This is a genomic window from Nocardioides imazamoxiresistens (assembly GCF_032378595.1).
Lineage (GTDB): Bacteria > Actinomycetota > Actinomycetes > Propionibacteriales > Nocardioidaceae > Nocardioides > Nocardioides imazamoxiresistens.
Window position 1 is genome coordinate 56,776 of record NZ_JAVYII010000011.1, and the last position, 53,814, is coordinate 110,589.

Sequence of the window (53,814 nt, forward strand, 5' to 3'; positions counted from 1 at the left end):
TTACCGACGGGTACGCCTGTCGCCCGGCCGCCCCGCGACGCACCATGTCGTCGTGCGTACCGCAGCCCGCCTCCGACCGACCGTGCTCGCCGCCGTCCTGGCCCTCGCCCTGGCGCCGGCCGCGGCGCTCGCCGCGCCCACGGAGGTCCCCGTCGTGGCGGCGGCGAAGGACTGGGCGACGGTGCATGACGGCGGACAGGTGGCCGTCGAGGTGCTCGCGAACGACCGGTACGACCGGTCCGCCGGGCCGGCGCGGGTCTCGCTGCTCTACGTCTCCAACGGCCTGCACGCCGTCGCCGGCGGCAACGGCAAGGTCTACGTGATCGCCGACCCCGGCGTGGCCGGTCGGCCCGACCTCGGCGTGAAGTACCGCCTCACGGTCGCCGGACGCACCTCCGACACCTGGATCGCCGTCACCGCCCGGCCCACCGAGGCGGTCGCCCTCAAGGACTGGGCGACCGTCGTGGCCGGCGGCCAGGTCGCCGTGGACGTGCTCGCCAACGACCGGCACGTCGGCGGGACCCCGCGGGTCGAGGTCGTCACGACGTCGGCGGGCCTCACGGCCGTCGTCGGCGGCAACCGCAAGGTGTACGTGGTCGCCGACCCCCGCACGGCGGGCCGGGCGAACCTCGGCGTGAAGTACCGCCTCACCGTCAACCACCGCGTCGCCGAGACCTGGATCGCGGTGACCTCGCGCCGCTGAGGGTGCGAGAGCTGGTCACACGGTCGGGGCCTCAGGCGGTACGCCGGAACCAGCGGCGTCGGGTCGGCTGCGTGCGCTCCGCCTCCTGCCGCTCGGCGCGGGCCCGCTCGGCCGCGAGCCGACGGCGCGACTCGCGCCGCTCCCACCAGCGGTGCACCTCGTCGTCGACGTCGCGCTGGCGCGTCACCAGCGGCGGCCCGCCCGGGTTGCCGTACAGGGCACGGCGCACGCGGTCGTTGAACTCGGTGACCGCGCGGCGCACCTCGTCGGGCGAGGCGAGCCGGTCGAGCCGGGCGTCGAGCTCCGCGTCCTCGGTGCGCAGCGCCAACGCCGGCGGCAGCACGCCCGTGATGTTCTCGCGCTCGACGAGCCGCTTCACCCACCAGTCGGGGTCGTGCTGGCTGCCGAGGTCTCGGATCGGCTTGCCGTAGCCGGGCAGGTCGTCGAAGTCGCCGCGGTCGCGGGCCTCCTGCAGCTGCAGCTCGACCCACTGGGTCTGGTTCTCGATGCGGGCCGCGGCGGCGCTGCCGCCGGTGCGCCCGTCGCGCTCGCGGTCGCGGGGGGCGTCTGGCGTCCCCGGGGTGTCGTCGGATCCGTGCACTCGCCTCACCTCGCCGTCGAGGCTAGCGCGGCCGACGCAGGCGAGCCCCGGGCCGGGCCTAGGGGTTCGCCGGCCCGGGGCTCTTGTCCGGCGGACGTCGGGGGAACGGCGCCGGACCGGGGTCAGGATGCAGCACCCACCTGTGCGTGCGCTGTGGAGGCGGGGTCGGTGCGTACCGCCGCCAGGGCGAGGGCCCCGACGAGCGCGCTGGCGGAGCAGACCGCCCAGACGGTGAGGTAGCCGCCGAGCGAGGCGGTGCCCACCCCGGGCTCGTCGAGCGAGCCGGTGGCGGTCAGCGCGATCGCGAAGACGGCCGAGGCGATGGCGCCGCCGACGGTCTTCGTCGCGTTGGTCATGCCGGTCGCGAAGCCCGTCCGGTCGGCGGGGGCGGCCGCGGCCGCGGCCGCCGGCAGCGCCGCGACGAGCAGGCCCGAGCCGATGCCGGCCACCCCCATGTTGGAGAGCACCTGCGCCGTCGAGTCGTGGAACGGCAGGAAGAGCCCGTAGCCGAGCGAGACCAGCAGCATCCCGCCGACCAGGGCTCCGCGCGGCCCCAGCGCCCGCGCGGCCGCGGGCAGCAGCAGGGCCCCGAGGAGCATCGAGACGACGTAGACGCCGACGAGGGTGGAGACGAAGGCCGCCGAGGCGCCCAGGCCGTAGCCGACCTGGTCGGGGTCGGCGCGGGCGAACGTGGACAGCGGGATCTGGGCGCCGAGCACGCTCATCCCGAACAGGAAGGCGGTCAGCTGCACGGGCCACTGGGCGCGGGCGGCGAGCAGGCGCACGTCGACCAGGGGCTCGTCCTGGTCCTTCTCGAAGCGCACCAGCGCGACGGTCGCGGCCGCGCCGGCGAGGACGGCCAGCCACGGCCACGGGGAGCCGACGCCCTCGAGGCGCACCAGCACGAGACCGGCCATCACGAGACCCAGGGCGACGGTCAGCAGCCCGAGCCCGCCGTAGTCGTAGCCGCCGGTCGCGACGCCGGGGGCGCGCTCGATGCCGAACCAGATTACGACGAAGCAGATCGTCACCGCGATCGCGGGCAGGGCGAGGAGCACCTCCATCGAGGTGGCCTCGACCAGCGCGCCGCTGGTCAGCGCGCCGACGATGACGCCCGCCTCGAGGGCCGCGACGAGCATCGCCGCGGCGCGGCGGGTCAGCCGGTTCTGGTCGGGCGTGCCGGCCGTGCGGCGGTGGATGATCGCGACCTCGAGCGGCAGCCACACGACGTACGCACCCTGCACGGCCCACCCGATGAGGAAGGTCGTGAAGTTCGGCGAGAAGACCAGGATCCACGAGCCGACGGCGGTCGCGGCGGTCGAGACCAGCAGGACGTTGCGGTGGCCCCACAGGTCGCCGAGGCGGGCCAGCAGCGGCACGGCGAGCGCCGAGAGCATCAGCTGCGCGGCCTCGAACCAGTTGACGTCGCCCTCGGAGATGCCCAGGTGCTCGGCGATGTCGGTGAAGATCGGCGTGTAGTAGCCCTGCAGCACGCCGCTGGCGATCTCGACGACGACGAGGAAGCCGACCACGGCCCACAGGCCGGGCACGACGGTGCGGGTCGCCAGACCGGGGCCGGCGGGGCCGCTCATGCCGGCAGGTCCTCGAGCAGGCGGGCGTACCAGTCGACGCCCTGCAGGAACCCGGCCACCGTGATCCGCTCGTCGTAGGAGTGGATGGCCTCGCGCTGCGCCTTGCTCATCGGGAAGGGCGCGAAGCGGTAGACGCGCTCGCAGATCGCGGTGAAGTGGCGCGAGTCGGTGCCGGCCATCATCACGTACGGCGTGGGCTCGGCGTCGGGGTAGACCTCCCGGATCGTCCGCTCCAGCAGGGCGAACGCGGCGTCGTCCTCGTAGGGGGAGACGGGGCTCGGCTCCCCGGCCTCGACCACGGTCACCTCGACGCCGCGGGCGACGTGGCGCAGGTGGGTGGCCACGGACTCGACGGTGTCGCCGACGAGGATGCGGGCGTTGACGGTCGCGGTGGCGGTCGAGGCGATGACGTTGGCGGCGGGCGAGCCCGACAGCATCGTGGTCGCCAGGGTCGTGCGGGTCAGCGCGCCCGCCTCCGGGCCGGCCAGTCCGAGGGCCCGGGTCAGCACGGGGGTCAGGCGTCCGCCCGCGGAGCGCAGCGCGGCGCGCAGCGGCAGCGGCGCGTGCGGGGCGAGCCGGCGCAGCAGCTCGACGGTCGGGGCGGGCAGACGCGGCGGCATCGGCGCGGTGTCGACGGCGGCGACCGCCTTCGCCACCCGCACGGTGGGTCCGTTCGCGGCCGGGGTCGAGGAGTGCCCGCCGCGGCCGGTGGCCCGCAGCTCGAACAGCGACGTCCCCTTCTCGCTGACGCCGATCACGCCCATCGGCGTGCGCACGCCCGGGAAGGCGCCGGACGCGATCGCGCCGCCCTCGTCGAGGACGAACCAGGGCCGCACGCCCGCGGCGCGCAGGTGCTCGACGGCCGCGACGGCGGACGTACCGGACACCTCCTCGTCGCAGCCGAACGACAGCCACACGTCGCGGGCCGGGAGGAGCCCGCGGGCCAGGAGCCGCTCGACGGCGGCGCAGATCGCGACCACGCAGCCCTTGTCGTCGAGGGTGCCGCGGCCCCAGACGGCCTCGCCCTCCGGGCTGTCGGCGACGGTCGCCTCGAACGGCGGGTGGGTCCACGGCGCCCCGTCGTCGACGGGCACGACGTCGAGGTGCGCCATCAGCACGACGGGATCGCCGTCGCCGCTGCCGCGCAGGCGCAGCAGCAGGGCCTGGCGGGGTACGCGCACGAGCTCGAGGCGCTCGTGGAGCAGCGGGAAGTGCTCGGCCAGCACGGCGTGCAGCGCGTCGAACGCGTCCGTGTCGACCCGGGTCTCGTCGCGGTGCGAGACGGTCGGCACCCGCACCGCCGCCCGCAGGGCCGCCAGGGCTGCGTCGTCGTCCACGCCCGCACCGTACTCGCGACCGGGCGTTCGTCAGGGGGAACTCGTGACATTCCTCAGCCCTGCCCATCGCCGGCCGCGCCTAGCGTCGAGGGTGCGTCGTCGGGGGCGGTCCCCGGGGCGGAGGAGGTGCACGATGTCCGACTGGTCCCGCGGGGTGCTCACGGCGCTCCTCGCCCTGCCGATCGCGTCGATGATGTTCGACTCGCTGGCCGTCGCCGTCGCGTTCGCGATCCCGACCGGCGTCATCGCCGCGCTGTTCTTCGGGCCCGCCCGGCCGGCCACGGACGAGGCCTGATGGTCGCCGTCGTTGCGGGGCGGGTGCGCTCCATCCTCGGTCTCGAGCGCTCGCTGCTGCGGGCCGTCGCGGCCGTGGGCGCGGGGGCGTACGTCGCGCTGCCGCTGGTCGGGGACGCCGTCGCGGCGATCCTCGACGCGCCACTGCTGGTGGTCCTCGTCCTGGCCTGGTGGGCGATCGGTCGCACGGCGCCGCAGCGACCCGGCGCCCGCTGGGAGCGCGCGGCGCTGGCCGCGGGCGGGCTGCTCGGCGTCCTGGTGCTGCTCAGCGTGTCGCTGGGCCTGGTCGCCTCGGGGCTCGGGCCGCTCGTGGTCCTGCCCGCCGTGTCGGCGGTCGGCCTCGTCTTCGCACTGCTCGGTGCGGACGAGCGCTCCGCCCAGCGGCCCCCGCAGCGGCCGGCTCAGCTGCCCCAGTAGCCCCGGTGCACGACCTCGTCGACGTCGCGCCGCTCGCGGCGGGCCGGCGAGCCCTTCGAGCCCAGGTCGTCGGGGTGGCGGTGGCCGACGGTCACGGCGCCGAGGGGCTGGAACGAGGCGGGTACGCCGAACGCGTCGCGGAACGCGTCGACCCGTTCCGGCGTGATCCCGAAGAAGCAGGCGCCCAGACCCTCGTCGACCACGGTCTGGAGGATCAGCAGGGTCGCCATGCCGGCGTCGACGTACCAGTACGGCACCGGCCAGCGGCGCTCGTCGCGGTCGGTCCAGCCCTTGTCGGGCTGCGCGTACCGTTCCAGGTAGGCCGCCTTCGACGTCAGCGGCACCAGCACGACCGGGGCGGAGCGCATGCCGGTCAGCCACTTCCCGTCGGGGTCGGCGTGCTCCGGGGTGGTGACCTCCCAGAAGCGGGCCACGTCGACGCGGGTGTCGAGGCGCAGGAACGCCCAGCCCTGGCTGAACCCGGCGCTCGGCGCGCGCGTCGCGTGGGCGAGCATCCGGTCGACCAGCGCCGGGTCGACGGGACGGTCGGCGTAGCGCCGCACCATGCGGCGGCGCCGCACCACCTCGGTGAACTCCATGGGGGCACCCTCTCAGGCGCCGGCCCCCGCCGCCGGCACGCCGTCCCCCAGCAGCGCCGCCGTCATCTCCGCCGGACGGCTCAGCGGCGACAGGTGCCCGCCCGGCACCACGGTGGTCGCGACGTCGAGCCGCGCGCGGGCGACGCGGGCGACGAAGTCCGCGGGGAACAACCGGTCGGACGCGCTGGCCACGACGCGCACCGGCACGTCGGGCCAGGACCGCAGCGGCCACGGGTCCTCGAAGGCGGCGCCGAGCTCCTCGCGCTCGTGCTCGGCCAGCACCACCCGCTCCCCGGGATCGACGTCGTGCAGGAACGTCCCCTCGAGGTCGAAGTCCGACGGGTAGCCGCCGGCGCGGGCCGCGGCCGCCATCGCCTCCGACTGCCCGGTCGCGGCCCACCACGCGCTCGCGCTCTCCCCGGGCGTCGGGACCATCGGGTTGATCAGCACCAGCTCGGCGACCTCGAGCCGCGCGGCCAGCAGGGGCGCGGTGAACGCGCCGAGCGAGAGGCCGACGACGGTCCACGGCGCGTCCGCTTCGTCCGGGGCGGCCGCGCGGGCCGCGGCGGCCGCGACGTCGGCGTACTCCTCCAGCCCGGCCGCCGGGTCCTCGGCGGGCAGGTCGACGGCGACGGCGAGGTGGCCGCGGGCGGTGAGGGCGTCGACGACGTGGTGCCACACGTACGCCGCGCCCCCGCCACCGGGCAGCAGCAGGAAGCGGGTCATGGGAGGACGGACCACGCGGGGGCGTCGGACTCATCGGCGCCCGCCGACCCGGGGAGGGGACGCGCGGTGGCGACGCGCCTCAGGCCGCGGGACGGGGCGTGAAGAACTCGTCGTCGACCAGGAACGGGCCGGGGTCCTCGTCGAGGCGTCCCATGATGTCGGCGACGGCGTCGTAGACCGCCCGGCCCTCCGCCTCCAGGCCGGCATCGCGGCAGGGCCGGGCGTAGAGCAGGTGGTGGCCGTCGAAGTGCCCGTCGCCGGCCCTGGCCCGCTCCGCCGGCGTGAGCTGCTGCAGCAGCCAGTCGGAACGGCCGGGGAAGCCCGACTCGACCTCCGCCCACCGGTAGACCGAGGCAGCCACGCGGTCGAGGCTCGCGCCGTCCCGCGAGAGGGCGACGAAGTAGCGCGCGGTCAGGGCGGCGTTGCGCACCACGGTCGACCACGGCGGGCCCACGAGGATCCTCGGGGCCATCTCGGTGAGCGCGCTGATCGCGCTCTCCGTCTCGTTCACCCGCGCCTTCGGCATCCGTACGCCGTCGCGCAGCTGCTGGCAGCGCTCCACGAGCTCGCCCATCCGCTGCGTGTGCAGGGTGCGCTTCTCGTCCGCGATCCCGGCGGCGTCGGCGTACCGGGCGTACGCCTCGTGCCACAGCGGCAGGTAGCGCGCGACCCAGCGCCGACACAGCTCGTAGCGCTCCTGCTCGGTCCACCCTGCGAGGACGCGGGCGACGTCGGCCCGGCCGAGGGCGGGTCGACCGGCGGAGTCCAGGGGCTGCCACGGCTCGCTCACGGCCCCATCATGGTGCAGGTGCATCGGGTCTCGGATCCGAGACCCGGGCGCCGCGCGGATCCGTTGACCCGCGGCGCCCGACCCGCTGGACTCGGAGGGTGACCGACGCCGCCGCGCCCACCGCGTACCACCTCGAGCGCGCCTGGCTCGCGCTCGACGGCGAGGGGCCGCGCGTCCACGACGAGGTCGCCGTGACCGTGCGCGAGGGCCGCTTCGCGACGCTGCGTCCCGGCGCGCCGCGCGACCCGGGCGCCCACCACCTGCCCGGCCTCACCCTCCCCGGCCTCGCGAACACGCACTCGCACGCCTTCCACCGGGCCCTGCGCGGCCACGCGCAGCACGAGGGCGGCACGTTCTGGACGTGGCGCACCCGCATGTACGCCCTGGCGCGGCGCCTCGACCCCGCCTCCTACGGTCGTCTGGCCCGCGCGGTGTTCCGCGAGCTCGTCGCGTCGGGCGCGACGAGCGTGGGCGAGTTCCACTACGTGCACCACCGCCCCGACGGCAGCGGGTACGCGGACCCCGAGGGCGGGCCGAACGCGATGGCGCACGCCGTCGTCGCCGCCGCCCGCGAGGTCGGGCTGCGGATCACGCTGCTCGACACCTGTTACCTGGCCGCCGGGTTCGGCGAGCCCGCCCGTGACGCGCAGGTGCGCTTCGACGACGGCTCGGCCGCCGCGTGGTGGGCCCGGACCAGCCGGCTGCGCGAGGAGCTCGAGGGCGTCGACGGCGTGCGCGTCGGGGCCGCGCTGCACTCCGTGCGGGCCGTGCCCCCCGAGGCCCTGGCGGCCCTCGCCGGGCTCGGCGTGGGTCACGACGACCTGCCGCTGCACGTGCACGTCTCGGAGCAGCCGGCCGAGAACGAGGCGTGCCTGGCCGCCACCGGCCGCACCCCGACCGCCCTGCTCGACGACCACGGGCTGCTGGGGACGGCCACCACGCTCGTGCACGCCACCCACCTCACCGCCGACGACGTGGCGCGGATCGGGCGGGCCGGGGCGTACGTCTCGTTCTGCCCCACCACCGAGCGCGACCTCGGCGACGGGATCGGGCCCGCCCGCGCGCTCGCCGACGCGGGCGCGCGGCTCACGCTGGGCAGCGACAGCCACGCGGTGGTCGACCCGTTCGAGGAGATGCGCGCCGTCGAGCTGCACGAGCGCCTCGCCAGCCTGCGGCGTGGCCGCCTCGACGCCGCGGACCTGCTGCACGCGGCCACCGTCGACGGCCACGCGAGCCTGGGAGTGCCGGACGCCGGCCGGATCGCGGTGGGCGGGCGCGCCGACCTCGTCACCCTCGACACGGCCTCGCCACGCACCGCGGGCACCGGCGCCGACGAGCACACGGCCGTCTTCGCGGCCACCGCCGCCGACGTCGGGCACGTGGTCGTCGACGGTGTCGTGCGGCACCGGGCCGTGGACGCACGCGACGTGGGCCGCGCGCTGGAGAGGGCCGTGGCGGAGGTCCTGGCGGAGGTCACGGCCGAGGTCACGGCGGAGGTCCCGGCATGAGCAGCACCCTGGTCACGAACGTCGGCGAGCTGCTCACCGGTCGGCTGCCCGGGGAGGACGGCCCTGCGGTCATCACCGACGCGGCGATCGTCCTCGACGGCGACCGGGTCGCGTGGGTCGGCCCCGCCGCGGCGGCCACCGGCGCCGCGCGCGCCGCGGACACCCACGTGGACGCGGGCGGTCGGGCCGTCGTGCCCGGCTTCGTCGACTCCCACAGCCACCTCGTCTTCGCTGGCGACCGGGCGGCGGAGTTCACGGCGCGGATGGCGGGGGAGGCGTACGCCGCCGGAGGGATCCGCACCACCGTCGCGGCCACCCGGGCCGCCACCGACGAGCTGCTCCTGGCGGGCGCCCGGCGGCTGGTCGCCGAGATGCTGCGGCAGGGCACGACGACGGTCGAGGTGAAGTCGGGCTACGGCCTGACGGTGCGCGACGAGGCCCGCAGCCTCGCCGTGGCCGCGCAGGTCACCGACGAGGTCACCTACCTGGGGGCCCACGTCGTGCCGGACGGCCCCGACGGCCCGGGCGACCCCGACGCGTACGTCGACCTCGTCGTCGGCCCCATGCTCGACGCCTGCGCGCCGCACGCGCGCTGGATCGACGCGTTCTGCGAGACCGGCGCCTTCGACGTCGACCAGGCCCGCACCGTGCTCGCCGCGGGGGCCGCCCGCGGTCTGCGGGGCCGGCTGCACGCCAACCAGCTCGGCCCCGGGCCCGGGGTGCGGCTGGCCTGCGAGCTCGGGCTCGTCGCGGTCGACCACTGCACCTACCTCGACGACGCCGACGTCGCGGCGCTCGCCGACTCCGGCACCGTCGCGACCCTGCTGCCCGGGGTCGAGTTCTCGACGCGGCACCCCTACCCGGACGCCCGCCGCCTGCTCGACGCCGGGGTACGCGTCGCGCTGGCCTCCGACTGCAACCCCGGCTCGAGCTTCACCAGCTCGATGCCGTTCTGCGTCGCGCTCGCGGTCCGCGAGCTGGGGATGACCCCGACGGAGGCGGTCACGGCGGCGACGCGCGGCGGGGCCGACGCCCTCGGCCGCGACGACGTCGGCGTCCTCGAGCCCGGTCGCCGGGCCGACCTCGTCCTGCTCGACGCACCCGGCCACGCGCACCTCGCGTACCGACCCGGGGTGCCGCTCGTGGCCGGCGTGTGGCGCGCCGGGAGGCCGCTGGTGGGCGCCGTCGGCTGAGTTTCGGGGCTGAGGTCGCGTGACCCGCGCCACGTCGCCTGAGGTGGTCCGCGGACGGTTCGGGAGGAGATAGGGCAGCTACCTCATGTGCCCGCCTACCTCAGGTGCGCAGGGTGGACGACGAGGCTCCGGTCAGGAGTCCGTCGATCACCGGAGGCCACCATGTTCCCCAGCACCGAGTCCCTGCTCGCCGAGACCCGCTACCGCGCCGAGAAGGTGCGCCGCTCCTACCCCGCCGCGCCGCAGCGCCGCACCGACGGCGAGAGCCGCCGCCGCAAGGTCCGCTGAGCCCGACCACGGCCACGACCACGACCGCGACCCACCGGACTCCGACGAGCGCGATGTCGGTCCCGTCCGCGATCATGGACGCCGTGGTGGTCTCGCACGGCTCTCGGATGGTCGGGCGCGACGCGGAGCTCGAGGAGCTGGCGTCGTGGCTCGGGGTCGCCGCCGCCCCCGCCCAGCCCGCGGAGCCCGCCGAGCCCGCGCCGGTCGTGGGCCCCCCGCCGGCCGTGCTGCTCGCCGGTGACGCCGGGGTCGGCAAGACCCGGCTGATGATCGCCCTGCGCGACCGCGCCGTCGCGGCCGGCTGGCGCGTGGACGCCGGCCACTGCCTCGACTTCGCGGACTCCGCGCTGCCCTACCTGCCGTTCTCGGAGATCCTGGGCCGGCTCGAGCGCGACCTGCCCGAGGTCGTCGACGCCGTCGTCGCGACCCACCCCGCGCTGGCCCGCCTGCAGCCCGGCCGCCGCCTGCGCACCGGCGAGACCGAGGACCCGGCCGTCCTGGCCCGCGGCGACCTGCTGCCGGCGCTGCACGCCCTGCTCGAGGCGGTCGCCGAGCACGGGCCCTACCTGGTGGTGGTCGAGGACGCCCACTGGGCCGACCAGGCCACCCGCGACCTGCTGTCCTTCCTCTTCACCCGCCCGCTGGCCGGCCGGGTCGCCCTGCTCGTCTCCTACCGCTCCGACGACCTGCACCGGCGCCACCCGCTGCGCCGCCAGGTCGCCGGCTGGGCGCGCACGGACGGTGTCCGGCGCCTGCAGCTGGAGCCGCTCGCCCCGCGCGACCTGCGCAAGCTGGTCCGCGACCTCGCCCGCCGCCGGGCCGGCGGCCAGCGCTCGGGGCGGCTGACCGAGGCCGAGATCGCCGCCATCGTCGACCGCGCCGACGGCAACGCCTTCTTCGCCGAGGAGCTGGTCGCCGCCGCGCGCGCCGAGGGCGACGTGCTGCCCGAGGACCTGGCCGACCTGCTGCTGGTGCGCCTCGACCTGCTGGAGGACGACGCGACCCAGGTCGTGCGCGCGGCCTCCGCCTCCGGCCGCCGGGTCAGCCACGCCCTGCTCGCCGAGGCCTCCAGCCTGACCCCGGACCGCCTGGAGCAGGCGCTGCGGCACGCCGTCGAGATGAACGTGCTCGAGCCGCGGTCGGGGGAGGCGTACGTCTTCCGCCACGCCCTGCTCGGCGAGGCCGTCTACGACGACCTGCTGCCGGGTGAGCGGGTACGCCTGCACGCGGCGTACACGGCCGCCATCGTCGAGGGCCGCGCCCCCGGCTCGGCGGCGGAGCTGGCCCGCCACGCGCGGCTGGCGCAGGACCCCGCGACCGCCCTGCGGGCCGGGATCGAGGCCGGGGGGGACGCGATGCGGGTCGGCGCGCCCGACGAGGCCGCGCAGCACTACCAGCACGCGCTGGCGCTCGTCGGCGCCCCGGGCACCGAGGAGGTGGGGCTGGCCGCGCTCGCCGACCTGGTCCGGCGCACCTGCGACGCGCTCATCGCGGCCGGCCACCCCGAGCGCGGCGCCGCCGTCGTGCGCGAGCGGCTCGACGCGCTGCCCGAGGACGCCCCGGGCCCGGTCCGCGGCGACCTGCTCACCTCCCTGGCCACGGCGCTGGGGATGACCGACACGGCGGAGCGGCTGTCGGCGTACACCGCCGAGGCCGTCGAGCTGACCGCGGAGGCGCCGGCGGCGGTGCGGGTGCGCGCACTGTCGTTCCACGCCCGTGCGCTCGTCAGCGAGGGCGACGCCGACCAGGCGCGGGCCGTCGCGCTCGACGCGCTCGGCCTGGCCGAGAAGCACGACCTGCCGCGCCTGGCCAGCGACGCCCTGGCCACCCTGGTCGGTCTCGAGCGGCACGGTCCGGTCGAGGAGGTGACGCGCTCGCTGGAGGACGTCGTGCGCCGCGCCCGCGCCGCGCGCGCCGTCAACGCCGAGCTGCGCGCCCTCTACTTCCTCGGCGTCCTGCACCTCGACCGCGCCGAGCACGACCTGGCGGCCGACGCCTTCGCGCGCGGGGTGCGCCGCGGCGCCGCGGCCGGCACGCCGTGGGCGCCCTACGCCTTCGACAGCCGCTTCCAGCTGGCGCGGGTCGCGATGGAGCGCGGCGACTGGCCGATGGTCCGCGACCTCACCGACATGGCGGGCCAGGCGCCACCGCCGATCAACGAGGCGATGCTGCTGACCCTGCGGGCGCGGCTCGCCGCTGCCCAGGGCGAGCCGGACGCGCTCGCGCAGGCGCGGGCCCTGCGCGCCTGGTGGACCTCGGAGGGGCTCGTCGCGATCGGCGGCGCGACCGCCGAGCTGACGATCGCCGAGCGCGAGCTCGACGTGGAGGCCGCGCTCGCGGTCTACGACGACGTGGTGCGCTCCGCGACCGTGACCTGGCGGGAGTACTTCCAGGCCCGCCTGCGCCTGGCCGCCCTGACCCTCGGGGTCCTGGCCTCCGCGGCGCAGGCCGGCGCCGGGCGCGGGCTGGGCGAGGAGGACCGCGCCCGGCTCGCGCCGCGCGCCGAGCAGCTGTGGGAGGACGGTCGCCGCGTGCTGGCCGACGTGCGCGAGTCGGGCCTGCCCTTCGGGCCGGAGGGCAGCGCGTGGGAGGCGCGGCTCGGCGCGGAGTGGCTGCGGTGGCGCTGGGCCGCCGACCTCCAGCCGCCGGCGGCCGACGACCTGGTCGCCGCGTGGCGGGCGGCCGCCGAGACGGTCGAGCAGGCCGGGGACCGGGCGCTGCTCGCGCAGGTACGCACCGAGCTCGCCGTGGTCCTGCGCGCCGCGGGCCGCGCCGAGGAGGCCCGAGAGGTCGCGACCGCGGTGCGACGCACGGCCGAGCTGCTCGGGCTCACGCCGCTGCTGGGTCGGCTGGGTTCCGGGACCCGCCCGGCACCGACCGGTGGCGCCGCGACGTCGGCCGCGCTGACCCCGCGCGAGCGCGAGATCCTCCGGCTCGTCGCGCAGGGCCGGTCCAACGGCGAGATCGCCCGACAGCTGTTCATCAGCGTCAAGACCGTCTCGGTGCACGTCTCGAACATCCTCGGCAAGCTGGGCGCCGCCGGGCGCACCGAGGCGGCCGCGATCGCCCGCGAGCGCGCGCTGCTGTGACCCGGCCGAGGGGGTCGGGGGCGGGGGGTGTTTGTCGCCCGCCGCGCTGGCGACCACAATGGCCCGACGCGGGCACCGGCCCGCGCACCCGTCCGTGCACCGCACGGGCGGCCGAGGACGACGGGAGTCGACACGGTGGTGGATGAGGCGGAGGACCGGCCGGTCCTGGTCGGTGCGATCGCCCTCGTGGGCGTGAGCCTCGTGATCGGCCTGATCGTCGCGCTCGTCGTGCTCGGCGGCACCCGGGTCGCAGGCCTCGGTGGCGGGAGCGGCGGCGGTGGGGGCGGCTCCGCGGTGGAGCCCACCATGACGCTGCCGCCGATCACGGAGACCGAGCTCCCGGCCTCCACGATCAGCCTCGTGCCCGAGGACACCGAGGGCGGGGACGAGTCCGCCCCGGCCGAGCCGAGCGAGACCGAGACGACCACGGAGGCCGCCGACCCCTCGATCACGCTGCAGGTCGGCTCGACCAGCGCCGGCTCGATGGAGCGCATCGACGTCTCCGGGATCTACACCGGCGGCGACGGCGCCGTGCTGTCCATCCAGCGCCTCACCGACGGAACCTGGAACGACATCGCCTCGAACGCGGCCGTCTCCAACGAGCTGTTCAGCACGTACATCGCCCTCGGTCGCCCCGGGGAGAACACCATCCGGGCCTACGACTCCGCCGCGGAGCTCGCCTCGAACGAGGTCGTCGTCACCATCGGCTGACCGGCCCGCCCGGCCACTCTCCGCCCCGTCTCCGGACGGACGCGCCCGGGCCGCCGCGAGAGAACGCGGACGACGCGCGAGAAAACGCGGACCGACCCGCGCCGGCGCGGCCGGATCGTCCGCGTTTTCTGGTGGCCGGTCCGGGTTCCTCCTGTGCGGGTCGCTCTCGCGGCGGACCTCCGCCGCCCGGACCGCCCTCGGCCGCCCTCGACCGCCCTCGACGAGTTCGGCCGAGCACGACCGAGCACGACCGAGCACGACCGAGCTACCCCCGAGAAAACGCGGACGACGGCGAAGAAAACGCGGACCGGCCATGACCGGCCTGCCCGGATCGTCCGCGTTTCCTGGTAGCCGGTCCGCGTTTTCCGCCAGAGGCGACAAGGTGCCGCCGGGTGGGAATGGCATCGCCACCACCTGCGTTGAGCCGTACGAACAAAGTTGAGCGGATGAGACTCAGGTAACTTGTCCGAACCGCTCCGGCGCCGCACCATGGGAACCACGCTCGGCGTCGGGCGGGACGGGACCCCCTGGTCCGTCCGCCGACGCAGACCCGCAGGCAGCACAGACCCGAACACGCCACAGGAGGCAGCAGCATGGCTCGCGCAGTCGGAATCGATCTCGGCACCACCAACTCGGTCGTCGCGGTGCTCGAGGGTGGTGAGCCCACCGTCATCGCGAACGCGGAGGGTGCCCGCACGACCCCCTCGGTCGTCGCGTTCTCCAAGTCCGGCGAGGTCCTCGTCGGCGAGGTCGCCAAGCGTCAGGCGGTCACGAACGTCGACCGCACCATCCGGTCGGTCAAGCGCCACATGGGCACGGACTGGAAGACGTCGATCGACGACAAGTCGTTCACGTCGCAGCAGATCAGCGCCTTCGTGCTGCAGAAGCTGAAGCGCGACGCGGAGGCGTACCTCGGCGAGACCGTCACCGACGCGGTGATCACGGTCCCGGCGTACTTCTCCGACGCCCAGCGCCAGGCGACCAAGGAGGCCGGCGAGATCGCGGGCCTCAACGTCTCGCGCATCGTCAACGAGCCCACGGCGGCCGCGCTCGCCTACGGCCTCGACAAGGGCGACGACCAGACGATCCTCGTCTTCGACCTCGGTGGCGGCACGTTCGACGTCTCGCTGCTGGAGATCGGTGAGGGCGTCGTCGAGGTGAAGGCCACCTCGGGCGACAACGAGCTCGGTGGTGACGACTGGGACAAGCGCATCGTCGAGTGGATGGTCAAGAAGTTCAAGGACGCGAACGGCGTCGACCTGGCCGCCGACAAGATCGCCGCGCAGCGCCTCCAGGAGGCCGCGGAGAAGGCGAAGATCGAGCTGTCCTCCTCGAGCGAGACCACGATCCACCTGCCCTACATCACCCACGGCGAGTCGGGCCCGCTGCACTTCGAGGAGAAGCTGACCCGCGGCGAGTTCCAGCGGATCACCTCCGACCTGCTCGACCGCACCAAGGCGCCGTTCCAGCAGGTGCTCAAGGACGGCGGCGTCGCGGTCTCCGCGATCGACCACGTCGTGCTCGTCGGCGGCTCGACCCGCATGCCGGCCGTGCCGGAGCTCGTCAAGGAGCTGCTCGGCGGCAAGGAGCCCAACAAGGGCGTCAACCCCGACGAGGTCGTCGCGCTGGGTGCCGCGCTGCAGGCCGGCGTGCTCAAGGGCGAGGTCAAGGACGTCCTGCTCCTCGACGTCACCCCGCTGAGCCTCGGCATCGAGACCAAGGGCGGCATCATGACCACCCTGATCGAGCGCAACACGACGATCCCGACCAAGCGCAGCGAGATCTTCACGACCGCCGACGACAACCAGCCGTCGGTCGAGATCAAGGTCGCCCAGGGCGAGCGCCAGATCTGGTCGCAGAACCAGCCGCTGGGCAACTTCGAGCTCACCGGCCTGCCGCCGGCGCCGCGCAGCGTGCCGAAGATCGAGGTCACCTTCGACATCGACGCCAACGGCATCGTGCACGTCTCGGCGAAGGACCAGGCCTCCGGTCGCGAGCAGTCGATGACGATCTCCGGCGGCTCGGCGCTCGGTAAGGACGAGATCGACCGCATGGTCAAGGAGGCGGAGCAGTACGCCGAGGAGGACGCCCAGCGTCGCGCCGCGGTCGAGGCCCGCAACACCGCGGAGCAGCTCGTCTACACGACCGAGAAGTTCCTCTCGGAGAACGCCGACAAGCTGCCCGAGGACGTCAAGACCGAGGTCCAGGCCGACGTCGACGCGCTCAAGGAGACCCTGGCGAACGCCGAGGCGACCTCCGAGGAGATCGAGGCCGGCGTGCAGAAGCTCAACGCCTCGAGCCAGAAGATGGGCGCCGCGCTGTACGCCCAGGCGGAGGCCGACCAGTCGGCCGCCGGGGGCTCGACGGGCTCGACGGGCGAGGCCGACGACGACGTCGTCGACGCCGAGATCGTCGACGAGACGGACGCGCCCGAGGGTGAGCAGAAGTGACGGCTGACCAGCCGCGCGACGAGCGCTCGCCCGCCGACGAGCCGACCGGTGCGGTCGGTGACGCGGAGGACGTGCACGAGCGCACCGAGTCGACCGCCGTCGGCGGCGCGGAGGCAGGGTCCGACCCGGCCCCCGCGCCCGCCGAGGGGTCCGACGAGGGGGCCGACGACGCCGAGGGCCGGGCCGCGTCCGACGAGCTCGCGGTGACGCAGATGGAGCTCGCCGAGCGCACGGCGGACCTGCAGCGTCTCCAGGCCGAGTTCGTCAACTACAAGCGGCGCGTCGAGCGCGATCGCGACATGCTCGCGCAGAACGCGGCGTACAAGGTGCTCGCGCCCGTCATCGACGTGCTCGACACCATCGACCGGGCCCGCGAGCACGGTCCGCTCGAGGGCGGCTTCAAGGCCGTGGCCGACCAGCTGGAGCGCGTGGTCGGGGCGCAGGGGCTGACCCGGTTCGGCGAGCCGGGCGACGCCTTCGACCCCAACCTGCACGAGGCGCTCTCGCACCTGGGCCAGGACCCCGACGTCAGCGTGCAGACCGTCAAGGTGGTGGCCAAGGGCGGCTACCGCTTCGGCGACCGCGTCGTGCGCGCGGCGCAGGTGCTGGTGGTCGACCCCGCCGACGGCTGAGCGGGTACGCCGGGTCGGCGCGGCCGCCGCGCCGCGCCGGCCCGGCGCCAGCAGCACGGACGAAGAGACGATCGAGGAGAGGGAGGTGCACGGGTGAGCAACGCCGACTGGGCGACGAAGGACTTCTACAAGGTGCTGGGCGTCGGCAAGGACGCCTCGGCCGACGACATCAAGAAGGCGTACCGCAAGCTCGCGCGCGCCAACCACCCCGACTCCAACCCCGGGGACACCGCGAAGCACGACCGCTTCAAGCAGGTCGCCGAGGCCTACGACGTCATCGGTGACCCGGCGAAGCGCAAGCAGTACGACGAGATCCGCTCCGCCCCGCAGTTCGGCGGCGGCTTCGGCGGAGGCGGCGGAGGCGGTGGCTTCGGCGGCTTCGACCTCTCCGACCTGCTGCGCGACCGCGCCGGCCAGGGCGGCGGCGCCGGTGGCGGTGGCGGCCTGGGCGACATGTTCGGCGACCTCTTCGGCGGCTCGCGCCGCTCGTCGCGACCCCGGGCCACCAAGGGCGCCGACGTCGAGTCGTCCGTGACGATCGGGTTCACCGACGGCCTCGAGGGCGTGACCATCCCGCTGCGCCTGAGCAGCGAGGCCGCGTGCCCGACGTGCCGCGGCACGGGCGGCAAGCCCGGCACGAAGCCGCACATCTGCACCGAGTGCGAGGGCGCGGGCTACGTGACCTCCTCGGTCGGCGGCGCCTTCTCGATGAACGAGACCTGCCCGGCCTGCCACGGCCGCCAGCTCGTCTACGACGACCCGTGCCCGACGTGCCTGGGCTCCGGTCGCGGCACCTCCGCGCGCACGATCCAGGCGCGGATCCCCGCCGGCGTCAAGGACGGCCAGCGGATCCGGCTGAAGGGCAAGGGCGCGCCCGGCGAGAACGGCGGCCCGGCCGGCGACCTCTTCGTGACGGTGAAGGTGTCCCCGCACCGCGTGTTCTCGCGCAAGGACGACAACCTCACCATCGACGTGCCGGTCGGCTTCGACGAGCTGGCCCTGGGCGCGGAGGTCAAGGTCCCCACGCTGGGCGGCGCTCCCGTGACGCTGCGGATCCCGGCGGGCACGCCCAACGGGCGTACCTTCCGCGTCCGCGGCAAGGGCGCACGTCGCGCCGACGGCACGACCGGCGACCTGCTCGCCACGGTCGAGGTCCAGGTGCCGGCGTCGCTCGACCCGGCCGCGCGCGAGGCCGTCGAGAACTACCGGGCCGCCGTGGCCGGGAAGCCGCTGCGCGCCGGTCTGTTCGAGGAGGCGTGATGGCGGGCCCGCGGCGCACCCCGCCGGGCCCTCCCGACCCCGACGCCGCCGTCTTCGTGATCTCGGTGGCCGCCGAGCTGACGGGGCTGCACCCGCAGACGCTGCGGGCGTACGAGCGGATGGGGCTGATCACCCCCGGCCGCACCGGTGGCGGTGGGCGGCGCTACTCCGCCCGTGACGTCGACCGGCTGCGCGACATCGCGGACCTGACGGCCGCGGGCACCGGCATCGAGGGCGTGCGCCGCATCCTCGAGCTGGAGAACCAGCTCACGGCCCTGCGCCAGCGCAACGAGGAGCTGCAGGCCGAGGTCGGCTCCCTGCGCGACGCGCTGCGGCAGGCGGCCGCGGCCCCACGGCGTACGCCCGGGGCCCCCGCGCCCCGGTCGGCCAACCTGCCCGTCCTGCGCGGCCCCGAGCCGGGCCAGTCCGTCGTGGTCTGGCGGCGCAACCGCGGCTGAGATCGTTCCCTGACACCGTGTGCGACCGGGCGGTAACGTTCGCGCCGGGGAGTGAGCGAGGGCACAGCGGCGCAGCCGCGACGACGCGAGGCGGTGGGTCGACTGCTCGAGGCAGTGCAGGAGTGGGTGCGCGACTACCTCGCCCACATGGACTGGGTGCACTTCTGGTCCATCCCGGTGTTCACGGCCGTCGTCGGCTGGCTGATCAACTGGTCCGGCCTGTGGATGCTCTTCTCCCCGGTGCACTTCCACGGGTTCCGCGTGCCGGGGCTCAAGGAGATCGCGACCGCCGGCCCCCGCAAGGTCCAGGAGATCCCCGGGTTCCTCTCCGGCGGCCTCGGCTGGCAGGGGATCGTGCCCGCGCGCGCCGGGAAGATGGGCAGCATCGCGGTCGACAAGGCCATCGCGAAGCTCGGCACGCCGGCGGAGTTCTACCAGGAGCTCGAGCCGGACAAGATCGGTGAGCACATCGTGGAGATGTTCTCCCCGGAGCTGCCCGAGCTCGTCGAGTCGGTGATGCGCAAGGAGCACCCGGCCCTGTGGCGCGACCTGCCGCGACCGGTCCGCGTCGCCGTGGTCGAGCGGGTGCAGGCCCAGCTGCCCACCGTGGTGCGCCGCGTGACCACCGAGATCGGCATCCACATCGACCAGCTGCTCGACCCGAAGCTGATGGTCATCGACAACTTCGAGAAGAACCCCGGCCTCGTCGTGCGGATCTTCCGCGACTTCGGCGCCCGCGAGCTGCGGCTGATGGTGCTGTTCGGGTTCGTCTTCGGCTTCCTGCTCGGCATCCCGGTCGCGATCATCGACCACGCGTTCGGGCAGTGGTGGGCGCTGCCGGTGATGGGCGTGGTGGTCGGCTGGACCACGAACCTGCTCGGCATGTGGCTGATCTTCGACCCGCCCGAGCCGCGCCGGATCGGGCCCTTCACGCTGCAGGGCCTCTTCCCGCGGCGCCAGGCGGAGGCGGCGGAGGTGTACGCCCAGCACATCGCCGACGACGTCATCACCCTGGAGAAGATCGGCGACTTCCTGCTCAACGGCCCCCGCGGCGACCGGACCCGGCAGATGCTGGCCACGGCGCTGCGGCCCGCGATCGACGGGGCGATCGGCCCGGCCAAGGGCGCCGTGCGCGTCGCCGTCGGCGCCCGACGCTTCGACACGATCAAGGACACCGTCGCGCTCGAGGCGGTCGGCCGCACGATGCGTCCGTTCCAGGACCCCGAGTTCAGCGCCCAGCAGTCGACGAAGATCCGTTCGCTGATCGCGCAGCGCTGCAAGGAGCTGCCGCCGCGCGACTTCGTCGAGATGATGCGCGCCGCCATCAAGGAGGACGAGTGGATGCTCTACGCCCACGGTGCGGTGATGGGGGCCGCAGGTGGTTTCCTGCACCTGTGGATCTTCGGGGTGGGCGGTAGATGAGTCGGAGCACGTCGTCGGGCGGCTGGGGACCGCCGCGCACCGAGCGGACCGCGTCGACCGGGGGCACCGGGGCCGCCGGGGCGCCGCCGCGCGCGCTGGAGGGGCGTACGCCTCGTCGCCCGCGGCTGCCGGTGCGGGTGCCGTCCTTCCTGCCCGCCGCCGTGGCCGACCGGATGCCCTCCGCGCTCGCGCCCGCGGTGGACGCGCTGCCCGGGCTGGCCCGGATCGCGGCGGCCACGGCGTACCACACCGCGGAGTGGGGCGTCGGCGCCTCGACCCGCACGGGACGCAAGATGCTGCGCGCCATGGTCGACCCCGCGGCGGCCGACGAGCTCTCGCGGGACCTGAACGAGGCGGCGGCCGTGGTCGCCGGGATCGCGCGCGGTGTCGCCTCCGGCCTGCCGCTGCCGCAGGCGGTCGAGCAGCTGCGCCTCGGGCTGGAGGACCGGGGCCCGGCGCCGGTGCCCGAGACCGGGGGGCCGACGCGGCGCGAGACCGAGCAGGAGCGGCTGCGGGCCAAGGGCGCCCGGCTGCTGGAGCAGTCGCGCGACGTGTGGCACCCGGAGACCGGGCACCCGGCGTACGAGCGGATCCTCGGCGAGCTCGCCCCCGACGAGGCGCGGATCCTGGTGCTGCTGCTCAAGGACGGGCCGCAGCCGTCGGTCGACGTGCGCACCGGTGGGCCGGTCGGGATGGTCAGCTCGCAGCTGGTGGCCCGCGGGCTCAACATGATCGGGGCGCGGGCGGGGCTGCGCTACGTCGACACGGTGCCGCAGTACCTCAACAACCTCTCGCGCCTCGGGCTCGTGTGGCAGTCGTCGGAGTCGCTGCAGGACCTGCTGCGCTACCAGGTCGTCGAGGCGCAGCCGGACGTGCTGGCCGCGATGCACTCCGTGAAGTTCCCCAAGGTGCTGCGCCGCAGCCTGCACCTGACGCCGTTCGGGGTCGACTTCGCCCGGATGTGCTTCGCCACCGAGGACGAGATGGGCGCCGGCGCCTTCCCCGCGCACCTCACCCCGCCGACGACGGCCGGCGAGCGCTCGGTGCCGCGGGAGTGACCCGGACGGGGGCTCAGGCCACCGGCAGCTGCACGGTGAACACGGCGCCGCCCTCGGGGTGGCGCCGGTAGGTCGCCGCGCCGCCCATCGCCTCGGCGAGGGTGCGCACGACGTAGAGACCCAGGCCGGTACCGGTCGCGACCGAGCCCTCGGGGCGCGAGAACTCGCGGAACAGGTGCGGCTCGAAGTCCTCGGCCACGCCCGGACCGCGGTCGACGACCTCGACCCGCACGGTGCGTCCGCCCCCGTCGCCGCGGACGACGACCTCGAACGGCGCGGCGCCGTAGCGGTGCGCGTTGCTGAGCAGGTTGCCGAGCATCTGCTCGAGCCGCAGGGCGTCCGCCCGCACGGCCGGCGCCTCCTCGATCCGCAGCGCGACGTCGGAGCGGTCGCCGAGCAGCTCGGTCACGAGTGCACCGAGGTCGACGTCGTGCAGGTCGACGTGGAGCGTGCCGCGGTGCACCTGGGTGGCGGTGAACAGGTCGGCGGTGACGCGGTCGAGCTGCGCCACCTGACGCTTGACCGACTGCAGCAGGTCCTCCCGGTCGTCACCGCTCAGCGAGTCCCGACCCCACGAGACCGCCTCGACCGCGCCGTCGATGACGGCGATCGGGCCGCGCAGCTCGTGGGCCGCGGTGGCGATGGCGCGGCGCAGCAGGCCGACGTCCTCCGCCGTCGAGTCCAGGTAGACCAGCAGCGTGCTGCCGACGCGGCGCAGCGTGGCGCGCACCGTGCCGGCGTCGACCAGAGCCTCGAACACGGCGTCCGGCTCGTGCCGGTGGGTCGAGACGTGGTGGGCCAGACCGGGGGCGGTCATCGACAGCAGCGAGCCGGTGGCCGGGTTGCCGCCGAGCAGCCGCCGGGCGACGGGGTTGGCCTCGCGCACCCGCGGCGAGGGCTCGTCCGTCACCTCGAGCACGCCGTAGGGCGCGTGCTGGACCGCCAGCCGGAACGCCTCGTCGCGCGACGGCCCGGCGCCGTCCCGGTCGCCGGCCTGCGGCGCGCTGCGCACCGGCCGGGCCGTCGCGTCGGTGAGCGCGCCCTCCTGCGAGACCGCCACGGGGCTGCTGGGTCGGTCGCTGAGGCCGCTGAGCTCCCGGACGTACGCCAGGATCGCGTGCAGCGAGGTGCCCTTCTGGATGTAGCCGTCGGCGCCGGCGGCGACCGCGCGGGCGGCCATCTGCGTCGCCCCGAACGCCGACATGGCGATGATCCTGGCCTCCGGCAGGCTGCGGCGCAGGGAGGGGAGGGCCTCCAGCCCGTCCATCACCGGCATCGCGATGTCGAGCAGCACGACGTCGGGACGGGTACGCCTCGCGACCTCGATGCCGGCGCGCCCGTCGGCCGCCTCGCCCACCACGTCGAACCCGCCGCGGGTCAGCATCAGGCGCAGCAGGTTGCGCAGGTCGGGGGTGTCGTCGACGACGATCACGCGGCTGGGCGCCGCCACGTCGGCGGGTGCGACGGCTGCGGCGGGTGCGACGGCGGGGTCGGAGGTGAGCATCGGAGCGGTCCGATCGGTGGGAGGGCGGCAGGTGCCCGAGAGGGTGCGCCCACGGTAGGGACGCACCGCCCCGTCGCGCCCCTGGTAGCCGACATCTTGCGGAAGGGTTGAGCCTGCTGGCGCGGGAACGAGCCTGAAGTTGAGGGGAACAGACTCAACTCTGCGTGCGTTGGGACAGGCGTACGAGGAGACTGGTCCCGCGACCACCGAGGTGAAGGAGAGAACGTCGATGAGTCAGTTCGGTGCCGACAGGTTCACGACCCGGGCCCGCGAGGCGATCGAGGTCGCCCAGGTCGCGGCCACCACCGCCGGCAACACGGCCACGGAGCCGGTGCACCTGCTGGTCGCGCTGCTGCGCGAGGACGGCACGGGCGAGGGCATCGTGCGCAGCATCGTCGAGAAGTCCGGCGTGGAGCCCTCCGTCCTGCTCGCCGCGGCGCAGCAGGCCGTGGAGGCGCTGCCCCGCGCCACCGGCGCCACCGTCGCGAAGCCCGCGGCCTCCGCCGCGACCACCCGCGTGCTCGCGAAGTCGATCGACCTGGCGGGCGCCATGAAGGACGACTACGTCGCCAGCGAGCACCTGCTCGTCTCGCTGTCCTCCGTCGAGAGCAGCGCCCAGCGGGTCCTCACCGACGCCGGCCTCACCACGCAGGGGCTCTCCGAGCAGCTGGTCGCGGTGCGCGGGTCGCGCCGGGTGACCAGCCAGGACGCCGAGTCGACCTACGAGGCGCTGGAGAAGTACTCCGTCGACCTCACCCGCGCCGCAGAAGAGGGTCGCCTCGACCCCGTGATCGGTCGCGACGCGGAGATCCGTCGCGTGATCCAGGTCCTGAGCCGGCGCACCAAGAACAACCCCGTCCTGATCGGCGAGCCCGGCGTCGGCAAGACCGCCGTCGTCGAGGGCCTCGCCCAGCGCATCGTCGACGGCGACGTGCCCGACTCGCTCAAGGGTCGCCGCCTGCTGAGCCTCGACCTGGCCGCGATGGTGGCCGGTGCGAAGTACCGCGGCGAGTTCGAGGAGCGGCTCAAGGCCGTCCTGGAGGAGATCAAGGATGCCGGCGGGCAGGTCATCACCTTCATCGACGAGCTGCACACCGTCGTCGGTGCCGGCGGTGGTGGCGACGGCTCGATGGACGCCGGCAACATGCTCAAGCCGATGCTGGCCCGCGGCGAGCTGCACATGGTCGGCGCGACGACCCTCGACGAGTTCCGCGAGCACGTCGAGAAGGACCCGGCCCTCGAGCGCCGCTTCCAGCAGGTCTTCGTGGGCGAGCCCAGCGTCGAGGACACCGTGCAGATCCTGCGCGGCATCCAGGAGAAGTACGAGGCGCACCACCGCGTGCGGATCACCGACGCCGCGCTCGTCGCGGCGGCCGCGCTCAGCGACCGCTACATCACCGGGCGCCAGCTGCCCGACAAGGCGATCGACCTCATCGACGAGGCCGCCAGCCGGCTGCGGATGGAGCACGAGTCCTCGCCCGAGGAGATCGACCAGCTGCGCCGCCTGGTGAACCGGCTCAAGATGGAGCAGTTCGCGCTGGAGAAGGAGAGCGACGAGGCCTCCGTCGACCGGCTCGGCCGGCTCGCGGCCGACCTGGCCGACCGCGAGGAGGAGCTGCGCGGCCTCGAGGCCCGCTGGGAGCGCGAGAAGCAGACGCTGGAGGGCGAGGGCGAGCTGCGCCGTCAGCTCGACCAGCTGCGGATCGAGAGCGAGCGGCTGCAGCGCGACGGCGACTACGAGAAGGCCAGCGAGCTGCTGTACGGCCGGATCCCGGAGCTCGAGGCCGAGATCGCGCGCGAGCTCGACATGGAGAAGGCGGACGCCGCCGAGGTGGAGCCCCTGGTGGGCGACGAGGTCGGGGCCGAGCAGATCGCCGACGTCGTCGAGGCGTGGACCGGCATCCCCACCGGTCGGCTGCTCGAGGGCGAGCAGTCCAAGCTGCTGCGGATGGAGGAGGTGATCGGCGAGCGGCTGATCGGTCAGCGCGCCGCCGTCACCGCCGTCAGCGACGCGGTGCGCCGCTCGCGGGCCGGCATCGCCGACCCCGACCGGCCCACGGGGTCCTTCCTGTTCCTCGGCCCGACCGGCACGGGCAAGACCGAGCTCGCGAAGTCGCTCGCGGACTTCCTGTTCGACGACGAGCGCGCCATCGTCCGCATCGACATGAGCGAGTACGCCGAGAAGCACGCGGTCTCGCGGCTCGTCGGGGCCCCGCCCGGGTACGTCGGCTACGACGAGGGCGGCCAGCTCACCGAGGCGGTGCGGCGGCGGCCGTACTCCGTCGTCCTGCTCGACGAGGTCGAGAAGGCGCACCCCGAGGTCTTCGACATCCTGCTGCAGGTGCTCGACGACGGTCGCCTGACCGACGGGCAGGGCCGCACGGTCGACTTCCGCAACACGCTGCTGATCCTGACCTCGAACCTCGGCGCCACCTACCTGGTCGACCCGACCCTCGAGCCGGAGCGCCGGCGCGAGCAGGTGATGGCAGTGGTGCGGGCGACGTTCAAGCCGGAGTTCCTCAACCGGCTCGACGAGGTCGTGCTGTTCGAGGCGCTGAGCAAGGAGGCGCTGCGCAGCATCGTCGACATCCAGCTCGGCCAGCTCGAGGAGCGGCTCGCCGTGCGGCGCATCCACCTCGCCGTCACCGACGAGGCGAAGGACTGGCTGGCCGACGCGGGCTTCGACCCCGCGTACGGCGCCCGGCCGCTGCGCCGCCTCGTGCAGAGCACGATCGGGGACCCGCTCGCCCGGCTGCTGATCGGCGGTGAGGTGGTCGACGGCGGCTCGGTGCGCATCGACGTGTCGCCCGAGGGCGACGGCCTGGCGCTCGCCGTCGACTGAGCCGGCGCCGTCGGGCCCGGGCCCGAGCGGGAAAACGCGGACCGGAGGACCCTCCGAGGGCCCTCCGGTCTGCGTTCTCCCGAGCCGGGTCCGCGTTTTCCCGCGTGCGGCCTCCGACGGGCTCGGGTGCGGTGCGGTGCGGTGCGGTGCGTCAGTCCACCGGGCGCGTGCTGCGCCGGTGGCGCTCCATGAGGTCGATGTAGACGGTCGCGTTGTGCTCCAGGATCAGCGCAGGCGTGCTGCCGGGCTCCACGGCGCCGGTCACCTTCGCGGGCGAGCCCTTGACCAGCATGCCGTCGGGCACGACCGTGCCCGGGGTGACGAGCGCGCCGGCGGCGACGAGCACGCCGGAGCCGATCACGGACTCGTCCAGCAGCACGGAGCCGTTGCCCACCAGCGAGCGCGTCCCGATCTCCCGACCGTGCACGACGCACCCGTGGGCGACGGTGCTGTGCGCACCGATGTGCAGGTGGCTGCCGGTACGCACGTGGAGCACCGAGTTGTCCTGCACGTTCGAGCCCTCCTCGATGACGATGGGGCCGACGTCGGCGCGCAGGACGGCGCCGTACCAGACGCTGACGCGCGGGCCGAGGCGCACGTCGCCGACCAGCGTCGCGGTCGGTGCGACCCACGCCTCGGGGTGGACGGTCGGGCGCACGCCCTCGAACTCGAACAGGCTCACAGGTGCTCCTCCGGGGGACGCGGACGGTTTCGATGCGCATGATGGAATGACGAGGTGACGTCTGCAACCGAACGCCGCCCTCCCCAGGTCACCTTCTCGTCGTGGCTGGTCGTCGGAGGATCCGTCGTCGTGGTGCTGGGCGCCTTCGAGGCGATGTCGGGGCTGCGGACGCTCGAGACCCGCGAGGCCATCGAGCGGTTCATCGCGGAGCCCCCCGGCAGCGGCCTCGGTCTCGGCTTCGAGGGCGCCCGCGAGCTGCGCCGCGTCTCGATCCTCGTGCTCGCGACCTGCGCCACCGCGGCCGCGATCCTCGGGTTCTTCGCGCTGCGCCGCGACCGGGTGGCCCGGATCGCGCTGTCGGTGCTCGCGCTGCCCATCTTCCTCGCCGGCTCCATCGCCGGCGGCTTCGCCTCCGCGGTCGTCACCGTCTCGATCGTGATGCTCTGGCTCGAGCCGGCCCGCAGCTGGTTCGCCGGACGTCCGCTGCCCGAGCGCTTCCGCCTGCCCAGCGAGGGCGGCGCGGGAGCGGCTCGTCGCCAGGACCGCGATGCTCCGCGCCCCCCGGACCGCGGCTCCGACCCGCAGCCCGGCCAGGGCCCCGGCCAGCCGTACGCCGGACCCGGCGCCCCGCAGCAGCCGTGGGGACCGCCGCAACCCGGCCAGTCCGGCCAGCACGGTGGCCAGCACGGCGGCCAGCAGCCGCAGCCGTACCACGGGTTCGGCGCCCCGGGCGCCCAGCCGTGGGCCGCGCAGGGCCGTCCCGGGGACCCTCGGGGTGCCGCCCCGGCGGACCGCCCCCGCTCGGTGCTGATGGCCTGCGTGGTCACCTGGATCGCCTCGGGCCTGGTCTCGCTGGTCCTGCTGCTGCAGGTGGTCGCCGTGGTCCTCGACCCCGACCTGATCCTCGACGAGGTGCGCCGCACGCAGCCGTCGCTCGTGGACCAGGGCATGACGACCGAACTGCTGGTCGGCTCGGCGGTGGTGACGTCGGTCGTCGGGCTGCTGTGGTGCGTCTCCGCGGTCGTGATCGCCGTCTTCGCACTGCGGCGCCACAACTGGGCGCGGGTCCTGCTCGCCGTCTCCGCCGGCGTCGCCGCCGGTCTGACGCTGGTGATGTCGGTGGTCGCTCCCTACCTCCTCGTCGTGGTGGTCGCCGGTGTCGCGACGGTCGTGGGGCTGACGCGCCCCGAGACGGGCCGCTGGTACGCCGCCGGCAGGTCGCCGCGATGACGGTCCCGCCCGAGCCCTGGAAGGACTCGGCGGGCGAGCCCGGTCCGTCGCCGGCCAACCCCTCCTGGAGCTGGGGACCCGGGCCCGCCGGACCGCCGCAGGCGCCGTCCACCCCCTGGGGCGCGCCGCCGCCGCAGGCTCCGCAGGCGTACCCGAGCAACCCCTACGGCGTGCCTGAGGTCGGCCCGAGCCGGCCCGGCACCGTGATCGCGGCCGCGGTGATCGCGATCGTGTGCTCCGCGCTGGCCGGGGTCCTGTCCGGTCTCGGCGCCTTCTTCTTCGGGCTCGTGGCGCTCAGCGTCATCGGCTCCGACGACGGCGGCACGGGCATGGCCGGTGCCTTCGGGGTCGCGTTCGGCGGCATGGCCCTGATCTGCCTGGCCTTCCTGGCCTGGTCGGTCGTCGCGATCGTGGCCGCGGCGTTCGCGCTCCGGGGCTCCCAGGCGGGCCGCTGGATCCTGTTCGGCAGCTCGGTCCTGGTCGCCGGCCCGGGCCTCGTGCTGGCGGTGATCGGGTTCGGCAGCAGCGTCGACCAGGGCGTGCTGCCGCTGGCGCTGACGGTGCTCGCGGGCATCACGGCCGTGCTGCTGGTGGTCGGCGGCGCCGGCCCCTGGTTCGCCGCGGGCGGCAACCGCAACCGCACGGGCGTGGGGGTCGTCGGCGGCTACGACTCCCGGGCGTACTGACGCTCAGCGCGCCAGCCGCGCCCCGGCCAGCCGGGCGAGCCCGTCGCGGATCACCGGCTCGTCCTTGCAGAACGCCCACCGCACGAGGTGGCGTCCCTCCTCCACGTCGTCGTAGAAACCCTGCGCGGGGATCGCGACGACCCCCGCCCGCTCGGGCAGCGTGGCGCAGAACGCCGCGCCGTCCTCCCAGCCGAGGTGGCCCACGTCGGTGAGCGTGAAGTAGGTGCCCTCCGGCACGCGCGGCGTCAGCCCGACGGCCGCCAGCCCCTCGCACAGCAGGTCGCGGCGCTGCTGCAGGTCGCGCGCGAGCGCGGCGGGGAAGGCGTCCTCGTGGTCGAGGGCGTACGCGGCGGCCGGCTGCAGCGGGGAGCCCGACGTGAACGTCGTCCACTGCTTCGCGGCCAGCAACGCGCCGACCAGGTGCGCGGGGCCCGTCGCCCAGCCGACCTTCCAGCCGGTCAGCGACCACGACTTGCCGAGGCTCGAGAGCGTCAGGGTGCGCTCGGCCATCCCCGGCAGGGTCGCGAGCGGGACGTGGCGGCGGCCGTCGAAGACCAGGTGCTCGTAGACCTCGTCGGTCACCACGAGCACGTCGTGGCGCACCGCGACCTCGGCGACGACCGCGAGCTCCTCGGGGGTGAGCACGGTGCCCGTGGGGTTGTGCGGCGAGTTGAGCAGGATGAGGCGGGTGCCGTCGTGCACGGCGGCGCGCAGCGCGTCCACGTCGAGCCGAAAGTCGGGCGCTCGCAGGGTGACGGGTCGGCGCACCGCGCCCACCACCTGCAGCATCGCGACGTAGGAGTCGTAGTACGGCTCCAGCAGCACGACCTCGTCGCCCGGGTCGACGAGCCCCAGCAGGGCGCAGGCGATGCCCTCGGTGGCCCCGGTCGTGACGACGACCTCGGTGGCCGGGTCGAGGTCGATGCCGTGGTGGCGCTGCTGGTGGCGCGCGACCGCCTCGCGCAGCTCCGGCACGCCGAGCCCGGGGGCGTACTGGTTGCGCCCCTGCGCCAGCGCCTCCCGCGCCCGGTCCAGCACGGCGGCGGGCCCGTCGGTGTCGGGGAAGCCCTGGCCCAGGTTCACCGACTCGGTGCGCAGTGCGAGGGCGGACATCGCGGAGAAGATGGTCGGCTCGATACCGTGGAGCCGGCGGGCGAGGTGCGCGGACATGCCCGCCACCCTACGAGCGGCGCGCGGGCGCGCAGGTGGAGCGGAGGATCCGGTGGCCGGGAGCGAGACCCCGACCGGGGGCACGGCGGCGGCGCCGCGGCGCCGCGGCGCACGCTGGATGACCCGGGTCGGTCTGGTGCTGGTGCTCGTCGGTGCGGTCCTGCTCGGCTGGGTGGCCTGGCAGCTGTGGGGCACCAGCTGGCAGTCGGGCCGCAAGCACGACCAGGGCGTCGAGCGGCTGGAGGAGGCGTGGCGCTCCGGGCAGGACAGCGTCGAGCTCGACTTCGGCGAGGCCGAGGCCATCGTCCGGATCCCCGCGTTCGGTCCCGACTACGCCGTCCCCGTGCTCGCCGGGACCTCCGACGAGGTGCTGGCCGCCGGGTTCGGCCGCTTCGACGACGTGGCCGCGCCGGGGGAGGTCGGCAACTACGCGCTGGCCGGCCACCGGATCACCCACGGCGAGCCGCTGCGCCGCATGCCCGAGCTGGTCGTCGGCGACGAGGTGGTCGTCGAGACCCGCGAGGCGACCTACACCTACACCCTCGTCACCGGCGGCGACGACCTCGAGGTCGGCTTCCGCGACACCTGGGTGGTCGACCCGCTGCCGACGAACCCGGCTTCCGGATCGGAGGAGGGGGACGGTACGCCCGCCGTGCAGCCGCCGCAGGACGCCGGCGGCCGCCTGCTGACGTTGACCACCTGCGCCGAGCTGTTCCACACCTCGCAGCGGCTGATCGCCTTCGCCGTGCTCAGCGACACCGAGCCGCGCTGACCCGGCCCGGCCCGTGCCGGCCGAGGGTCAGTCCGCGACGCCGTACAGCCGGTCGCCCGCGTCGCCGAGGCCGGGCACGATGTAGCCCAGCTCGTTGAGCCGCTCGTCCATCGCCGCGGTGACCATCCGCACGGGGATCGTCAGGTCGGCCAGCTCATGCTCCAGGCGGGCCGTGCCCTCCGGGGCGGCCAGCAGGCACACGGCGGTGATGTGGTCGGCGCCGCGGTCGACGAGGAAGCGGATCGCGGCCGCCAGCGTGCCGCCGGTCGCGAGCATCGGGTCGAGGACGTAGCACTGGCGGCCGGACAGGTCGTCGGGCAGCCGCTCGGCGTAGGTCGACGCCTGCAGGGTCTCCTCGTTGCGCACCATGCCGAGGAAGCCGACCTCGGCGGTGGGCAGCAGCCGCACCATCCCGTCGAGCATCCCGAGCCCGGCGCGCAGGATCGGCACCACGAGCGGCTTGGGGGAGGCGAGGCGTACGCCCGTGGCCGGGGAGACCGGCGTCGTGATCTCCGTCGGCTCCACCCGCACGTCGCGGGTGGCCTCGTACGCCAGCAGCGTGACGAGCTCGTCCGCGAGCCGGCGGAACGTGGGCGAGTCGGTCCTCACGTCGCGGAGCGCGGTCAGCTTGTGGGCGACGAGCGGGTGGTCGACGACGAGGGTGTCCATGGGAGGCAGCCTAGGGTGCGCCGGCGGTGCGCTCGCGCTCCGCCACCAGGAAGCTGCGCAGACCGGCCACGACGAACGCGTGGTCCTCCACCTGCGGCAGGCCGGAGACGCCGACGGTGCCGACCACGCCGACCCCCCGCAGCCGCAGCGGCAGCACGCCGCCGTTGGCCGCGACCCGCGCGTGGTCGAGCCGCGAGTCGCTCGCGTAGTCGCGCCCGGCGGCCCGGAACCACTCGCGCACCCCGAGCGAGGAGCGGTGGAACTGCAGCACCGCCGCCGCCTTGCGGTCCAGCCACGCGTCGTTGTCGGGGTTCGCGCCGTCGAGGGCGCAGTGGAAGACCCGCTGGCCGGCGAGGGCGACGCCGACGACGATCGCGAGACCGTCCGCCAGCGCCGCCTCGCGCAGGTGCATCCCCAGCCGCCACGCCACGTCGCGGTCGAGGTGGTCGAGCACCAGCTCGCGCTCCTCGGCGTCGATGCGGGCCAGCGACCGCGCCGCCTCGGCGCGCTCCTCGGGGCCGATGGGGGTCGCGCTCACCGGCTCAGGCCTCCGAGGACGCGGCCCACATGTTGAGGCCCCCGTCCTTCGCGTGCTCGTCGATCTCGGCCAGCTCGGCGGCGGTGAACTCCGGCGAGGTCACGCAGCGCACGGTGTCGTCGAGCTGCTCGGGCCGGCTGGCCCCGATCAGCACGGAGGTGACCCGCGGGTCGCGCAGGGCCCAGGCGAGGGCCATCTGGGCCAGCGTCTCGCCGCGGCGCTCCGCGATCGCGTTCAGCGCGCGCACCCGCTCGAGGTTCTCCTCGCTCAGCATGCCGTCGGCGAGGGTCTTGCCCTGCGTCGCGCGGGAGCCCTCGGGGACGCCGCCGAGGTACTTGTTCGTCAGCAGGCCCTGCGCCAGCGCGGAGAAGGCGATGACGCCGAAGCCCTGCTGCTCGGCGACGTCGAGCAGGCTGGGCTCGCCCTCCTCGATCCAGCGGTTGAGCATCGAGTAGGACGGCTGGTGGATCAGCAGCGGCGTGCCGAGGTCGCGCAGCAGGCCGGCCATGGTGGCGCTGCGCGCCGACGAGAACGACGAGATGCCGACGTAGCGGGTCTTGCCGGCCCGCGCGGCCGCGTCGAGCGCGGTGGCGGTCTCCTCGAGCGGGGTCCCGGGGTCGAAGCGGTGCATGTAGAAGATGTCGACGTAGTCCAGGCGCAGGCTGCGCAGGGAGTTGTCGAGGCTGCCGAGGAGGTACTTGCGGCCGCCGCCCGCGCCGTTCGGGCCGGGGAAGAACGGGTAGCCGGCCTTCGTCGCGATGACCAGCTCGTCGCGCAGCCCGGCGAAGTCCTCGGCCAGGATCCGACCGACGTTGCGCTCGGTCGAGCCGGGCGGGGGGCCGTAGCCGTTGGCGATGTCGAAGTGCGTGATGCCGAGGTCGAAGGCGTGCTGCAGCAGCGCGCGCCCCCGCTGCAGCGGTGTGTCGTCCCCGAAGTTGTGCCACGTGCCGAGGGAGACGGCGGGCAGGTGCAGACCGCTGCGACCGACCCGGCGGTGCGGCATGCGGTCGTAGCGGTCGGGGGCGGGCGTGTAGGTCATGGTCTCGCTTCCGTGAGGTGCGTGGGGTGCGGTGAGGGAGAGGGGGTACGCGGGGCGCGGGCGTCTCAGGCGCCGGTCGCGCTGCTCGCCAGCGCGGCCAGCAGGTCGAGCTGGCGCGGGTCGTCGAGGGCGGACCCGACGGCCACGACGCGCGCGCCCGCGGCCAGGTAGTCGGCCGCGTTGTCGGCGTCGATGCCGCCGGTGGCGACGAGCGGCAGACCGGGGAACGGGCCCTGCACCGCACGGAACCAGCCGGTGCCCAGCACGCTGGCGGGGAACGCCTTGACCCAGGTCGCGCCGGCGCCGAGGGCGTGCTGCACGTCCGTGGGCGTGGCCACGCCGGGCAGGTGCGGCAGGCCGGCGTCCTCGCTGGCGCGCAGCACCTCGGGGGAGAAGCCGGGCGCGACGGTGAAGCGGGCGCCGGCGTCGGCCGCACGGCGTACCCGCTCGGCGCTCGTCACGGTGCCCGCGCCGACGACCCGGCCGGCCGCCTCGGCCGCGCGGACCGCGGCGCCCAGGGACGCGACGGCGTCGTCGGACTGGATCGGCACCTCGACCACGTCGATGCCCACGCTCCAGGCGCGCTCGCACAGCGCCACGGTGCGGCCGGGGTCGTAGCCGCGCAGGATCGCCATCACGGGCGTGCGGGCGAACAGCTCGTCGAAGCCTGCCGGGGCGCTCACGGGCGGTACCCGATCGCCGCGGAGACGTCGCCGACGACCTGGCCCAGGCGCGGCAGCAGCTGCTCGAGCGCCGGCAGGTCGGCCTTGGCCTTGAGCGCGGTCACCGACACCGCGGCGGTCACCTCGCCGCGGGCGTCGTGGATGGGCATGGCGACGCAGTTGATGTAGTTCTCGTACTCGGCGTCGTCGACCGACCAGCCGCGGTCGCGGACGGTGTCGAGCTCGGCGAGGTACGCGGCGGGGGAGGTCAGGGTGGTCTCCGTGTGCTTCTCGAAGGTGTGGCCGTCGAGCAGGCGCTCGACGACGCCGCGCGGCTGGAAGGCGAGGATCGCCTTCGCGACGCCGGCGGTGTGCAGGACGACCGGCTGGCCGACCTGCGAGTACAGCCGCACCATGCCGGGCTGCTCGATCTTGTCCGCGTAGACGATGGCGGACCCGTCGAGCACGGCGAGGTGCACCGTGTGCAGGCACTCCCGACCCAGCTCGGCCAGGTGCGGGCGTGCGATGTTGGCGAGGTCGAACTGCTCGGCGGCCACCGAGGCCAGCCCGGCCAGCCGGTAGCCGACGCCGTAGCGGCCGTCGGCGTAGCGGCGGGTCAGGCCGGACTCGGTGAGCGTCTGCAGCATGCGCAGCGCCGTCGAGCGGTGCACGCCGAGGTGCTCGGCGATCTCGCTCTGCGTGCGGGGCTGGACGCTGACCAGCTCCAGGACCTCGGCAGCTCGCTGGATGCTCTGGGACATCGGACCCTCCGCTCAGGCCGGGACGAAGTCGTGGGTGCTGCTCAGGGCCCGTGCCGCGGTCTCGTGGCCCTGGCGCAGACGCCGGCCGACGTCCCGCCCGTGGATCATCGCCGAGAGGTAGCCGGCGGTGAACGCGTCCCCGGCACCGACGGGCTCGACGACCTCGACCGGGATCGACGGCTCGAAGACCGCGGTGGTCCCGTCGTACGCCGTCGCGCCCAGGGCGCCGTCCTTGACCACGAGCGTGCCGCTCATCTGCAGGCGCGTGTGCAGGCGCTGCGGGTCGCCGTCGTCCCACAGGTCCTCGGCCTCGTCGCGACCGACGAACACGAGGTCGCAGCGGGCGGCGAGCCGGGCGAGGACCCGGGCCGCCTCCCCGGGGGCCCACAGCTGGTGGCGGTGGTTGACGTCGAACGAGACCAGGGCGCCCGCGCGCCGGGCGGCGGCGAGCGCCGCGTCGACGAGGTCGGCGCAGGACGCCGAGAGCGCCGGCGTGATGCCGGTCAGGTGCACGACGCGTACGCCCGACAGGTCGACGCCGTCGAGGACCCCCGGGCCCATCCGCGACGCGGCCGAGCCGGCCCGGTAGTAGTGCACGGTGGTGCCCTCGGCGCCGGGGTCCTTGAAGTAGACGCCGGTCGGCGCCTCGGGGTCGACCGCGACCCACCGCACGTCGACGCCGTGCCCGCCGATCTCGTCGACCATCCGCTCGCCGAGCGGGTCGTCCCCGACGGCGCTGACCCACGCGGCGCGGTGCCCGAGGCCGGCGAGGTACAGCGCGACGGTCGACTCGGCGCCGCCGACGCGGACGGAGAAGTGCTCGGCCAGCCGCAGCGGCTGCGAGGTGGTGGGCGTGACCAGCGCCATCGTCTCGCCGACGGTGACGACGGTCGGCGCGTCAGCCGACGGGGGTAGGGGTGCGCTCGTCGAGCTCACGCTGACGACGTCCTTTCACGAGGCTGCGGAGGGAGGGCAGCGTGACGGCCAGCAGGCTGACCACGAGCAGCGTCATCCCGATGGGGCTGGAGAAGAAGGCGCCGGGGCCGTCGATGAGCAGGGCCCGGCGCAGGTTGCTCTCCGCGAGCGGGCCGAGGATCAGGCCGAGCACGAGGGGGCCGGGCGGGAAGCCGAACCGTCGCAGGAGCAGGCCGATGCCGCCGAAGATCCACATCAGGGCCACGTCGAACACGCTGTTCTGCACGGCGAAGGTGCCGACCATGCAGAAGGTGACGATGACGACGGCCAGGTAGCGCTGCGGCAGGGCGAGCAGCTTGACGACGCCGCGCATCCGCACCAGGGACAGGGCGAGGGCCAGCACCGTCGCGGCCGTCATGATCCCGGCGAGGCTGTAGACGAGGTCCGGACGCGTGACGAACAGCGCCGGGCCGGGCTGCAGGCCCCACACGATCATCGAGCCGAGCATCACGGCCATCACGGAGTCGCCCGGCACGCCGACGGCGAGCGTGGTCGTCAGCGACCCGCCCATCGTGGCGGTGCTGGCGCTGTCGGGCGCGGCGACGCCCTCGATGGAGCCCTTGCCGAACTCCTCCGGGAGCTTCGACGTGCGACGGGCCTGGTCCCAGGCGATGACGCCCGCGATGTCGCCACCGGCGGCGGGCACGACGCCCACGACCGACCCGACGGCGGAGCCGATGGCGGTGGGGCGGGCGAGCCGGCGCGCCTCGGCGCGGTCCGGCCACCAGCGGCCCATCTGGGTGATCGGCTCGGCCGGCGCCCCGCGACGCGCGGAGACCATCTGGTTGGCGACCTCGGCGATGCCGAAGAGACCGACGATCGCGGCGATGAACGGGATGCCGCTGGCGAGCTCGTCGAAGCCGAAGGTGAAGCGCTGGTCGCCGGTGATCGGGTCGCGCCCGATGCTGCCGAGCAGCAGGCCGAACGCACCGGCGGCGAGGCCCTTGACCAGGCGGCCGCTGGAGACGCCGATCATCATCGTCAGGCCGAAGACGACCAGGCAGAACATCTCGACCGGGCCGAACTCGAGCGCGAACGACGCGAGCGGCTGCGCGAGCAGCACCAGGATGAGGATGCCGACCAGGGCGCCGATGGCGGAGACCAGGGCGGACGCGGTCAGCGCCACGCCGGCGCGGCCGGCGCGGGCCATGGGGTAGCCGTCGAAGGTGGTGGCGATCGAGGCCGGGGTGCCCGGCGTGTTGATGAGGATCGAGGGCACCCGGTCGCCGAACTGTGCGGCGACGTAGATGGCGAGCAGCACGGCGAGGCCGGGCAGCGGGTCGAGCGTCAGCGTGAAGCCCGCCGCCAGGGCGACCGCCATGGTCGCGGTCACGCCGGGCACGGCGCCGACGAGCGTGCCGAGCAGCACGCCGATCAGCAGGCACAGGGCGATCGTGGGGTCCGCGAGGGCGCCGAGGCCCTCGGCCACGGGGCTCACAGCGGCACCCGCAGGAGCACGCCGAAGATGCCGTAGAGGAGCGCCACGACCACGATCGGGAACAGCACGAGCTCGCGCCAGCCGCGGCTGCCGAGCACGGCGGTCAGCGCGGAGGTGAACACCAGGGTGACGGCCACGAAGTGGAAGTAGTGCCAGGCGGCGCCGTACGCCACCACCAGCACTGCGAGCGCGCCGAGCTGCAGGACGCCGTCCCGGGTCGCGGGCGGGTCGTCCGGGGTGCCGACGCGCACGACGCCCGCGACGGCGATGCCGACGGCGGCGAGGAGCAGGAAGCCGCCGAGCAGGGTCGGCCACCACGCGGGACCCATCCCGCCCGAGGACGCGGCCGGCTCCGGGAGGTCCTGCGCGCCGACGAGGACGGCGACGCCGAGCGCGGCGACGACCGCGGCGACCAGCAGGTCGCGCACGCGTCGGTAGGGAGCGGGCGCCTCGGCGGCCTCGGTGGCCTCGGCGTCGGGGGTGTCGGGGGTGTCGGGGGTGTCGGGCGTACCGGGCCCGGCGGCCGGGGCAGCGCCCGCGGCGACCGGTCCCCGCGCGCCGGTCGCCGCGGAGGCGGCCGGCGCGCCGTCGGTCGGGCCGAGGGGCGCGACGTCGGAGGGGGCGGGGGTGACCATCAGCCGAACAGCTCCGCGAACCGGTCGCTCTCCTGCGACACGAACTCCGCCGACTCCTCGGCGTCGCGGTAGGTCACGATGTTGCCGCCGCTCTCGATGAGCTCGACGTAGTCGGGCGCCTCGACGGCGGTCGCGACCGCCTCCTCGAGCGCGTCGCGGACGTCGTCGGGCAGGCCGGTGGGAGCCGCGATCACGGCCCAGCTGCCGATCACGACGTCGATGCCCTCGGAGGTGGCGGTGGGGACGTCCTCGAGCGCCGGGGCGGGCTCGTCGGTGAAGACGGCGAGCACGCGCAGGCGACCGTCCTCGTGGGCGGGGGCCGTCTCGCCGATGCCGGCGACGACGGCGTCGACCTGGCCGCCGATCGCGGCGGTGACGGCGGGCGCGCCGCCGTCGAAGGGGACCGCCTGCAGCTCGACGTCGGTCGCCTGGGCGAGCGCCGTGACGCCCGCGTCCCAGATCGAGCCCGCGCCGGCGGTCGAGACCGAGACCGACCCGGGGTCGCTCTCGGCGGCCTCGACGAGGTCGGCCAGCGTCTCGTACGGGCTGTCCGCGGGCACCGCGATCGTGCCCGGCTGCGAGTTGACCTGGCCGACGAAGTCGTAGTCGTCGGGGACGACGTCGAAGCCCTGGTACTGCAGCATGCTGACCTCGACCGGGAACACGGCGATGGAGTAGCCGTCGGCGTCGAGGCCCGCCACGTGCTCCATGCCGACGGATCCGGCCGCGCCGGGCCGGTTCTCGACCACCACGGAGACGCCCAGCTCGTCCTCGAGCTCCGCACCGAGCGTGCGGGCCGTCAGGTCGGTCGCGCCGCCGGCGGCGGTCGGCGTGAAGAACGTGATCGTGCCCGAGGGGAAGTCGCCGTCGTCGCCGCCCCCGCCGCCGCGGGAGGCGCAGGCGCCCAGGGCGAGCGCGAGGGTGGTGGTGGCGGAGACCGCGACGAGGCTGCGGCGGACGAGGTGTGGGGACATCGGCGTCTCTTTCGTTCTGTTGCGCATTGTGCAACACGATTGCGTCTGGTGCACACGCTAGGCGAGGTGTGGCGGGCGCCACAAGCAGAACGGCGAAATTCGGTACGCGCTGCTCGCGCGGTCTCCGAACGCGGAACGCCCTTGAGGGCCCCCCGTCCGGTCTGTCAGGCTGAGGCTCGGGCCCGGCGGCGGGCCGCGGGAACGGCGAGCAGGCAAGGGGCGGGGCTATGACCGACGGTGACGCCATCGACTTCGCGATCGTCGCGTACCGCGAGGAGGGCATCTGGCAGCTGCACGAGATCGTCGACGACGTCCTCGACTCGGTCGAGACGCTCGCTGCGGCGCTGCGCCGCTTCCCGGGGGACGGCGGTGCCCTCGGGGTGGTCGCGGTCGACGAGGACTTCTTCGTGCTGCTGCGCGTGGCCGGGGCGAGCACCCGGATCCTGCTCTCCGACGCGACCGCCGCCGACGAGTGGGAGCTCGCGCGCTCCGCGCTCGAGGAGCTCGACCTCCCGCTGCCCGACGAGGACGACGAGCAGGAGCCCGCCGGCGACCTGGGCCTGCTGGCCGACCTCGGCGTGAACGCCATGGACCTCGGTCTGCTCCTGGACGACGAGGACCTCTACCCCGACGAGATGGTCTCCGAGATCGCCCGCAAGCTCGGTTTCGGTCGGCTCTTCGACGACGCCGTCGGCCTGACCTCGGCCTGACCGGGGTCGTCGCCGCTCCGATGGTCCACCCGCAGGGCGCCCGCTGGGGCCTGCCGATGCGCGCCGCCCTCGACGAGGCGCGCTCCGCGCTCGCCACCGGCGACGTCCCGATCGGTGCGGTCGTCGTGGACGGCGCCGGCCGTGTGCTCGGCGCGGGCCGCAACGTGCGTGAGGCGGACGCGGACCCGACGGGCCACGCCGAGGTCGTCGCCCTGCGTGCCGCGGCCCGGGCGCGGGGCGAGTGGCGCCTCGGTGGCTGCACCCTGGTCGTCACCCTCGAGCCCTGCACCATGTGCGCGGGCGCGGCGGTCCTGTCGCGCGTCGACCGCGTGGTCTTCGGGGCGTACGACGACAAGGCCGGCGCGGTCGGCAGCCTGTGGGACGTCGTGCGCGACCGTCGGCTCAACCACCGTCCGGAGGTGGTCGCCGGCGTGATGGCGGGCGAGGCGCGCGACCTGCTGGCGGACTTCTTCGCCGCTCAGCGCGGCGACGGGCGGGACTGAGGACGGGGCCGAGGTGGTGCCGAGGCCGCGTCACGACTCCCGGCGGCCGGCCGCGGTGTAGTCCGCGGCGGCGTCGGCGATCCGCCGCAGGGCCGCCAGGTGGCGACGGAAGGCCGTGCGCCCGTCGTCGGTCAGGGCGAACCACGTGCGTGGCCGCTTGCCGACGTAGCCCTTGACGACCTCCACGAAGCCCGCCCGTTCGAGGTGCGAGGCGTGCTTCGACAGCACCGAGTCGGAGACCCCGATCGCGTCGCGCACCAGCGCGAACTCGGCGCGGTCGACGTCGACGAGGCTCGCCATGATGGCGAAGCGCGCCGGCGTGTGGAAGGTCTCCTCGATCGCGGCGTCGGCGGCGTCGCTCACCGCACGCCCGCCGCAGCTCCGGCCGCGACGGGCGTGGGGCGGGCCCGGCGGTGCGCGGAGGCGGCGGCGGCCAGGCAGATCGCCAGCATGGCGAGCCCGCCACCCGCCCACCACGCCCAGCCGAGGTCGGCGAGCGACCCGACGAGCACAGTGGTGCACCAGGCCGCGGTCCACGCGCCCATCGTGACGCCGTGCAGCGCGGCCATGCCGCGCACCGTGGCGCGGCGGGTGGCGGCGTACACCGACGTCGCGACGACGAGCACCACCCACAGCGTCGTCGTGACCACGACGACCACCGGGTCGCCCGTCAGCCCGACGCCGAGCGCCAGGACGACCGAGCCGAGGCCGAGGGCCACGTAGTACGGCACCAGCCACCGGGCGGCCGAGGTGCTCGTCGTGGACAGGGAGGTGGCCTGCTCGAGGGAGCGGCGGGCGTCGTCGGGGTCCATGCGGCGACCGTAGCAACTATTTGCCGGTACGGAAAGTAATTTCCCTGAGGGGGGCCGGATGCCGCCTCGCTCACCCGGCCGGGCCGAGCACCACCGCCCCGCCGGCGGGCACGACCACCGCGTCGCCGTCGAGCTCGTGACCGCCGGGGGTCGACCACACGACCTCCGAGCCGCGCCGCGGCTCGGTGACGGGCACGTCGCCGAGCGCCAGCACGAGGCGCAGGCGGCCGCGTCCCACGCGTACCGCCCGGGTCGTCTCGTCGACCTCGCAGGTCGTCGCGCCGAAGGACGGGTCCGTGAGGTCGGGGTACGCCCGCCGCAGCCGGGCCAGCGAGCGGTACGCCTCGAGCAGCACCGCGTGCCGGCCGCCCTCCGCCTCCGACCAGTCCAGCTTCGAGCGCTCGAACGTCGCCGGGTCCTGGGGGTCCGGCACGACGGCCGGGTCCCAGCCCATCCGCTCGAACTCCGCGATCCGGCCCTCGGCGGTCGCCGTGCCGAGCTCGGGCTCGGGGTGGGACGTGAAGAACTGGAACGGCGTCGAGGCCGCCCACTCCTCGCCCTGGAAGAGCATCGGCGTGAAGCCGGAGCAGAGCGTCAGGAGCGCGGCGCTCGCCAGCTGGTCGTCGCCGAGGTGCTCCGTGAGCCGGTCGCCACGCGCGCGGTTGCCGATCTGGTCGTGGTTCTGCGAGCAGACGACGAGCCGCCACGTCGGCGTGGTGGCGACGTCGATCGGCCGGCCGTGGTCGCGGTCGCGGAACGAGCTGAAGGTGCCGTCGTGGAAGAAGCCGCGGGTCAGCACCTTCTGCAGGGCCGCGAGCGGCTCGAAGTCCGCGTAGTAGCCGGACGTCTCACCGGTCAGCGCCACGTGCACCGCGTGGTGGAAGTCGTCGCTCCACTGCCCGTCGAGGCCGTAGCCGCCGGCCTCGCGCGGCGTGAACATCACCGGGTCGTTGAGGTCGCTCTCGGCGATGAGGGTGAGCGGCCGTCCCAGGTGCGCGGACAGCGCGGCGGTCTCGACCGCCATCTCCTCCAGCACGTGGGTGGGCGAGGAGTCGTGCAGCGCGTGCACGGCGTCGAGGCGCAGGCCGTCGACGTGGAAGTCGCGGAACCACCCGGCCACGTTGTCCAGCACGTAGCGGCGCACGTGCTCCGAGCCGTCCTCGTCGAGGTTGAGCAGGTCGCCCCACGTGTTGCGGCCCGACTTCAGGTAGGGCGCGAAGAGCGGGAGGTAGTTCCCCGACGGGCCCAGGTGGTTGTAGACCACGTCCTGCACGACGCCGAGCCCGGCGGCGTGGCAGGCGTCGACGAACCGCTGGTAGGCGGCCGGCCCGCCGTACGTCTCGCTGACCGCGAACCACCCGACGCCGTCGTAGCCCCAGTTGTGGGTGCCGTTGAACGAGTTCACCGGCAGCAGCTCGACCAGGTCGACGCCGATGGAGACGAGGTGGTCGAGACGCCCGATCGCGGCGTCCAGGGTGCCCTCCGTGGTGAACGTGCCCAGGTGGAGCTCGTAGATCACGGACCCGGCGAGCTGGCGGCCCGTCCAGGACTGGTCGGTCCAGGTGAACGCGCCGGGGTCGAAGGTGCGCGACAGGCCGTGCACCCCGTCGGGCTGGCGCAGCGAGCGCGGGTCGGGGCGCGGCGTCGGGTCGTCGTCGACCAGGTAGCCGTACGCCACGCCCTCCGGCCAGCTGGCCACGTCGCCCGCGAGCAGGCCGCGGCGCGCGCCCGGCGGCACGCGCCACCAGTCGTCGGCGCCGCGCTCGAGGTCGACGACCTCCTCGTGGTCGCCGCCGGAGACGACGAGGCGGACGTTGCGGGGCCGCGGGGCCCACACGGAGAAGGTCACGAGTCCTCCCGGACGAGCAGTGCTACGGGGTGGTCGGCGAGCAGGTCGGCGAGCCTCGCGGACGTCACGGGACGCCCGCTGACGCGGTCGGTCCAGGTGCCCTCGGGCAGCGCCAGACGGGTGTCGCCCCACCCGCCGCGACCGGCGAGGCCCACGGGCAGCCGGGTGGCGACGGTGACGGCGCCGCCCCGGTCGAAGGCGACGACGTGCTGGGCGGCGTACCCCTCGGCGGCGACGGGGGTGTAGGAGGTGAACAGCTCGGGTCGCGCCCGGCGCAGCCGCAGCGCCTCGGCGACCACGCGCATCTTGACCGCACCCGAGTCGCCGACGCCGCCGACCAGCGGCGGGGCCACGCCGCCGAGCAGGGCGGGCAGCACCTCGGCGCGCAGGTCGAAGTCGACCGGCCGCCGGTTGTCGGGGTCGACGAGCGACTGCTCCCACAGCTCGCTGCCCTGGTAGACGTCCGGGACGCCCGGCACCGTCAGCGTCACCAGCTTCGCGCCGAGCGCGTTGCTCCAGCCCGGGTCGGCGACGACGTCGAGCAGGGTGGCGAGCACGCGGCGCACCCGGCGGTCGTCGAGGGCGGCGTCCACGACCGCGTGCACCGCCTTCTCGTAGTCGGCGTCGGGGTCCGTCCACGTGGTCCGGTCGCCGGCCTCGCGCATGGCCTTCTCGGCGTACGCGTGGAGCCGGCGCCGCAGGTCGGGCCCGGCGCTGCCGGGCCACGCGCCCACGACCGCCTGCCACAGCAGCGAGCCGAAGGCCGGGTCGGGCACCGGCACGAGGTCGAGCAGCTCGCGCAGCGCCCCGGCCCACACCTCGGGCACCTCGGCGAGCACCGAGATGCGGGCGCGCACGTCCTCGCCGCGCTTCGTGTCGTGCGTGGACGAGGCCGTCATGGCGTGCGGCCAGTGCTCCTGGCGGTGCGCCATCGCCTCGTGGAACTCCGCGGGGGCGACGCTGAACACGGAGGGGTCGCCGCCGACCTCGTTGAGGCTGGTCAGGCGCGACCAGCGGTAGAACGAGGTGTCCTCGACGCCCTTGGCCATCACCATGCCGGAGGTCTGCTGGAAGCGCAGCGCCGCTGGGTGCGCGGGGTCGGTGAGCACGGGCACCAGCGCGTCGAGCGTCCCGGCGAGGTCGGGGCGCCGGGCGCGGGCCGCGCCGAACGCCTCGTCGAGGTGCTCGCGGCCCTCGGGCAGGTACGAGCGGTAGACGCTCATCGCGGCCGCCAGCTCGGCGACGGCGTCGACGACCGCGTCGCGACCCGCGCCCTCGAGGTCGCCGACCTCGCGTCCGATGCGGCGGATCTCGGAGCCCAGGATCCCGTCGGCGATCGCGCGTTTGCGCTCGTGCACCAGGGCGGTCCAGTCGACGGGGGCGCCGCGCAGCGACGTCTCGAGCACGTCGAGCGGCTCCTGGCCGGCCGGGTCGACGAAGAGGCGGTCGACGAGCGCCATCGCGTCGTAGCCGGTGGTGCCGGCGGTCGCCCAGCCCTCGGGCAGCTCCTCGCCGTGCTCGAGGATCTTCTCGACCAGCACGTACGCCCCGCCCGTCGCCGCCGCGAGGTCGTCGAGGTAGCCGGCCGGGTCGCGCAGGCCGTCCGGGTGGTCGACGCGGAGGCCGTCCACCATGCCCTCGGCGAACCAGCGCAGGATCTCCGCGTGGCTGGCGTCGAACCAGCGGCGGTCCTCGACGCGCACGGCGGCGAGGGTGTTGACGGCGAAGAAGCGTCGGTAGTTCAGGCGGTCGTCCGCGGTGCGCCAGCCGACCAGCTCGTAGTGCTGGCGGGCGTGGGTGGCCTGGGCGTCGAAGCCGGCGCCCTTCGCGACGAGCGTGCCGGGAGCCACGGGGAAGCGGTGGTCGTGGTAGCGCAGCTCGCCGTCCACGACCGCCAGGTGGTCGATGCGGCCGCCGGCCACGTCGCCGTCGAGCAGGTCGTCGTCGCCGACCACGGGGATCCGGACCCGCCCGCCGCCGGCGTCCCAGTCGACGTCGAACGCGTCGGCGTACGGAGAGGTGCGCCCGGCCGCCAGCAGGGACCACCACCACGCGTTGGCGGACGGCGTGGCCACGCCCACGTGGTTGGGCACCACGTCGACCAGCACGCCCATGCCCAGCGAGCGGGCGCGGGCGACGAGCGCGGACAGGCCGGCGGGACCGCCGCGCGAGGCGTCGACGCGGTCGTGGGCGACCACGTCGTAGCCGTGGTCGCTGCCGGGCTCGGCCTCGAGCAGCGGCGACAGGTAGACCCAGTCGGCGCCGAGCGCGTGCAGGTAGGGCAGCGTGCGCGCGGCGGCAGCGAGGTCGAAGGTCGACGTGATCTGCAGCCGGTAGGTGCTGGCGGGCACGCGCGACGGGGGCGGTGGGGTGCTGGGCATGGGGCTCCCGTTCCGGGTGGCTGAGCAGTCGGAGGTGGCGCTCCGCCAGCGTAGGAGGTCGGGCCACGCCGACGGCTCGGACGACGGTGGCGCCGAGCGGGGTTGGGGCGGCGTGTGCCGGGTACACGGCCCCACGGCGAGGCGGGCCGACCGGCCCGTCCGGACCGACGAGAGGGAGCAGATGAGGATCACCGCACGGACCGCCCACGCCCGCACGCTCACGACCCTGGGCACTGCAGCAGTGCTCGCCATGGGCCTGGTGGCCTGCGGCGGCGACGACGGCGACGGCGCCGACGGCGGCGACGGTGGCGAGGACTCGGTCGCGCTGGTCGACCGCGACCCGCAGGAGATCATGGACCTGGCCGAGCGGGCGACGCTCGGTGCCGACTCGGTCCAGCTGACCGGGACGATCACCCAGGACGGGGTCGAGACCACCATCGACGGCCGCCTCGGCGGCGCGGACGCCTGCGAGATCACCCTGACCGTCGACGGCGCGACCGTCGAGGTGCTGGGCGTCGACGGCGAGTACTGGATGAAGCCCGACGCGACCTTCTGGACCCAGCAGGGCGGCCCGTCCGGTGCGCAGGTCGCGGAGCTCGTCGGCGACCGGTGGGTCGTCGACCCCGAGGGGTCGTTCGCGGAGCTGTGCGACGTCAAGACGCTGCTCGGCAGCGAGGACGACGACGGCGACGAGCCCGAGTACACGGGGGCCGAGGAGACGACCCGCGACGGCGAGGACGTCGTCGAGGTCTCCATCGAGGACGAGGAGGGCGACGGCTCTGCCTTCGTCCGCGCCGACGAGCCGCACTACGTCGTCGCCATCGTCCGCGAGGGCGAGAACGAGGGCGAGATGACCTTCTCGGAGTTCGACGAGGAGTTCGAGGTCGAGGCTCCCGCCGCCGCCGACCAGGTCGACCTGCAGGACCTCGGCTGACCGGCCGGGCCATCCACCGGAGGAGAGCAACCATGCGCCACACCACCCGCCGCGGCCCGCGCCGCGTCGCCGCGCTGATCGGCACCGCAGCGCTCGCCACGACCGTCCTCGTCGGCTGCGGCGGTGACGGGGACGACGACGGGGACGAGGGCGGTGATGGCGGCTCGGGCTCCTCGCAGACCGAGGACGCCGACGAGGAGCCGTTCGCCGACCTCGAGGCGACCGAGGTCGTCGACCTCGGTCTCGAGACCCTGGACGACGCCGAGTCGCTCCGGATCGTGGGCACCGTCGAGGAGGACGGCGGCGAGGTCGAGCTGGACGTCCAGGTCGACCGGGAGGGCAGCTGCACCGGCACGGTCGGCATCTTCGGCGGCCAGATGGACGTCCGCGCGGTCGACGGCCAGCAGTGGGTCCGCGCCGACGCGGCCTTCTACGAGGCCATCTCGGGCGGCGACCCCGAGGCCGCGGTGATCATCCCGCAGGTGGCCGACCGCTGGGTGATCGGGGAGACCACCGACGACCTCGTCGAGTTCTGCGACGTCGACGCGCTGCTGGACGAGTTCGCCGACGGCGAGCTCGACTCGGCGGAGAAGGGCGAGGTCGTCGAGACCGATGCCGGCGACGCACTGGAGGTCCTGGGCACGTCGGGCGGCGACGACGTCGTCGTGCAGGTGCTCGTCGACGACCCGACGTACGCCGTCGGCTTCAGCGGCCCCGGCGTCGAGCTGACGGGCAGCGACTTCGACGAGCCGGTGGAGGTCGAGGAGCCGCCGGCCGACGAGGTCGTCGACCCGGCCGAGCTCGGTCTCGGCTGACCCCACCCGCACCAGGACGGCGACGGCCGGCCCCTCCGAGGAGGGACCGGCCGTCGCCGCTCGCGGGCGGTGCCGCGTGGGGCCGCGCCGTCAGTCGTCGCTCATCGCCGCCAGGCTGGCCGCGACCGAGTGGTCCGGCTCCTCGACCGGGGCGTGGTGCTCGCGCAGCACCACGACGCTGCGCGAGGCCACCGGCAGGCGCGACGCCGCCGCGTGCGGACGGTCGTCGGCGAGGACCCCGGCCGTGTCGACGACGACGTCCCACGCCTCGGCGTACTCCTCCGGCGGCAGCTGCACCTCGCAGTCGCCGTCGGCGTTGAAGTAGAGCAGGAAGTGGTCGTCGCTGATCACCTGTCCGCGGGCGTCGCGCCCCGCGATGCCGTGACCGTTGAGGTACATGCCGAGCGCCTGCGCGGCCGGCGTGCCGGGGTCGGCGCCCGTCCAGTCCTCGTCCTCCATCGGCCGACCGTCGAGGTGCAGCCAGACGATGTCGTTGAGGCGGTCGCCCTCCTCCCCGGGCAGCGGGGTGCGCACGGAGCCGCCGGTGAAGAACCGCTTGCGGCGGAACGTGGGGTGCGCGTGCCGCAGCCGCGCCAGCGCCGCCGTGAACTCGATCAGCGGCCGGTCGGCGTCGTCCCAGTGCACCCACGACAGCTCGTTGTCCTGGGCGTACGTGTTGTTGTTGCCGTCCTGCGTGCGCCCCAGCTCGTCGCCGTGCAGGAGCATCGGCACGCCCTGGCTCAGCAGCAGCGTGGCGATCACGTTGCGCTGCGTGCGGGCGCGGGCGCCGAGGACCTCCGGGTCGTCGGTCGGGCCCTCGACCCCGTGGTTCCAGGACCGGTTGTGACTCTCGCCGTCGCGGTTCTCCTCGCCGTTGGCGTCGTTGTGCTTCTCGTCGTAGGAGACGAGGTCGCGCAGCGTGAAGCCGTCGTGGGCGGTGACGAAGTTGATCGAGGCGAACGGGCGGCGGCCGGACTGCTCGTACAGGTCGCTGGAGCCCGCGAGCCGGGAGGCGAACTCGCCCAGGCTCGGCTCGCCGCGCCAGAAGTCGCGCACGGTGTCCCTGTACTTGCCGTTCCACTCGGTCCACTGCGGCGGGAAGCCGCCGACCTGGTAGCCACCGGGGCCGACGTCCCAGGGCTCGGCGATCAGCTTGACCTGGCTGACCACCGGGTCCTGCTGCACGAGCTCGAAGAAGGTGGCGAGCCGGTCGACGTCGTAGAACTCGCGGGCCAGCGTGGAGGCGAGGTCGAAGCGGAAGCCGTCCACGTGCATCTCGGTGACCCAGTAGCGCAGCGAGTCCATGATCAGCTGCAGCGAGTGCGGGTGGCGCACGTTGAGGGTGTTGCCCGTGCCCGTGTAGTCCATGTAGTAGCGCCGGTCGTCCTCGACCAGGCGGTAGTACGCGGGGTTGTCGATGCCCTTGAAGCTCAGCGTGGGGCCGAGGTGGTTGCCCTCGGCGGTGTGGTTGTAGACCACGTCGAGGATGACCTCGATGCCCGCCTCGTGCATGGCCTTGACCATCGACTTGAACTCCTGGACCTGCTGCCCGGAGTGACCGGCCGACGCGTAGCTCGAGTGCGGCGCGAAGAACCCGATGGTGTTGTAGCCCCAGTAGTTGCGCAGGCCCTTCTCGACCAGCGTGCTGTCCTGCACGAACTGGTGCACCGGCATCAGCTCGATGGCGGTCACGCCGAGCTTCGCGAGGTGCTCGGTGATCGCCGGGTGGCCGAGTGCCGCGTAGGTGCCGCGGATCTCCTCGGGGATGTCGGGGTGCAGCTGCGTGAGGCCCTTGACGTGCGCCTCGTAGATCACGCTCTCCTCGTACGGCGTGCGCGGGCGGCGGTCGCCCTCCCAGTCGAAGTACGGGTTGATCACGACGCTGTGCGCGGTGTGGGGCGCGGAGTCGTCGTCGTTGCGGGTCTCCTCGTCGCCGAATACGTAGGCGAACAGCGCCGGGTCGGCGCCGATCTCGCCCGCGGTCGCCTTGGCGTACGGGTCGATCAGGAGCTTGTGCGGGTTGCACCGCAGGCCGTTCGCCGGGTCCCACGGGCCGTGCACGCGGTAGCCGTAGTGCTGCCCGGGCTGGACCGCGGGCAGGTAGGCGTGCCAGACGTACGCGTCCACCTCCGACACCTCGACCCGGGTCTCCACCCAGCCGCCGTCGTCCCCCGGCTCGAACAGGCAGAGTTCGACGCGCTCCGCCACTTCGCTGAACAGCGCGAAGTTCGTGCCGCTCCCGTCGAACGTCGCCCCCAGCGGGTACGCCGTTCCCGGCCAGACCTCCATGCGTGCTCCCTCGGCTCAGTGCGTACTCGTCCCGCTCCCGGTTCCCCCCGTTGGCACGATCCAACCAGGCGGACGAAGCGAGCCCCCGTGCTTCAATCGCCAGGGTGACCGAGACCTCGCCGTCCGCCCCGACCCCGACGCGCTCCGCGCTCTCCGACGGGGCCGCCGTCGTCGACGCCCTGACGGTCGGGCTGCTCGCCGACCTGGCGGGCCCCGACGACGCCGATCACGCCGGTGACCTGGTCCTGTCGCCGTTCTCCGTGGCCGCGGCCCTCGGCATGGCGCTGGCGGGCGCGTCGGGCGGGACCGAGCGCGAGATGGCCCGGGTGCTGGGCGACCTCCCGCCCGAGCGGATCCACGCCGGCCTCGCCGCGGTGACGACGCACCTCGCCGGGCTCGCCGGCCCGGTCGTGCTCGCCGACGGCACGGACGACGAGGTCGCGCTCTCGCCGGCCAACGCGGTGTACGCGCAGGCCGGCCTGCCGTGGCAGCGGGCGTTCCTCGACCTGCTGGACTCCGCGTACTCCGTCGAGCCCCACGCGGCCGACTTCCGCGGGGCGCCGGAGCAGGCGCGCGGCGAGATCAACCACTGGGTCGCGCAGCGCACGGCCGACCGGATCCCCGAGCTGGTGCCGGCGGGCGCCGTCGACGCCGACACCCGGCTGGTGCTCGTCAACGCGTTGCACCTCAAGGCGCCGTGGGCCACGCAGTTCGAGGAGGCGCACACCCGCCCCGGACGCTTCACGACCGCCGAGGGACGCGAGGTCGAGGTGCCGATGATGCGCTCGGTCGGGGCCGCCAGCGGCCACGCCGAGGTCGACGGCGCGCGGGTGGTGCGGCTGCCGTACGCGACCGGTCGCCTCGCCATGACCGTGGTGCTGCCGCCCGAGGGCGAGGAGGCGGCGCTGCGCAGGCGGCTGGGGGAGCGGGGCTGGCGGGCGTACGCAGGGGCCGAGGTCGCCGGCGAGGTCGACCTGACCATGCCGCGCTGGGAGGCGCGCACCCAGGCGGAGCTCGGCGACGCGCTCGCGCGCCTCGGCATGGCGAGCGCCTTCTCGGGCGAGGACGCCGACTTCTCCGCGATGACGCCCGAGGACCGGCTCGCGATCGCCGCGGTCGTGCACGAGGGCTGGGTGGCGGTGGGCGAGGCGGGCACGGAGGCCGCAGCGGCTACCGCCGTCATGATGCGCCTCGCCGGGGCCGTCGTGCGGGTCGAGCGCGAGGAGGTCGTGCTGGACCGCCCGTTCGCCTGGTGCGTCCACGACGTCGAGCACGGCGTCCCGGTCTTCGTCGGGTGGGTGGCGGACCCGTCGGAGTGACGGTTCGCCGACCCGGGCTGACGTCGACAGCAGGACTGTGACGTTCTCGGTGTCACGGCGTCTTGGCAGGGCTATTACCGGCGAGTAGGGTCACCCGGGTGAAGCGCGAGATCTACGACGAGGACCACGAGGCCTTCCGCGCCTCGGTGCGCGAGTTCCTGGAGCGTTCGGTCATCCCGGACGTCGAGGACTACGCCGAGAGCAAGGCGATCCCCCGCGAGTTCTGGCTCGAGGCGGGTAAGCAGGGCTTCCTCGGCCTGGAGATCCCGGAGGAGTACGGGGGCGTCGGGGCGCAGGACTACCGCTTCAACGCCGTGATCGGCGAGGAGCTGAGCAAGGTCAACGCCGCGCTCGGGTCCTGCTGGGGCATCCACGCCGACATCACCGCGCCCTACATCGTGGCGCTCGGCTCGGAGGAGCAGAAGCAGCGCTGGCTGCCGCGGGTCGCCGCGGGCGAGCTGCTGCTGGCGATCGGGATGACGGAGCCGTCCGGCGGCTCCGACCTCGCCGCGCTGCGCACCACCGCCGTGCGCGACGGCGACGAGTGGGTGATCAACGGCTCCAAGACGTTCATCACGAATGGCTACTCCGCCGACATCGTGCTGACGGCCGTGCGCACCAGCCCGGAGAAGGGCGCCCGCGGCATCACCCTGTTCGCGATCGAGGCGACCAAGGAGGGCTTCAGCCGCGGCCGCAAGCTCGACAAGGTCGGCCAGGACGAGTCCGACACCGCCGAGCTCTTCTTCGAGAACGTCCGGGTCACCGACGAGGAGATCGTCGGCGAGCTCGACGGCGGCTTCATCCACATGATGCAGAAGCTGCCGCAGGAGCGCCTCGGCTGCGCGGTCTCCAACGTCGCCCACGCGAAGCAGATCCTGATGGAGACGCTGGAGTACGCGAAGGAGCGCAAGGCGTTCGGCCAGGCCGTCGGGCAGTTCCAGCACAACAAGTTCCTCCTCGCCGAGCTGGTCACGCAGATCGAGGTCGCCGAGGCGTACATCGACAAGTGCGTCGTGGCCCACGCGGCGGGCGAGCTGAGCCCGGTCGACGCGGCCAAGGCCAAGTGGTGGTCGTCGCAGGCGCAGAACGAGGTCCTCGACCACTGCGTCCAGCTGCACGGCGGCTACGGGTTCATGAACGAGTACCGCGTCGCCCGCGCCTGGCGCGACGCCCGCGTCTCGAAGATCTGGGCCGGCTCCAACGAGATCATGAAGGAGCTCATCGGCCGCGAGCTCGGTCTCTGAGCCGCACGGAAGTCGGAGAACCGGCCTCGATCGGCCCGCTCGGGGCGATTTCGGGGCGGTTTTCCGACTTCCGTGCTGTCCACAGGGGTGTGGATGGGCGTCCGTGGTGCGTGACCCGGCGCGGGACCATCTCAGGTGTGCTCACCGATCCCGTCGAGGTGCTCATCGCCTGTGGAGGCATCGCCACCCGGCAACGCTTGGCGCGGTCCTGCCGCCGCGTCGACATCGACGCCGCCCTGGCCGCCGGCACGATCGTGCGGGCCCACCGCACCCTCTACCGGCTGCCCGATCTCGACCGCGCCCTGGCTGTCGCCGCCGCGTGCAGCGCGCAGGTGGCGGTGCTGAGCGCGGCGGTCGCCCACGGCTGGGAGGTCGCGCTGCAGCCGACACGTCCCTGGTTGAAGGTCGGGCCCGGCCAGCGTGCCCCGCGAGCGCGCGCCCACGTCATCTGGGGCGAGCCGGACGAGGGGACGGGTCTCGTCACCTCCGAACGCACCACGGTCCTCGACTGCGCACGCCGGCTGCCGCTGCACGACGCGCTCCCGGTGCTCGACTCGGCGCTGCGCCACGGGTACGACCACGACACGCTCCGGGCCGACGCGGCCCGACTGCGGGGCAAGGGGGCGCCGGCGGCCCGTCGAGCCATCGGCCTCGCGAGCGGGCGCGCGGCCAACCCGTTCGAGTCGCGCCTGCGAGCGCTGGCCGTCGAGGCGGGCCTGGCCGTGGAGCCGCAGGTCGAGCTCGCGCTGGCGCCGGGCCTGCTGGAGCCCGCGGACCCGGAGGTCGCGCGACCCGACCTCGTCGACCGGTCCCGGTCGCTCGTGCTGGAGGCCGACTCGTGGGAGTTCCACACCGGCAAGGCCGCCTTCCAGGCCGACTGCTGGCGCTACACCGTGCTCACCCTCAGCGGGTGGACGGTCCTCCGCTTCACCTGGTGGCAGGTCATGCACCAGCCGGACTGGGTCCGCGCGGCCCTGGCCCGATATGCGCGCGACAGCGCCGCTCGGGCGGCGTAGCGTCGGCGGCACATGCGCATCTTCACCGCGGTCCTGCCGCCCGCCGACGTCCTCGCCCACCTCGACGACTTCCTGGACGTACGCCGCCACGCCGCCGCCCTACGCTGGTCGCGCGTCGAGCAGCTCCACCTGACCCTCGCCTTCGCCGCCGAGGTCGACGAGTGGCGGCTCGACGAGGTCGTCGAGCGCACCGCGGCGGCCGCGGCGCGGCGTACTGCCTTCGACCTCCGCGTCGCCGGCGGCGGGGCGTTCCCGCACGCGGACGCCGGCAAGGTGCTGTGGGCCGGGCTCGAGGTGGACGCGGCGGGCGCCGGGGAGCTCGAGGCGCTGGCCCGCGGCGCCCGCTCGGCGCTCTCGACGGCCGGCGCCGCGGTGGACGGCGGCCGCTTCCGCCCGCACGTCACGGTCGCCCGCTCCGGCCGACCGGTGCAGCTGAGCGACTGGGTGCGGCTGCTGGACGCGTACGCCGGCCCCGCCTGGCGCGTCGACGAGGTCGCCGTCGTCGCCTCGCACCTGGGGGAGGGCGCGCGCCGGCGGCCGCGGCACGAGGTGCTCGCGACCGTGCCGCTGGGCGCCGGCCCGGCCCGCACGCCCTAGGATCAGCGCCCATGAGCGCCCCCGACTCCCCGGCCAAGCAGACCGTCCTCGCCCAGGTCAACGAGAAGGCGATCGTGCGGGGCGAGGTGACGCTGAGCTCGGGCAAGAAGGCGGACTACTACGTCGACATGCGCCGCGTGACGCTCGACGCCGCGGCCGCCCCCGCGATCGGGCGCGTGATGCTCGAGCTGACGGCCGACTGGGACTACGACGCCGTCGGCGGGCTGACGCTGGGTGCCGACCCGGTCGCCACGGCGATGCTGCACCAGGCCGCGGCCGACGGGCGCATGCTCGACGCGTTCGTCGTGCGCAAGGCCCAGAAGGTCCACGGCCTGCAGAAGCTGGTCGAGGGCCCGCCGGTGGCCGGCCGCCGCGTGCTGGCCGTCGACGACACCTCGACGACCGGCGGCTCGGTGCTCGAGGCCGTCGCCGCGCTGCGGGCCGAGGGCGCCGAGGTCGTGGGCGTCGCGGTGATCGTGGACCGCGACACCGGCGCCGACGAGCGGGTCGAGGCGGAGGGCGTGCCCTACCGCTACGCGGTGGGCAAGGTCGAGCTCGACATCTGAGGCCCCTAGGGTCGTCGCCGATGACGACGACCCGCGCGCGCACCTGGACCCACGTCCCCCTCGACGTCCTGCGGGGCTTCGCGATCGGCCTGGCGGAGCTGGTGCCGGGCATCTCGGGCGGCACCGTCGCCCTGGTCACGGGCGTCTACGAGCGGCTGCTGGCCTCGGCCTCCCACCTGCTGCGGGCGGTCCGGCGGGTGGTGCCGGGCAGGGAGCGCCCGTCCGCGGCCGGCGAGCTGCGGCGGGTCGAGTGGTCCCTGGTCGTGCCGGTGCTGGTGGGCATGGTCGGCGCCGTGCTGCTCCTCGCGGGGCTCGTCGAGGGGTTCGTCACGGAGCAGCCCGAGCACGCCCGCGGCCTGTTCCTCGGCCTGGTCGCCGCAAGCGTCGTCGTGCCCGTGCGGATGATGCCGGCGCGCGGGAACGCCCGGTCCGCCGTCGTCGACGCGGTGCTCGTGGTCGGGGGTGCCGCGGCGGCCTTCCTGCTCGTGGGGCTGGCCTCCGACCGGGCCGTGACCGACCCGCCCGCCTGGGCGGTCTTCCTCGCGGCGGCGGTGGCGATCTGCGCGCTCGCCGTACCGGGGCTCTCGGGCTCCTTCTTCCTGCTCGCTGTCGGGCTGTACGCGACGACCCTCACGGCCGTCGACGAGCGCGACCTGGGCTACCTCGGGATCTTCGCCGCCGGCGCGGCGACCGGTCTCGCCCTCGTCGTCCCCCTCCTGGTGCACGTGCTCCAGCGCCACCGCCGCACGGCGCTGCTCGTGATGACCGGGATGATGCTGGGCTCGCTGCGGGCGATGTGGCCCTGGCAGTCCTCCGGAGGTGCGCCCGACGACGCCGACGGCGCGGGGACGCTGCTGGCCCCGACGGGGCCGGTCGTCGGCCCGGTGCTGCTGGCGCTCCTCGGCGTCCTCGTGGTCACGGCGCTGGTCGTGGTGGAGTCCCGTGCCGTGCGTCGCGGGGTGCGCGAGGACTGAGTCGCCGGGCGGACGCCCGGCTATCCTCGCCGCGTGATCACGACCGGCACCCTGCCTGGCCTGACCCATCTCCCCGGCGTCTCGACGCTGGTCGCGAGCG

Annotated in this window: 51 protein-coding genes; 28 read left to right on the top strand and 23 right to left on the bottom strand. The window is 74.6% G+C overall.

Annotation, left to right across the window (positions count from 1 at the left end; translation table 11 throughout):
- The first annotated feature begins 52 nt into the window (after positions 1-52).
- Positions 53-703 carry a hypothetical protein gene (locus RDV89_RS19595; protein ID WP_315735901.1) on the top strand — a complete coding sequence of 217 codons (651 nt, stop codon included), beginning with the start codon at positions 53-55 and terminating at the stop codon, positions 701-703.
- Positions 704-734: 31 nt separating this feature from the next.
- Here the strand turns inward: RDV89_RS19595 and RDV89_RS19600 are convergent, their stop codons facing one another.
- The 3 genes from RDV89_RS19600 to RDV89_RS19610 all read right to left on the bottom strand — a co-directional run bounded on the left by RDV89_RS19600 (position 735) and on the right by RDV89_RS19610 (position 4,233).
- Positions 735-1,304: a DnaJ family domain-containing protein gene (locus RDV89_RS19600; protein WP_315735903.1), complete on the bottom strand. Its 570-nt coding sequence runs from the start codon at positions 1,302-1,304 to the stop codon at positions 735-737.
- 122 nt (positions 1,305-1,426) lie between these two features.
- On the bottom strand, positions 1,427-2,896 hold the full coding sequence (locus tag RDV89_RS19605) for an MFS transporter (RefSeq protein ID WP_315735905.1): 1,470 nt from the start codon (positions 2,894-2,896) through the stop codon (positions 1,427-1,429).
- Complete coding sequence (locus RDV89_RS19610; protein WP_315735907.1) at positions 2,893-4,233, bottom strand: M20/M25/M40 family metallo-hydrolase; 1,341 nt, start codon at positions 4,231-4,233, stop codon at positions 2,893-2,895. The genes RDV89_RS19605 and RDV89_RS19610 overlap by 4 nt, the downstream gene beginning before the upstream one ends.
- Before the next feature lie 133 nt (positions 4,234-4,366).
- On the opposite strand from RDV89_RS19610, the gene RDV89_RS19615 reads away from it, so the two are divergent.
- Together RDV89_RS19615 and RDV89_RS19620 are read left to right on the top strand one after the other, a co-directional pair.
- Positions 4,367-4,528, top strand: coding sequence for a hypothetical protein (locus tag RDV89_RS19615; protein WP_315735909.1), 162 nt, complete (start codon positions 4,367-4,369; stop codon positions 4,526-4,528).
- A complete protein-coding gene (locus RDV89_RS19620; RefSeq protein ID WP_315735911.1) occupies positions 4,528-4,944 on the top strand; it encodes a hypothetical protein in 417 nt (138 codons plus the stop codon). Before RDV89_RS19615 ends, RDV89_RS19620 begins: the two co-directional genes overlap by 1 nt.
- Here RDV89_RS19620 and RDV89_RS19625 read toward each other — a convergent pair.
- The 3 genes from RDV89_RS19625 to RDV89_RS19635 all read right to left on the bottom strand — a co-directional run bounded on the left by RDV89_RS19625 (position 4,929) and on the right by RDV89_RS19635 (position 7,059).
- Positions 4,929-5,543, bottom strand: a complete 615-nt coding sequence (locus tag RDV89_RS19625) for a nitroreductase family protein (RefSeq protein WP_315735913.1) — start codon at positions 5,541-5,543, stop codon at positions 4,929-4,931. The genes RDV89_RS19620 and RDV89_RS19625 overlap by 16 nt on opposite strands.
- 12 nt (positions 5,544-5,555) lie before the next feature.
- Entirely contained in the window at positions 5,556-6,269 is a 714-nt protein-coding gene (locus RDV89_RS19630) for an alpha/beta fold hydrolase (RefSeq protein WP_315735915.1), read from the bottom strand.
- Between the two features lie 79 nt (positions 6,270-6,348).
- Entirely contained in the window at positions 6,349-7,059 is a 711-nt protein-coding gene (locus tag RDV89_RS19635) for a hypothetical protein (RefSeq protein WP_315735917.1), read from the bottom strand.
- A 98-nt stretch (positions 7,060-7,157) separates the two neighbouring features.
- Between RDV89_RS19635 and RDV89_RS19640 the strand changes: the two genes are divergently transcribed.
- The 11 genes from RDV89_RS19640 (at position 7,158) to RDV89_RS19690 (ending at position 21,128) form a co-directional block, all read left to right on the top strand.
- Positions 7,158-8,567, top strand: a complete 1,410-nt coding sequence (locus RDV89_RS19640; protein ID WP_315735919.1) for a formimidoylglutamate deiminase — start codon at positions 7,158-7,160, stop codon at positions 8,565-8,567.
- Positions 8,564-9,760, top strand: a complete 1,197-nt coding sequence (gene hutI / locus RDV89_RS19645; protein WP_315735920.1) for an imidazolonepropionase — start codon at positions 8,564-8,566, stop codon at positions 9,758-9,760. The genes RDV89_RS19640 and hutI overlap by 4 nt, the downstream gene beginning before the upstream one ends.
- A 162-nt stretch (positions 9,761-9,922) precedes the next feature.
- Positions 9,923-10,048, top strand: coding sequence for a hypothetical protein (locus tag RDV89_RS19650; protein WP_315735922.1), 126 nt, complete (start codon positions 9,923-9,925; stop codon positions 10,046-10,048).
- 53 nt (positions 10,049-10,101) lie between these two features.
- Positions 10,102-13,137 (top strand): helix-turn-helix transcriptional regulator, encoded by a 3,036-nt coding sequence (locus RDV89_RS19655; protein ID WP_315735924.1) that lies wholly within the window; start codon positions 10,102-10,104, stop codon positions 13,135-13,137.
- A gap of 138 nt (positions 13,138-13,275) precedes the next feature.
- The gene (locus RDV89_RS19660) at positions 13,276-13,848 is read left to right on the top strand and encodes a hypothetical protein (protein ID WP_315735926.1); all 573 of its coding nucleotides are present in this window, start codon (positions 13,276-13,278) and stop codon (positions 13,846-13,848) included.
- Positions 13,849-14,441: 593 nt separating this feature from the next.
- A complete protein-coding gene (gene dnaK, locus RDV89_RS19665) occupies positions 14,442-16,298 on the top strand; it encodes a molecular chaperone DnaK (protein WP_315735928.1) in 1,857 nt (618 codons plus the stop codon).
- Positions 16,295-16,930 carry a nucleotide exchange factor GrpE gene (gene grpE / locus RDV89_RS19670; RefSeq protein WP_315735930.1) on the top strand — a complete coding sequence of 212 codons (636 nt, stop codon included), beginning with the start codon at positions 16,295-16,297 and terminating at the stop codon, positions 16,928-16,930. The genes dnaK and grpE overlap by 4 nt, the downstream gene beginning before the upstream one ends.
- A gap of 93 nt (positions 16,931-17,023) precedes the next feature.
- Positions 17,024-18,190 (top strand): molecular chaperone DnaJ, encoded by a 1,167-nt coding sequence (gene dnaJ, locus RDV89_RS19675; protein WP_315735931.1) that lies wholly within the window; start codon positions 17,024-17,026, stop codon positions 18,188-18,190.
- Positions 18,190-18,648, top strand: coding sequence for a heat shock protein transcriptional repressor HspR (locus tag RDV89_RS19680; protein WP_315735933.1), 459 nt, complete (start codon positions 18,190-18,192; stop codon positions 18,646-18,648). The genes dnaJ and RDV89_RS19680 overlap by 1 nt, the downstream gene beginning before the upstream one ends.
- Positions 18,649-18,699: 51 nt before the next feature.
- Entirely contained in the window at positions 18,700-20,070 is a 1,371-nt protein-coding gene (locus tag RDV89_RS19685; RefSeq protein ID WP_315735935.1) for a DUF445 domain-containing protein, read from the top strand.
- Positions 20,067-21,128, top strand: coding sequence for an Abi-alpha family protein (locus tag RDV89_RS19690; RefSeq protein ID WP_315735937.1), 1,062 nt, complete (start codon positions 20,067-20,069; stop codon positions 21,126-21,128). Before RDV89_RS19685 ends, RDV89_RS19690 begins: the two co-directional genes overlap by 4 nt.
- A 13-nt stretch (positions 21,129-21,141) precedes the next feature.
- On the opposite strand, the gene RDV89_RS19695 is transcribed toward RDV89_RS19690, so the two are convergent.
- Positions 21,142-22,632 (bottom strand): hybrid sensor histidine kinase/response regulator, encoded by a 1,491-nt coding sequence (locus RDV89_RS19695; RefSeq protein ID WP_315735939.1) that lies wholly within the window; start codon positions 22,630-22,632, stop codon positions 21,142-21,144.
- Positions 22,633-22,861: 229 nt separating this feature from the next.
- Here RDV89_RS19695 and clpB point away from each other — a divergent pair, with 229 nt between their 5' ends.
- On the top strand, positions 22,862-25,474 hold the full coding sequence (gene clpB / locus RDV89_RS19700; protein WP_315735940.1) for an ATP-dependent chaperone ClpB: 2,613 nt from the start codon (positions 22,862-22,864) through the stop codon (positions 25,472-25,474).
- Positions 25,475-25,625: 151 nt separating this feature from the next.
- On the opposite strand, the gene RDV89_RS19705 is transcribed toward clpB, so the two are convergent.
- Positions 25,626-26,156 carry a gamma carbonic anhydrase family protein gene (locus tag RDV89_RS19705; RefSeq protein ID WP_315735942.1) on the bottom strand — a complete coding sequence of 177 codons (531 nt, stop codon included), beginning with the start codon at positions 26,154-26,156 and terminating at the stop codon, positions 25,626-25,628.
- Positions 26,157-26,210: 54 nt separating this feature from the next.
- On the opposite strand from RDV89_RS19705, the gene RDV89_RS19710 reads away from it, so the two are divergent.
- Together RDV89_RS19710 and RDV89_RS19715 are read left to right on the top strand one after the other, a co-directional pair.
- Positions 26,211-27,386 carry a hypothetical protein gene (locus tag RDV89_RS19710; RefSeq protein WP_315735944.1) on the top strand — a complete coding sequence of 392 codons (1,176 nt, stop codon included), beginning with the start codon at positions 26,211-26,213 and terminating at the stop codon, positions 27,384-27,386.
- A complete protein-coding gene (locus RDV89_RS19715) occupies positions 27,383-28,072 on the top strand; it encodes a hypothetical protein (protein WP_315735945.1) in 690 nt (229 codons plus the stop codon). The genes RDV89_RS19710 and RDV89_RS19715 overlap by 4 nt, the downstream gene beginning before the upstream one ends.
- A 3-nt stretch (positions 28,073-28,075) precedes the next feature.
- Here the strand turns inward: RDV89_RS19715 and RDV89_RS19720 are convergent, their stop codons facing one another.
- Entirely contained in the window at positions 28,076-29,242 is a 1,167-nt protein-coding gene (locus RDV89_RS19720; protein ID WP_315735947.1) for a pyridoxal phosphate-dependent aminotransferase, read from the bottom strand.
- Between the two features lie 52 nt (positions 29,243-29,294).
- Between RDV89_RS19720 and RDV89_RS19725 the strand changes: the two genes are divergently transcribed.
- A complete protein-coding gene (locus tag RDV89_RS19725; protein WP_315735949.1) occupies positions 29,295-30,014 on the top strand; it encodes a class E sortase in 720 nt (239 codons plus the stop codon).
- 27 nt (positions 30,015-30,041) lie between these two features.
- Here the strand turns inward: RDV89_RS19725 and upp are convergent, their stop codons facing one another.
- The 9 genes from upp to RDV89_RS19770 form a co-directional block, all read right to left on the bottom strand.
- Entirely contained in the window at positions 30,042-30,683 is a 642-nt protein-coding gene (gene upp, locus RDV89_RS19730) for a uracil phosphoribosyltransferase (RefSeq protein ID WP_315735951.1), read from the bottom strand.
- Positions 30,684-30,693: 10 nt separating this feature from the next.
- Positions 30,694-31,221, bottom strand: a complete 528-nt coding sequence (locus RDV89_RS19735) for a heme-degrading domain-containing protein (protein WP_315735953.1) — start codon at positions 31,219-31,221, stop codon at positions 30,694-30,696.
- A 4-nt stretch (positions 31,222-31,225) separates the two neighbouring features.
- Positions 31,226-32,260: an L-glyceraldehyde 3-phosphate reductase gene (gene mgrA, locus RDV89_RS19740; RefSeq protein ID WP_315735955.1), complete on the bottom strand. Its 1,035-nt coding sequence runs from the start codon at positions 32,258-32,260 to the stop codon at positions 31,226-31,228.
- Between the two features lie 65 nt (positions 32,261-32,325).
- Positions 32,326-32,943 (bottom strand): bifunctional 4-hydroxy-2-oxoglutarate aldolase/2-dehydro-3-deoxy-phosphogluconate aldolase, encoded by a 618-nt coding sequence (locus RDV89_RS19745; RefSeq protein WP_315735956.1) that lies wholly within the window; start codon positions 32,941-32,943, stop codon positions 32,326-32,328.
- Positions 32,940-33,683 (bottom strand): IclR family transcriptional regulator, encoded by a 744-nt coding sequence (locus RDV89_RS19750; protein WP_315735959.1) that lies wholly within the window; start codon positions 33,681-33,683, stop codon positions 32,940-32,942. Before RDV89_RS19750 ends, RDV89_RS19745 begins: the two co-directional genes overlap by 4 nt.
- A 12-nt stretch (positions 33,684-33,695) precedes the next feature.
- Positions 33,696-34,619: a sugar kinase gene (locus tag RDV89_RS19755; protein WP_315735961.1), complete on the bottom strand. Its 924-nt coding sequence runs from the start codon at positions 34,617-34,619 to the stop codon at positions 33,696-33,698.
- On the bottom strand, positions 34,582-36,096 hold the full coding sequence (locus RDV89_RS19760) for a tripartite tricarboxylate transporter permease (protein ID WP_315735962.1): 1,515 nt from the start codon (positions 36,094-36,096) through the stop codon (positions 34,582-34,584). The genes RDV89_RS19755 and RDV89_RS19760 overlap by 38 nt, the downstream gene beginning before the upstream one ends.
- Positions 36,093-36,731, bottom strand: coding sequence for a tripartite tricarboxylate transporter TctB family protein (locus tag RDV89_RS19765; RefSeq protein WP_315735964.1), 639 nt, complete (start codon positions 36,729-36,731; stop codon positions 36,093-36,095). The genes RDV89_RS19760 and RDV89_RS19765 overlap by 4 nt, the downstream gene beginning before the upstream one ends.
- The gene (locus RDV89_RS19770; protein WP_315735966.1) at positions 36,731-37,705 is read right to left on the bottom strand and encodes a Bug family tripartite tricarboxylate transporter substrate binding protein; all 975 of its coding nucleotides are present in this window, start codon (positions 37,703-37,705) and stop codon (positions 36,731-36,733) included. Before RDV89_RS19770 ends, RDV89_RS19765 begins: the two co-directional genes overlap by 1 nt.
- A 227-nt stretch (positions 37,706-37,932) precedes the next feature.
- Between RDV89_RS19770 and RDV89_RS19775 the strand changes: the two genes are divergently transcribed.
- Positions 37,933-38,415: a tRNA adenosine deaminase-associated protein gene (locus RDV89_RS19775; protein WP_315735968.1), complete on the top strand. Its 483-nt coding sequence runs from the start codon at positions 37,933-37,935 to the stop codon at positions 38,413-38,415.
- Between the two features lie 56 nt (positions 38,416-38,471).
- Positions 38,472-38,918: a nucleoside deaminase gene (locus tag RDV89_RS19780; protein ID WP_315736109.1), complete on the top strand. Its 447-nt coding sequence runs from the start codon at positions 38,472-38,474 to the stop codon at positions 38,916-38,918.
- Between the two features lie 30 nt (positions 38,919-38,948).
- On the opposite strand, the gene RDV89_RS19785 is transcribed toward RDV89_RS19780, so the two are convergent.
- The 4 genes from RDV89_RS19785 to treY form a co-directional block, all read right to left on the bottom strand.
- A complete protein-coding gene (locus RDV89_RS19785; RefSeq protein WP_315735970.1) occupies positions 38,949-39,281 on the bottom strand; it encodes a winged helix-turn-helix domain-containing protein in 333 nt (110 codons plus the stop codon).
- Positions 39,278-39,730 carry a hypothetical protein gene (locus tag RDV89_RS19790; RefSeq protein ID WP_315735972.1) on the bottom strand — a complete coding sequence of 151 codons (453 nt, stop codon included), beginning with the start codon at positions 39,728-39,730 and terminating at the stop codon, positions 39,278-39,280. Before RDV89_RS19790 ends, RDV89_RS19785 begins: the two co-directional genes overlap by 4 nt.
- A 70-nt stretch (positions 39,731-39,800) precedes the next feature.
- Positions 39,801-41,579: a malto-oligosyltrehalose trehalohydrolase gene (gene treZ / locus RDV89_RS19795; protein WP_315735974.1), complete on the bottom strand. Its 1,779-nt coding sequence runs from the start codon at positions 41,577-41,579 to the stop codon at positions 39,801-39,803.
- A complete protein-coding gene (gene treY / locus RDV89_RS19800; protein WP_315735976.1) occupies positions 41,576-43,960 on the bottom strand; it encodes a malto-oligosyltrehalose synthase in 2,385 nt (794 codons plus the stop codon). The genes treZ and treY overlap by 4 nt, the downstream gene beginning before the upstream one ends.
- A 181-nt stretch (positions 43,961-44,141) precedes the next feature.
- On the opposite strand from treY, the gene RDV89_RS19805 reads away from it, so the two are divergent.
- Together RDV89_RS19805 and RDV89_RS19810 are read left to right on the top strand one after the other, a co-directional pair.
- Entirely contained in the window at positions 44,142-44,894 is a 753-nt protein-coding gene (locus RDV89_RS19805; protein WP_315735978.1) for a hypothetical protein, read from the top strand.
- A gap of 32 nt (positions 44,895-44,926) precedes the next feature.
- The gene (locus tag RDV89_RS19810; protein ID WP_315735980.1) at positions 44,927-45,709 is read left to right on the top strand and encodes a hypothetical protein; all 783 of its coding nucleotides are present in this window, start codon (positions 44,927-44,929) and stop codon (positions 45,707-45,709) included.
- A 90-nt stretch (positions 45,710-45,799) separates the two neighbouring features.
- Here the strand turns inward: RDV89_RS19810 and glgX are convergent, their stop codons facing one another.
- Positions 45,800-47,998: a glycogen debranching protein GlgX gene (gene glgX, locus RDV89_RS19815; RefSeq protein WP_315735982.1), complete on the bottom strand. Its 2,199-nt coding sequence runs from the start codon at positions 47,996-47,998 to the stop codon at positions 45,800-45,802.
- Between the two features lie 104 nt (positions 47,999-48,102).
- On the opposite strand from glgX, the gene RDV89_RS19820 reads away from it, so the two are divergent.
- The 6 genes from RDV89_RS19820 (at position 48,103) to RDV89_RS19845 (ending at position 53,714) form a co-directional block, all read left to right on the top strand.
- Complete coding sequence (locus RDV89_RS19820; protein ID WP_315735985.1) at positions 48,103-49,317, top strand: serpin family protein; 1,215 nt, start codon at positions 48,103-48,105, stop codon at positions 49,315-49,317.
- A 98-nt stretch (positions 49,318-49,415) separates the two neighbouring features.
- A complete protein-coding gene (locus RDV89_RS19825) occupies positions 49,416-50,561 on the top strand; it encodes an acyl-CoA dehydrogenase family protein (protein ID WP_315735987.1) in 1,146 nt (381 codons plus the stop codon).
- A gap of 137 nt (positions 50,562-50,698) precedes the next feature.
- A complete protein-coding gene (locus RDV89_RS19830) occupies positions 50,699-51,577 on the top strand; it encodes an endonuclease domain-containing protein (RefSeq protein ID WP_315735988.1) in 879 nt (292 codons plus the stop codon).
- Positions 51,578-51,589: 12 nt separating this feature from the next.
- A complete protein-coding gene (gene thpR / locus RDV89_RS19835) occupies positions 51,590-52,174 on the top strand; it encodes an RNA 2',3'-cyclic phosphodiesterase (RefSeq protein ID WP_315735990.1) in 585 nt (194 codons plus the stop codon).
- An 11-nt stretch (positions 52,175-52,185) separates the two neighbouring features.
- Positions 52,186-52,740 (top strand): orotate phosphoribosyltransferase, encoded by a 555-nt coding sequence (gene pyrE / locus RDV89_RS19840; RefSeq protein WP_315735992.1) that lies wholly within the window; start codon positions 52,186-52,188, stop codon positions 52,738-52,740.
- Positions 52,741-52,760: 20 nt separating this feature from the next.
- Positions 52,761-53,714 carry a DUF368 domain-containing protein gene (locus RDV89_RS19845; RefSeq protein ID WP_315735994.1) on the top strand — a complete coding sequence of 318 codons (954 nt, stop codon included), beginning with the start codon at positions 52,761-52,763 and terminating at the stop codon, positions 53,712-53,714.
- Positions 53,715-53,814 lie beyond the last annotated feature (100 nt).

Coding starts and splice junctions, on each gene's coding strand:
- RDV89_RS19605 (WP_315735905.1), bottom strand. CDS start 2,896: ATGAGCGGCCCCGCCGGCCCCGGTCTGGCGACCCGCACCGTCGTGCCC.
- RDV89_RS19615 (WP_315735909.1), top strand. CDS start 4,367: ATGTCCGACTGGTCCCGCGGGGTGCTCACGGCGCTCCTCGCCCTGCCG.
- RDV89_RS19620 (WP_315735911.1), top strand. CDS start 4,528: ATGGTCGCCGTCGTTGCGGGGCGGGTGCGCTCCATCCTCGGTCTCGAG.
- RDV89_RS19625 (WP_315735913.1), bottom strand. CDS start 5,543: ATGGAGTTCACCGAGGTGGTGCGGCGCCGCCGCATGGTGCGGCGCTAC.
- RDV89_RS19630 (WP_315735915.1), bottom strand. CDS start 6,269: ATGACCCGCTTCCTGCTGCTGCCCGGTGGCGGGGGCGCGGCGTACGTG.
- hutI (WP_315735920.1), top strand. CDS start 8,564: ATGAGCAGCACCCTGGTCACGAACGTCGGCGAGCTGCTCACCGGTCGG.
- RDV89_RS19650 (WP_315735922.1), top strand. CDS start 9,923: ATGTTCCCCAGCACCGAGTCCCTGCTCGCCGAGACCCGCTACCGCGCC.
- RDV89_RS19655 (WP_315735924.1), top strand. CDS start 10,102: ATGTCGGTCCCGTCCGCGATCATGGACGCCGTGGTGGTCTCGCACGGC.
- dnaK (WP_315735928.1), top strand. CDS start 14,442: ATGGCTCGCGCAGTCGGAATCGATCTCGGCACCACCAACTCGGTCGTC.
- RDV89_RS19680 (WP_315735933.1), top strand. CDS start 18,190: ATGGCGGGCCCGCGGCGCACCCCGCCGGGCCCTCCCGACCCCGACGCC.
- RDV89_RS19690 (WP_315735937.1), top strand. CDS start 20,067: ATGAGTCGGAGCACGTCGTCGGGCGGCTGGGGACCGCCGCGCACCGAG.
- RDV89_RS19695 (WP_315735939.1), bottom strand. CDS start 22,632: ATGCTCACCTCCGACCCCGCCGTCGCACCCGCCGCAGCCGTCGCACCC.
- clpB (WP_315735940.1), top strand. CDS start 22,862: ATGAGTCAGTTCGGTGCCGACAGGTTCACGACCCGGGCCCGCGAGGCG.
- RDV89_RS19715 (WP_315735945.1), top strand. CDS start 27,383: ATGACGGTCCCGCCCGAGCCCTGGAAGGACTCGGCGGGCGAGCCCGGT.
- RDV89_RS19720 (WP_315735947.1), bottom strand. CDS start 29,242: ATGTCCGCGCACCTCGCCCGCCGGCTCCACGGTATCGAGCCGACCATC.
- upp (WP_315735951.1), bottom strand. CDS start 30,683: ATGGACACCCTCGTCGTCGACCACCCGCTCGTCGCCCACAAGCTGACC.
- mgrA (WP_315735955.1), bottom strand. CDS start 32,260: ATGACCTACACGCCCGCCCCCGACCGCTACGACCGCATGCCGCACCGC.
- RDV89_RS19750 (WP_315735959.1), bottom strand. CDS start 33,683: ATGTCCCAGAGCATCCAGCGAGCTGCCGAGGTCCTGGAGCTGGTCAGC.
- RDV89_RS19765 (WP_315735964.1), bottom strand. CDS start 36,731: ATGGTCACCCCCGCCCCCTCCGACGTCGCGCCCCTCGGCCCGACCGAC.
- RDV89_RS19770 (WP_315735966.1), bottom strand. CDS start 37,705: ATGTCCCCACACCTCGTCCGCCGCAGCCTCGTCGCGGTCTCCGCCACC.
- RDV89_RS19775 (WP_315735968.1), top strand. CDS start 37,933: ATGACCGACGGTGACGCCATCGACTTCGCGATCGTCGCGTACCGCGAG.
- RDV89_RS19780 (WP_315736109.1), top strand. CDS start 38,472: ATGCGCGCCGCCCTCGACGAGGCGCGCTCCGCGCTCGCCACCGGCGAC.
- RDV89_RS19790 (WP_315735972.1), bottom strand. CDS start 39,730: ATGGACCCCGACGACGCCCGCCGCTCCCTCGAGCAGGCCACCTCCCTG.
- treY (WP_315735976.1), bottom strand. CDS start 43,960: ATGCCCAGCACCCCACCGCCCCCGTCGCGCGTGCCCGCCAGCACCTAC.
- RDV89_RS19805 (WP_315735978.1), top strand. CDS start 44,142: ATGAGGATCACCGCACGGACCGCCCACGCCCGCACGCTCACGACCCTG.
- RDV89_RS19810 (WP_315735980.1), top strand. CDS start 44,927: ATGCGCCACACCACCCGCCGCGGCCCGCGCCGCGTCGCCGCGCTGATC.
- glgX (WP_315735982.1), bottom strand. CDS start 47,998: ATGGAGGTCTGGCCGGGAACGGCGTACCCGCTGGGGGCGACGTTCGAC.
- thpR (WP_315735990.1), top strand. CDS start 51,590: ATGCGCATCTTCACCGCGGTCCTGCCGCCCGCCGACGTCCTCGCCCAC.
- pyrE (WP_315735992.1), top strand. CDS start 52,186: ATGAGCGCCCCCGACTCCCCGGCCAAGCAGACCGTCCTCGCCCAGGTC.
- RDV89_RS19845 (WP_315735994.1), top strand. CDS start 52,761: ATGACGACGACCCGCGCGCGCACCTGGACCCACGTCCCCCTCGACGTC.